General features: G+C 41.7%; 46 protein-coding genes and 8 pseudogenes (2 of these 54 cut by a window edge). 40 read left to right on the top strand and 14 right to left on the bottom strand.

Annotated features, from left to right (window positions below; genetic code table 11):
- Positions 1-9,757, top strand: partial view of a non-ribosomal peptide synthetase gene (locus tag KHQ79_RS09610; protein WP_225515348.1) — the 3' portion only. The gene continues 6,701 nt to the left of window position 1, outside the view; 9,757 of the gene's 16,458 nt are visible here — the last part of the coding sequence; the start codon falls outside the window, past its left edge; its stop codon occupies positions 9,755-9,757.
- A gap of 14 nt (positions 9,758-9,771) precedes the next feature.
- Complete coding sequence (locus tag KHQ79_RS09605) at positions 9,772-17,391, top strand: beta-ketoacyl synthase N-terminal-like domain-containing protein (protein WP_225514973.1); 7,620 nt, start codon at positions 9,772-9,774, stop codon at positions 17,389-17,391.
- Positions 17,392-17,433: 42 nt separating this feature from the next.
- On the opposite strand, the gene KHQ79_RS09600 is transcribed toward KHQ79_RS09605, so the two are convergent.
- The 4 genes from KHQ79_RS09600 to aprX all read right to left on the bottom strand — a co-directional run bounded on the left by KHQ79_RS09600 (position 17,434) and on the right by aprX (position 21,584).
- Positions 17,434-18,651 (bottom strand): cytochrome P450 family protein, encoded by a 1,218-nt coding sequence (locus KHQ79_RS09600; protein ID WP_225514971.1) that lies wholly within the window; start codon positions 18,649-18,651, stop codon positions 17,434-17,436.
- 233 nt (positions 18,652-18,884) lie between these two features.
- The gene (gene ymzB, locus KHQ79_RS09595; protein ID WP_019258463.1) at positions 18,885-19,241 is read right to left on the bottom strand and encodes a protein YmzB; all 357 of its coding nucleotides are present in this window, start codon (positions 19,239-19,241) and stop codon (positions 18,885-18,887) included.
- A 78-nt stretch (positions 19,242-19,319) separates the two neighbouring features.
- On the bottom strand, positions 19,320-20,144 hold the full coding sequence (locus KHQ79_RS09590) for an MBL fold metallo-hydrolase (RefSeq protein ID WP_225514969.1): 825 nt from the start codon (positions 20,142-20,144) through the stop codon (positions 19,320-19,322).
- A 111-nt stretch (positions 20,145-20,255) separates the two neighbouring features.
- Positions 20,256-21,584: a serine protease AprX gene (aprX, locus tag KHQ79_RS09585; protein WP_225514967.1), complete on the bottom strand. Its 1,329-nt coding sequence runs from the start codon at positions 21,582-21,584 to the stop codon at positions 20,256-20,258.
- Positions 21,585-21,808: 224 nt separating this feature from the next.
- Between aprX and KHQ79_RS09580 the strand changes: the two genes are divergently transcribed.
- The 3 genes from KHQ79_RS09580 to KHQ79_RS09570 all read left to right on the top strand — a co-directional run bounded on the left by KHQ79_RS09580 (position 21,809) and on the right by KHQ79_RS09570 (position 23,562).
- Positions 21,809-22,042 carry a hypothetical protein gene (locus KHQ79_RS09580; RefSeq protein ID WP_003238371.1) on the top strand — a complete coding sequence of 78 codons (234 nt, stop codon included), beginning with the start codon at positions 21,809-21,811 and terminating at the stop codon, positions 22,040-22,042.
- A 285-nt stretch (positions 22,043-22,327) separates the two neighbouring features.
- Positions 22,328-23,035: a poly-gamma-glutamate hydrolase family protein gene (locus KHQ79_RS09575; RefSeq protein ID WP_003238370.1), complete on the top strand. Its 708-nt coding sequence runs from the start codon at positions 22,328-22,330 to the stop codon at positions 23,033-23,035.
- Between the two features lie 74 nt (positions 23,036-23,109).
- A complete protein-coding gene (locus tag KHQ79_RS09570; protein WP_019258467.1) occupies positions 23,110-23,562 on the top strand; it encodes an OsmC family protein in 453 nt (150 codons plus the stop codon).
- Between the two features lie 12 nt (positions 23,563-23,574).
- On the opposite strand, the gene ebrB is transcribed toward KHQ79_RS09570, so the two are convergent.
- The 3 genes from ebrB to KHQ79_RS09555 all read right to left on the bottom strand — a co-directional run bounded on the left by ebrB (position 23,575) and on the right by KHQ79_RS09555 (position 24,633).
- Positions 23,575-23,928 (bottom strand): multidrug efflux SMR transporter subunit EbrB, encoded by a 354-nt coding sequence (gene ebrB / locus KHQ79_RS09565; protein ID WP_019258468.1) that lies wholly within the window; start codon positions 23,926-23,928, stop codon positions 23,575-23,577.
- Positions 23,929-23,940: 12 nt separating this feature from the next.
- Entirely contained in the window at positions 23,941-24,258 is a 318-nt protein-coding gene (ebrA, locus tag KHQ79_RS09560; RefSeq protein ID WP_032732040.1) for a multidrug efflux SMR transporter subunit EbrA, read from the bottom strand.
- Positions 24,259-24,399: 141 nt separating this feature from the next.
- A complete protein-coding gene (locus KHQ79_RS09555) occupies positions 24,400-24,633 on the bottom strand; it encodes a hypothetical protein (RefSeq protein WP_003238366.1) in 234 nt (77 codons plus the stop codon).
- Positions 24,634-24,722: 89 nt separating this feature from the next.
- On the opposite strand from KHQ79_RS09555, the gene KHQ79_RS09550 reads away from it, so the two are divergent.
- From KHQ79_RS09550 to KHQ79_RS09510, 9 genes are all read left to right on the top strand, one after another.
- Entirely contained in the window at positions 24,723-25,136 is a 414-nt protein-coding gene (locus KHQ79_RS09550; protein ID WP_080010801.1) for a YmaF family protein, read from the top strand.
- A gap of 99 nt (positions 25,137-25,235) precedes the next feature.
- The gene (gene miaA, locus KHQ79_RS09545; RefSeq protein ID WP_019258470.1) at positions 25,236-26,180 is read left to right on the top strand and encodes a tRNA (adenosine(37)-N6)-dimethylallyltransferase MiaA; all 945 of its coding nucleotides are present in this window, start codon (positions 25,236-25,238) and stop codon (positions 26,178-26,180) included.
- Between the two features lie 39 nt (positions 26,181-26,219).
- A complete protein-coding gene (gene hfq, locus KHQ79_RS09540; protein WP_003221097.1) occupies positions 26,220-26,441 on the top strand; it encodes an RNA chaperone Hfq in 222 nt (73 codons plus the stop codon).
- Between the two features lie 184 nt (positions 26,442-26,625).
- Positions 26,626-26,898: a YmzC family protein gene (locus tag KHQ79_RS09535; protein ID WP_225514965.1), complete on the top strand. Its 273-nt coding sequence runs from the start codon at positions 26,626-26,628 to the stop codon at positions 26,896-26,898.
- Positions 26,899-26,979: 81 nt separating this feature from the next.
- Complete coding sequence (locus KHQ79_RS09530; RefSeq protein WP_003238362.1) at positions 26,980-27,210, top strand: hypothetical protein; 231 nt, start codon at positions 26,980-26,982, stop codon at positions 27,208-27,210.
- Between the two features lie 243 nt (positions 27,211-27,453).
- Complete coding sequence (nrdI, locus tag KHQ79_RS09525; RefSeq protein WP_003221104.1) at positions 27,454-27,846, top strand: class Ib ribonucleoside-diphosphate reductase assembly flavoprotein NrdI; 393 nt, start codon at positions 27,454-27,456, stop codon at positions 27,844-27,846.
- On the top strand, positions 27,806-29,908 hold the full coding sequence (nrdE, locus tag KHQ79_RS09520) for a class 1b ribonucleoside-diphosphate reductase subunit alpha (protein WP_225514963.1): 2,103 nt from the start codon (positions 27,806-27,808) through the stop codon (positions 29,906-29,908). The genes nrdI and nrdE overlap by 41 nt, the downstream gene beginning before the upstream one ends.
- A 17-nt stretch (positions 29,909-29,925) precedes the next feature.
- Entirely contained in the window at positions 29,926-30,915 is a 990-nt protein-coding gene (gene nrdF / locus KHQ79_RS09515; protein ID WP_003238355.1) for a class 1b ribonucleoside-diphosphate reductase subunit beta, read from the top strand.
- A 47-nt stretch (positions 30,916-30,962) separates the two neighbouring features.
- Complete coding sequence (locus tag KHQ79_RS09510) at positions 30,963-31,583, top strand: hypothetical protein (protein ID WP_225514961.1); 621 nt, start codon at positions 30,963-30,965, stop codon at positions 31,581-31,583.
- A gap of 62 nt (positions 31,584-31,645) precedes the next feature.
- Here the strand turns inward: KHQ79_RS09510 and cwlC are convergent, their stop codons facing one another.
- Positions 31,646-32,413, bottom strand: a complete 768-nt coding sequence (gene cwlC / locus KHQ79_RS09505) for a sporulation-specific N-acetylmuramoyl-L-alanine amidase (protein ID WP_019258473.1) — start codon at positions 32,411-32,413, stop codon at positions 31,646-31,648.
- 370 nt (positions 32,414-32,783) lie between these two features.
- On the opposite strand from cwlC, the gene KHQ79_RS09500 reads away from it, so the two are divergent.
- From KHQ79_RS09500 to KHQ79_RS09455, 10 genes and pseudogenes are all read left to right on the top strand, one after another.
- Entirely contained in the window at positions 32,784-32,960 is a 177-nt protein-coding gene (locus tag KHQ79_RS09500) for a hypothetical protein (protein ID WP_225514959.1), read from the top strand.
- A gap of 315 nt (positions 32,961-33,275) precedes the next feature.
- On the top strand, positions 33,276-34,244 hold the full coding sequence (spoVK, locus tag KHQ79_RS09495) for a stage V sporulation protein K (protein WP_019258474.1): 969 nt from the start codon (positions 33,276-33,278) through the stop codon (positions 34,242-34,244).
- A 132-nt stretch (positions 34,245-34,376) separates the two neighbouring features.
- Complete coding sequence (gene hflX, locus KHQ79_RS09490; RefSeq protein WP_003238345.1) at positions 34,377-35,639, top strand: GTPase HflX; 1,263 nt, start codon at positions 34,377-34,379, stop codon at positions 35,637-35,639.
- A gap of 17 nt (positions 35,640-35,656) precedes the next feature.
- Positions 35,657-36,922, top strand: a complete 1,266-nt coding sequence (locus KHQ79_RS09485; RefSeq protein ID WP_003238343.1) for a methionine gamma-lyase family protein — start codon at positions 35,657-35,659, stop codon at positions 36,920-36,922.
- 109 nt (positions 36,923-37,031) lie between these two features.
- Positions 37,032-37,439 carry a transcriptional repressor GlnR gene (gene glnR / locus KHQ79_RS09480; protein ID WP_003238341.1) on the top strand — a complete coding sequence of 136 codons (408 nt, stop codon included), beginning with the start codon at positions 37,032-37,034 and terminating at the stop codon, positions 37,437-37,439.
- A 57-nt stretch (positions 37,440-37,496) separates the two neighbouring features.
- Positions 37,497-38,831, top strand: coding sequence for a type I glutamate--ammonia ligase (glnA, locus tag KHQ79_RS09475; protein ID WP_003238339.1), 1,335 nt, complete (start codon positions 37,497-37,499; stop codon positions 38,829-38,831).
- A gap of 686 nt (positions 38,832-39,517) precedes the next feature.
- Positions 39,518-39,874 carry a hypothetical protein gene (locus KHQ79_RS09470; protein ID WP_060398671.1) on the top strand — a complete coding sequence of 119 codons (357 nt, stop codon included), beginning with the start codon at positions 39,518-39,520 and terminating at the stop codon, positions 39,872-39,874.
- 487 nt (positions 39,875-40,361) lie between these two features.
- Positions 40,362-41,651, top strand: coding sequence for a Na+/H+ antiporter NhaC family protein (locus tag KHQ79_RS09465; protein ID WP_003238338.1), 1,290 nt, complete (start codon positions 40,362-40,364; stop codon positions 41,649-41,651).
- Positions 41,652-41,981: 330 nt separating this feature from the next.
- Positions 41,982-42,083: pseudogene (locus KHQ79_RS09460) on the top strand (YolD-like family protein); the annotation flags it as partial.
- Positions 42,084-42,313: 230 nt separating this feature from the next.
- Positions 42,314-42,835: a hypothetical protein gene (locus KHQ79_RS09455; protein ID WP_225514957.1), complete on the top strand. Its 522-nt coding sequence runs from the start codon at positions 42,314-42,316 to the stop codon at positions 42,833-42,835.
- A gap of 38 nt (positions 42,836-42,873) precedes the next feature.
- On the opposite strand, the gene KHQ79_RS09450 is transcribed toward KHQ79_RS09455, so the two are convergent.
- Positions 42,874-43,107, bottom strand: a complete 234-nt coding sequence (locus KHQ79_RS09450) for a hypothetical protein (protein WP_080429009.1) — start codon at positions 43,105-43,107, stop codon at positions 42,874-42,876.
- 72 nt (positions 43,108-43,179) lie between these two features.
- Here KHQ79_RS09450 and KHQ79_RS09445 point away from each other — a divergent pair.
- Positions 43,180-43,521, top strand: a pseudogene (locus KHQ79_RS09445) (hypothetical protein).
- A gap of 539 nt (positions 43,522-44,060) precedes the next feature.
- Complete coding sequence (locus KHQ79_RS09440) at positions 44,061-44,591, top strand: NAD(P)H-dependent oxidoreductase (RefSeq protein WP_060398674.1); 531 nt, start codon at positions 44,061-44,063, stop codon at positions 44,589-44,591.
- An 87-nt stretch (positions 44,592-44,678) separates the two neighbouring features.
- On the opposite strand, the gene KHQ79_RS09435 is transcribed toward KHQ79_RS09440, so the two are convergent.
- Both KHQ79_RS09435 and KHQ79_RS09430 read right to left on the bottom strand, forming a co-directional pair.
- Positions 44,679-45,032 carry a winged helix-turn-helix transcriptional regulator gene (locus KHQ79_RS09435; RefSeq protein ID WP_060398675.1) on the bottom strand — a complete coding sequence of 118 codons (354 nt, stop codon included), beginning with the start codon at positions 45,030-45,032 and terminating at the stop codon, positions 44,679-44,681.
- A gap of 155 nt (positions 45,033-45,187) precedes the next feature.
- Positions 45,188-45,281: pseudogene (locus KHQ79_RS09430) on the bottom strand (hypothetical protein); the annotation flags it as partial.
- A 58-nt stretch (positions 45,282-45,339) separates the two neighbouring features.
- On the opposite strand from KHQ79_RS09430, the pseudogene KHQ79_RS09425 reads away from it, so the two are divergent.
- From KHQ79_RS09425 to catA, 9 genes and pseudogenes are all read left to right on the top strand, one after another.
- A pseudogene (locus KHQ79_RS09425) lies at positions 45,340-45,589 on the top strand (hypothetical protein).
- 3 nt (positions 45,590-45,592) lie between these two features.
- A pseudogene (locus KHQ79_RS09420) lies at positions 45,593-45,800 on the top strand (hypothetical protein).
- An 11-nt stretch (positions 45,801-45,811) separates the two neighbouring features.
- Positions 45,812-45,943 carry a hypothetical protein gene (locus tag KHQ79_RS09415; protein WP_088110870.1) on the top strand — a complete coding sequence of 44 codons (132 nt, stop codon included), beginning with the start codon at positions 45,812-45,814 and terminating at the stop codon, positions 45,941-45,943.
- Between the two features lie 16 nt (positions 45,944-45,959).
- Entirely contained in the window at positions 45,960-46,274 is a 315-nt protein-coding gene (locus tag KHQ79_RS22395; protein ID WP_268310930.1) for a hypothetical protein, read from the top strand.
- 85 nt (positions 46,275-46,359) lie between these two features.
- The gene (locus KHQ79_RS09410; RefSeq protein ID WP_148981803.1) at positions 46,360-46,824 is read left to right on the top strand and encodes a hypothetical protein; all 465 of its coding nucleotides are present in this window, start codon (positions 46,360-46,362) and stop codon (positions 46,822-46,824) included.
- Positions 46,825-47,097: 273 nt separating this feature from the next.
- Positions 47,098-47,262 carry a hypothetical protein gene (locus KHQ79_RS09405; RefSeq protein ID WP_088110868.1) on the top strand — a complete coding sequence of 55 codons (165 nt, stop codon included), beginning with the start codon at positions 47,098-47,100 and terminating at the stop codon, positions 47,260-47,262.
- Between the two features lie 157 nt (positions 47,263-47,419).
- Positions 47,420-47,713: pseudogene (locus KHQ79_RS09400) on the top strand (YolD-like family protein).
- Positions 47,706-47,954: pseudogene (locus KHQ79_RS09395) on the top strand (Y-family DNA polymerase); the annotation flags it as partial. The pseudogenes KHQ79_RS09400 and KHQ79_RS09395, both read left to right, overlap by 8 nt.
- Before the next feature lie 210 nt (positions 47,955-48,164).
- On the top strand, positions 48,165-48,815 hold the full coding sequence (gene catA, locus KHQ79_RS09390; RefSeq protein WP_019258492.1) for a type A chloramphenicol O-acetyltransferase: 651 nt from the start codon (positions 48,165-48,167) through the stop codon (positions 48,813-48,815).
- On the opposite strand, the gene KHQ79_RS09385 is transcribed toward catA, so the two are convergent.
- Positions 48,763-49,098, bottom strand: coding sequence for a hypothetical protein (locus KHQ79_RS09385; protein WP_225514955.1), 336 nt, complete (start codon positions 49,096-49,098; stop codon positions 48,763-48,765). The two genes, catA and KHQ79_RS09385, sit on opposite strands and share 53 nt — an antisense overlap.
- A 444-nt stretch (positions 49,099-49,542) precedes the next feature.
- On the opposite strand from KHQ79_RS09385, the gene KHQ79_RS09380 reads away from it, so the two are divergent.
- The gene (locus tag KHQ79_RS09380) at positions 49,543-50,073 is read left to right on the top strand and encodes a GNAT family N-acetyltransferase (protein WP_225514953.1); all 531 of its coding nucleotides are present in this window, start codon (positions 49,543-49,545) and stop codon (positions 50,071-50,073) included.
- A 257-nt stretch (positions 50,074-50,330) separates the two neighbouring features.
- On the opposite strand, the pseudogene KHQ79_RS09375 reads toward KHQ79_RS09380, so the two are convergent.
- A pseudogene (locus KHQ79_RS09375) lies at positions 50,331-50,571 on the bottom strand (thermonuclease family protein); the annotation flags it as partial.
- 500 nt (positions 50,572-51,071) lie between these two features.
- Between KHQ79_RS09375 and KHQ79_RS09370 the strand changes: the two are divergent.
- Both KHQ79_RS09370 and xynB read left to right on the top strand, forming a co-directional pair.
- Positions 51,072-52,463, top strand: coding sequence for an MFS transporter (locus KHQ79_RS09370; RefSeq protein ID WP_225514951.1), 1,392 nt, complete (start codon positions 51,072-51,074; stop codon positions 52,461-52,463).
- A gap of 42 nt (positions 52,464-52,505) precedes the next feature.
- Positions 52,506-54,107 carry a xylan 1,4-beta-xylosidase gene (xynB, locus tag KHQ79_RS09365; RefSeq protein WP_225514950.1) on the top strand — a complete coding sequence of 534 codons (1,602 nt, stop codon included), beginning with the start codon at positions 52,506-52,508 and terminating at the stop codon, positions 54,105-54,107.
- 125 nt (positions 54,108-54,232) lie between these two features.
- Here the strand turns inward: xynB and xylR are convergent, their stop codons facing one another.
- On the bottom strand, positions 54,233-55,387 hold the full coding sequence (gene xylR, locus KHQ79_RS09360; protein WP_225514948.1) for a transcriptional repressor XylR: 1,155 nt from the start codon (positions 55,385-55,387) through the stop codon (positions 54,233-54,235).
- 262 nt (positions 55,388-55,649) lie between these two features.
- Here xylR and xylA point away from each other — a divergent pair, with 262 nt between their 5' ends.
- A complete protein-coding gene (gene xylA / locus KHQ79_RS09355; RefSeq protein ID WP_003238266.1) occupies positions 55,650-56,987 on the top strand; it encodes a xylose isomerase in 1,338 nt (445 codons plus the stop codon).
- 149 nt (positions 56,988-57,136) lie between these two features.
- Positions 57,137-57,671: the 5' end (the start) of a xylulokinase gene (xylB, locus tag KHQ79_RS09350; RefSeq protein WP_225514946.1), read on the top strand. Its footprint extends 965 nt past the window's final position; only the first 535 of its 1,500 coding nucleotides appear in the window; its start codon is at positions 57,137-57,139; the stop codon falls past the right edge of the window.

Below are 57,671 nucleotides of genomic sequence, written 5' to 3'. Positions count from 1 at the left end.
CTATCAGCAAACAGATGTTACCGATAAAATTGAAGTCTACCAGCTCATTGACGGAATTCAGAAAACATACGGCCGTCTGGACGGCATTCTTCATAGCGCGGGAATCATCAAAGATAGCTACATGGTCAATAAATCAGCCGAAGACCTGCACGACGTACTGGCGCCTAAAGTAAAAGGGCTTGTTTACCTAGACGAAGCGAGCAAGGATTTGCCATTGGACTTCTTTATCCTCTTTTCATCTCTTTCAGGAAGTTTAGGAAGCATCGGTCAGTCTGACTATGCGGCAGCCAATGTATTTATGGATATGTATGCAGGATATCGAAATAGGCTTGCCGATCTCAGCCAGCGGCACGGGAAGACGCTTTCTGTAAACTGGCCGTTATGGAGAGAGGGCGGAATGAAGGCCGATCAAGAAACAGAAAAAAGGCTTGTGCAAATGGCCGGGATTGTTCCTATGACAGCAGAAAAAGGAATTCAGGCATTATATCAAGCGTTTCATTCCGAGGCAAACCAAGTAATGGTGATCGAAGGCGATGTGCAGAAAATAAAACAACACATGCTGGCAAAAACCGCCTCAGCGCCTATAAAAAAGAAGGAAACAGAAAGCATGACTGAACAAGTAAAAAACATTGATACAGACAGTTTGCTTGATAAAGTAAAGGCGATGTTAAAGCGGGAGGTCGCCAAGCTGTTAAAGGTCAAGCTTGAAACGATTGATGATCATGCCGAGATGACGGTGTATGGATTTGATTCTATCTCAATGACGGAATTCACGAACCATATCAACCGCACCTATAAACTAGAGCTGACGCCAACCGTCTTTTTTGACCACCCGACGATTCATGCGTTTGGCAAGCATTTGTCAGAAGAATATCAAGCGGTTTTTGCGAACACATTTGCTGTGCGCGCTGCATCGCCCCAGGTTCAGCCTGCTGCCAAACCGGAGCAAGCCTTGCATGTCAATGCTAAAAGACGCCGAAAGCAGCAAGTCATGCTGCCAAACGCCTCACAGAGTGATGCTGGGCCTGAGCCAATTGCCATTGTGGGCATAAGCGGGATTTTCCCTATGGCGAAAGATGTTGATGCGTACTGGAAGATCTTAAAAGAGGGCAAAGACTGCATGACGGAAATTCCGAAAGACCGCTGGGATTGGCGTGAATATGAAGGTGATCCAACGAAGGAAGTCAATAAAACGAACGTAAAATGGGGCGGTTTTATTGACGGAATTGCCGATTTTGATCCATTATTTTTCGGCATTTCCCCGCGTGAAGCTGAACAAATGGAACCACAGCAGCGCTTACTATTGACTTACGCCTGGAAAGCGATCGAAGATGCAGGATATTCGGCGAAAAGTCTATCTGGCACAAAAACAGGCGTCTTCATCGGAACGGGAAATACTGGTTACAGCTCCCTTTTGTCGAAAGCCAACTCGGCAATAGAAGGCTCGGCGGCTGCCAATACGAGCCCGTCAGTCGGTCCGAACCGGGTCAGTTATTTTCTGAATCTGCATGGGCCAAGCGAACCGATTGATACAGCGTGTTCAAGCTCATTGGTGGCTATCCACCACGCGATCTCTTCAATTGAGGAAGGCACTTGTGACATGGCATTAGCCGGCGGCGTGAATACGATTATCCTTCCTGAGGTGTATATCAGCTTTGATAAAGCGGGTGCACTAAGTAAAGAAGGAAAATGCAAGACGTTTTCAAATCAAGCCGATGGTTTCGCTCATGGGGAAGGGGCCGGCATACTGTTTCTGAAAAAATTAAAAGCGGCTGAAGAAGCGGGAGACCACATTTACGGAGTCATAAAAGGCAGCGCAATCAATCACGGCGGCCGTGCACAATCTTTAACAACTCCTAATCCGAAGGCGCAGGCGGATGTCATTCAGTCGGCATACAAAAAAGCGGGAATTGATCCGAAAACCGTGACCTACATTGAAGCGCACGGAACCGGGACTGAGCTTGGTGACCCGGTTGAAATTAACGGATTGAAATCAGCCTTTAAAGCACTGGGTGTGAATGAGGGGGATGCATCAGCCAACCCTTATTGCGGACTGGGGTCTGTGAAGACAAACATTGGCCACTTATCGCTGGCAGCCGGTGCAGCAGGGATCATTAAAATATTATTGCAGCTTAAGCACAGAACCTTAGTGAAAAGTCTTCACTGCGAAACCGTGAACCCGTACATTCAGCTGAAAAACAGTCCGTTCTATATCGTACGGGAAACGGAAGAATGGAAAGCGCTGAAAAATGAACGGGGAGAAGAACTGCCTCGCCGAGCAGGTGTCAGTTCATTTGGAATCGGCGGCGTAAACGCCCACGTGATTATTGAGGAATATATTCCAGAAGCAGCCGATGAGAATATACCGTCCATCACGCCTGAACATCCGGGTATCTTCGTTTTATCAGCCAAAAATGAAGCGCGGCTAAAAGAGCAAGCACAGCAGCTGGCAGCTGCGCTTGATAAGGAAACATATAGAGATGCAAATCTGACCCATATTGCCTATACACTGCAGGCTGGACGAGACGCGATGGAAGAACGCCTTGGGATTATTTCCGGTTCCATTGAGGATTTACAGCAAAAATTAGAAGACTTTGCTGCAGGCAAAAACAATGTGGAGGATGTATTCAGAGGCAGGATTGATAAAGGCACACTGCAAATGCTGACAGAGGACGAAGAGATTCAAGAAGCCGTCGAAAAATGGATGGAACGGGGAAAGTACGCAAAACTGCTTGAATTATGGGTAAAGGGGCTTGATGTAGACTGGACGAAACTGTATGGCGAGAATCTACCAAAGCGCATCAGCTTGCCGACGTATCCTTTCGCAAAAGACCGTTATTGGATCTCTGATCATATTGAAAAAAGCGACAGCTCTAAAGCAAACAAAGCAGCATCCCGACTTGGCGCAGCCGTGCTGCATCCATTAATGCATCAAAACACATCGAACCTCTCGGAACAAAGGTTTAGCTCCATCTATACGGGAGAAGAGTTTTTCCTTGCCGATCATGTTGTCAAAGGCCAACGGATCTTGCCGGGGGTGGCGCATCTTGAGTTGGCGCGGGCTGCCGTTGAACAGGCTGCAGAGCTACAAGATGTTCCGTGCACCATGAAGCTAAAGAACGCGGTGTGGGTGCGGCCTATTGTTGTAGAGGACCAGCCGCAGCAAGTACACATCAGGCTTTTACCGGAGGAAAATGGTGAGATCTCTTATGAAATTTACGGTAATCCAGACACTGCAGGCGAACAGTCAATCGTCTACAGTCAAGGCAGCGCGTTATTGAATCCTGCTGAAAATCTCCCGGTGGTTGATTTGCAATCCTTGCGGGAGCAGTGTCAGGAAAGCCATTTCAGCGTTAACGAAGTATATGACACCTATCAAATGATCGGTTTTGAATATGGTCCTGCTTATCGCGGTGTGGAAAAAATCTATACAGCTGAACATTTTGTTTTGGCAAGATTGTCATTGCATCCGTCTGCTTTAGATACGCTCAGCCAATACAAAATGCACCCGGGGCTGATGGACTCTGCTTTGCAGGCGTCAAGCATTTTGACAGGCGCGGGTGATAACCAGCTGACACTGCCTTTTGCGGTACAAGAGCTTGAAGTCTTCGGAGCTTGCTCGTCAGAAATGTGGGTATACGCAAGATACAGTCAAGACAGCAAGGCAACTGATAAGGTACAAAAGCGGGATATTGATATGTTAGATGAGAATGGCAATGTTTGCGTACGGATAAGGGGGTTGTCTTTCAGAGCAGCGGAAGGCGGCTCTGGATCGGCAGAACCTGATCAAACACTGGAAACCCTGATGTTTGAAGAAAAATGGGTTCCTAAGGATTGTGAAAAAGAAAGTCATGAGACTCATTATGAACGGCACATTGTCATACTTTGTAATATGAATGGACTCTCAAAAGACAGTCTTGAATCAAGACTGAAAGGCGCCGAATGCATCGTTTTAAAGTCTGACCGCAAAGGACTTGCAGAGAGGTTCCAGGATTATGCCGAACAAGCACTTGAGACGGTCCAGGGTCTTCTCAAAAGCAGACCTCAGGGCAATGTTCTGATCCAGCTGCTTACCTCTGCACAAAGAAAGCAGTACTCATTCTCAGGGCTATCGGCGCTCCTTAAAACCGCCGGCCTGGAGAATAAAAAACTAATAGGCCAGACGATAGAAATTGATTCAAATGAAAACATTGAAAGTGTGATAGAAAAACTGAACGAGAATAAAAGAAACGCAGAAGATCAGCACATCAAATATGAAACGGGCAAACGGTATATCAATGAATTACGCGAAATGCAAATGGCTGATCAGGAAATAAGCCTGCCGTGGCGAGATAAGGGTGTATACCTCATTACGGGCGGTGCAGGAGGACTTGGATTTATTTTTGCAAAAGAGGTTGCTCGTCAAACCGAACAGCCTGTGCTCATTCTGACAGGCAGATCTGCGCTGAATGCGGATCGGCAGGCGCAGCTTAACGAGCTTCAGCGCTTGGGGGCTCGCGCAGAATACAGGCGGGTTGATGTGACACAAGCGGAAGCAGCCTCCGCGCTCATCACAAGCATTACGTCTGATTATGGAGACTTGCATGGCGTCATTCACAGCGCAGGGCTGATTAAAGATAATTATCTCATGAACAAAACCAATGAAGAGCTGACACAAGTTCTCGCTCCTAAGGTAAAAGGGCTTGTGAATGTGGATGAGGCAACCGAGCATCTTGCTTTAGATTTCTTTATCCTCTTTTCTTCAATATCAAGTGTCGCCGGCAGTGCGGGGCAGGCAGATTATGCGATGGCTAACGCATTTATGGACAGTTATGCAGCTTATCGAAATGCGCTTGTGACCGCCATGTACAGGCACGGAAAAACATTGTCGATCAATTGGCCGCTCTGGAAGGAAGGCGGCATGCGCGCGAATAAAGAAATTGAAAACATGACTTTGAAAAACACGGGTGTGACTCCAATGCGGACCGAGACCGGCATTCAGGCACTGTATAAAGGTTTGGCATTTGGCAAAGATCAAGTCATCGTCATGGAAGGCATCAAAGACATGATGAGGGAAAAGATGACTCAAAAGCCGTCTTCTGATGATGCTCCAATGAAAACAGCGCAAGCACCGATGCCATCTGAGGAAAAAATGGGCCAAGACAGTTTGTGTGACCACATTCAAGAAACATTAAAGCAAACAATCTCTCAATTGCTCAAAATCAAACCTGAAGAGATTGACCCGGATATGGAGTTTAATCAATATGGATTTGATTCGATTACGTTGACTGAATTCGCAAATACACTGAATGTGCAGCACAAGCTGGATCTGACGCCTACGATCTTCTTTGAGCACGCAACTGTTTATGCATTTGCAGCATATCTGTCAAAAGAATATCCAAATGCATTTACAGCCCAAACGCCTGCCAAAGCTGAGCAGCCTTTACAGCCTGTCGAACAAAATATAAAAAACATGACATTTTCAACTGAGAACCGCTTTGTAAAACCATCGGTTCCGCCAGTGCAAAAGGCAGCTGATCACGTGCCTGAGCCTGTTGCGATTGTCGGGATGAGCGGGGTGTTCCCGAAGGCAAAGGACATCGACGAATACTGGAAGAATCTGAAATTGGGGGCAGATTGCATTACAGAGGTTCCAAAAGACCGCTGGGATTGGCAGGAGTATTACGGAGACCCTCTAAAAGAAGCGAATAAAACAAACGTCAAATGGGGCGGTTTTATTGATGAAGTGGCTGACTTTGATCCATTATTCTTCGGCATATCTCCGCTGGAGGCTGAGCAGATGGAGCCTCAGCAGCGCCTGTTAATGACTTATGCGTGGAAGGCGATAGAAGAAGCGGGATACTCAGCGAGAAGCCTGTCAGGAACCAAAACGGGCATCTATATCGGGACTGGAAACACGGGGTACAGTTCGCTGCTGTCAAATGTAGATATAGAAGGCTCAGCAGCTGCGAATATGAGTCCTTCCGCCGGGCCGAATAGGGTTAGTTATTTCCTGAACATTCATGGACCGAGCGAACCGATTGACACTGCATGTTCAAGTTCTTTGGTCGCCATTCATCATGCGGTTTGCGCAATTGAAAACGGAAACTGTGAAATGGCGATTGCAGGAGGTGTCAACACAGTCGTAACACCGCAAGGCCATATCGCCTATGATAAGGCCGGGGCGCTGAGCAAAGAAGGAAGATGCAAAACATTTTCTGATAGAGCTGATGGGTTCGCAGTCAGTGAAGGTGCCGGCATTCTCTTCCTGAAAAAACTGACAGCGGCCGAACGAGATGGAGATCATATTTACGGTGTCATCAAAGGAAGTGCGGTAAACCACGGAGGCCGCGCAAACTCTCTGACGACTCCTAATCCGAAGGCTCAGGCGGATGTCGTAAAAACAGCATATGAAAAAGCGGGAATCGATCCAAGAACTGTGACCTATATTGAAGCGCATGGAACTGGAACAGAGCTTGGTGACCCAGTAGAAATCAACGGCCTGAAAGCGGCATTTAAAGAGCTGTATGAAAAAACGGGAGACCCAGCTGTTCATGGTCGCCATTGCGGACTCGGATCTGCAAAGACAAACATCGGCCACTTATCGCTGGCGGCCGGTGTGGCGGGAGTCATTAAAGTGTTATTACAGCTAAAGCATAAGACGCTTGTAAAAAGTTTGCATAGTGAAACGATCAATCCATATATCAGACTGGAAGACAGCCCGTTTTATATTGTGCAGGAACCGAGAGAGTGGAAGACGCTGCAAGATGAATCCGGCCGAGAGCTGCCGCGGCGCGCAGGTGTCAGTTCATTTGGCATTGGAGGCGTCAATGCCCACGTTGTCATTGAGGAATATATTCCAAAAGAAACAACTGATCCTGCACAAGCGCCAGCTGTGACAGCACAACACCCGGGCATCTTTATCTTGTCGGCAAAGGATGAAGATCGCCTGAAAGACCAAGCCCGGCAATTAGCAGACTTTATCAGCAAGCAATCTACCACAGCTCATGATCTCACTGATATTGCCTACACACTCCAAGTCGGGCGTGATGCAATGGAGGAGAGATTAGGGATTATCGCTGTTTCGGCAGAGGACTTGCTGGAAAAACTGAACCTCTTTATAGCTGGACATGCAAGTGCGAAGTACATGTCAGGCAGAGCAAACAGAGGGATCGTACAGACATTGAGATTAGATGATGAAATACAGAAAACGCTCAAAAGCAGCTGGGAGCCCGGAATATATGAAAGACTGCTTGAATTATGGATCAAAGGCATGGAAATAGATTGGAGTAAACTGTATGGCGGCAAACAGCCGAAACGCATCAGCCTCCCAACCTATCCATTTGCAAAAGAACGCTACTGGATAACGGACATGAAAGAGGAAGCATTCGCACATCATGCAACAACTATTGTCGAAACAGCAGCTTTACACCCATTAGTACAGTCAAACACATCCGATTTGTCAGAGCAGCGTTTCAGCTCAACCTTTACAGGTGCTGAGTTCTTTTTCACCGATCATAAGGTGAAGGGAAGCCCGGTCATGCCGGGTGTTGCATATCTTGAGATGGTTCATGCTGCCGTTACTAGAGCAGTGAGAGGAATCAAAGATACACAATCTGTTATTCACATTAAAAATGTTGTGTGGGTACAGCCGATTGTGGCGGACGGCCAGCCAGTTCAAGTCGATATCAGTCTAGATCCTCAGCAGGACGGTGAGATTGCCTTTACCATCTTTACAGAGGATGCGCGCAATGGGCGAAAGATACACTGTCAAGGCAGTGCATCAATCAACGAAGCAGGAGACATTCAAGTTCAGGATATCAGCGTGCTTCAAGACCAATGCAACCTAAGCACACTTTCACACGAACAATGCTATGAATTATTTAAGACGATCGGTATAGATTACGGACCTGGTTTCCAAGGAATAAATCGGCTTTATATCGGCCGCAATCAGGCCTTGGCAGAACTTTCACTGCCTCCTGGTGTATCCCACACGCTGGACGAATTCGTTCTCCATCCAAGTATGGCAGACTCTGCGTTACAAGCGTCGATCGGGCTGAAGCTGAATTCAGGTGACGAGCAGCTTTCCCTGCCTTTTGCGCTGCAAGAGCTTGAAATATGTAGTCCGTGTACAGACAAAATGTGGGTGTCTATCACATCTCGTCCAAATGAGGACAGAATACAGAGACTGGATATTGATCTGTGTGATGATCAAGGTCGAGTGTGTGTACGAATCAAGGGTATTTCCTCAAGGGTGCTGGAAGAAGACATACAGCCGCAAGATGAGCCGACATCACCAGATATCAAGGCATCTCTTGATGAATCGCTTCTTATGGCGCCGGTATGGGATCAAGTGAAACAGGAGAAGAACATCATTCCTCCTGCAGATGAGCGTATTGTCATCCTCGGAGGGGATGACAACAGCAGAAAAGCTATTCAAAGACAGTTCCCGTTTGCCAAAGAGCTGCACATTGAACCGAACGCATCGAATTATGAGATTGCAAACCAGCTTGAAGCACTCGGATCGTTTGACCATATTGTGCGGCTGTCTCCTTCTCGTGTGACAGAAGGGGAAGTCGGCGATGACATGATTGAAGCCCAAGATCAAGGCGTGATTCAAATGTTCAGGCTCATTAAGGCAATGCTCTCTTTAGGCTATGGTGAAAAAGCCATAAGCTGGACGGTCGTGACGGCGAACACACAATGTGTTGATCAGGATGATGTTGTCGACCCGTCTGATGCCGCTGTGCACGGCCTGATCGGTTCGATGGCAAAAGAATATCCAAATTGGCAGACAAAGCTAATCGATGTCAAGAACCATGAGGACTTGCCGGTGTCTGAGATCTTTTCCCTGCCTGCTGATCAAGAAGGGAATACTTGGGCCTATCGTAATCAGCTCTGGCATAAACTGCGCTTGATTCCAGTACACAACAATCAACCGGTGCACACGAAGTATAAACATGGAGGCGTTTATGTCGTGATAGGCGGCGCAGGCGGAATAGGCGAAGCCTGGAGCGAATATATGATCAGAACATACCAGGCGCAGATCGTTTGGATTGGCAGAAGAAAAATGGATGCAGCTATTCAAAGTAAGCTGGACAGACTTGGGCGTCTGGGGCCTGCCCCGTTTTACATTCAAGCTGATGCGGCGAACCGGGAGGAATTAGAGCGCGCTTATGAAACAACGAAACAAATGCATCTAGAAATCAACGGCATTATTCATTCGGCCATTGTCTTGCAAGACCGAAGCCTGATGAATATGAATGAGGAATGTTTCAGGAACGTTCTTTCTGCAAAAGTTGATGTCAGTGTGCGAATGGCTCAAGTTTTCCGGCATGAACCACTCGACTTTGTTTTATTTTTCTCTTCCGTACAATCGTTTGCGAGAGCTTCCGGACAAAGCAATTACGCTGCCGGCTGCAGCTTTAAGGATGCTTTTGCACAACGGCTTTCTCAAGTATGGCCTTGTACAGTAGCCGTGATGAATTGGAGTTATTGGGGAAGCGTCGGTGTGGTTTCCTCACCGGATTATCAGAAGAGAATGGCTCAGGCAGGCATTGGCTCTATTGAAGCCCCTGAAGCGATGGAAGCATTAGAATTGCTGCTCGGGGGACCGCTGAAGCAGCTAGTGATGATGAAAATGGCAAACGAAACGAATGATGAAGCGGAACAGACAGAAGAAACTATTGAGGTTTACCCGGAAACTCACGGCTCCGCCATTCAAAAGCTGCGAAGCTATCACCCGGGTGACAGCACAAAGATTCAACAACTGTTATAGGAGGGGAAGCGCCAATGCTGAACACAGAAGACATTCTCTGTAAAATGCTTTTCGCACAATTACAGTCCATAGGGTTTTTCACAGAAAGTAAATCCCAGCCGGTATTGGAGAATTTCTATGGCAGATGGTTTGAAGAAAGCCAATCGATTTTAGAACGGCATCAATTTCTCAAGCGAACGGAGAACGGACATGTTCCAACACGCTCAATAGGCACCATGAGTGAGCTGTGGAAAGAATGGAATGAACAAAAATCTGACCTGCTTCAAGACAATAATATGAAAGCCATGGTGACATTGGTGGAGACAGCACTGAAAGCCTTGCCGGATATTCTGACCGGCAAGGCGTCTGCCACCGATATCCTGTTTCCGAATTCATCTATGGATTTAGTAGAAGGGGTCTATAAAAACAACCAAGTTGCTGACTATTTTAATGATGTGCTGGCGGACACGTTAGCGGCCTACCTGCAAGAACGTCTGAAGCAAGAGCCTGAGGCGAAGATTCGAATATTAGAAATCGGAGCCGGAACCGGCGGTACAAGCGCGGCTGTTTTTCAAAAATTGAAAGCATGGCAGACACATATAAAAGAATATTGCTATACAGATCTGTCTAAAGCATTTTTAATACATGCAGAAAATAAGTACGGTCCGGACAATCCGTATTTGACATATAAACGATTTAATGTGGAGGAGCCGGCATCTGAACAGCATATTGATCCGGGGAGCTATGACGTGGTCATTGCAGCGAATGTGCTGCATGCGACGAAAAATATCCGGCAGACATTGCGAAATGCAAAAGCAGCTTTGAAAAAGAACGGGCTGCTCCTATTAAATGAAATAAGTGATCATAATATATATTCGCATTTGACGTTCGGCCTTTTAGAGGGCTGGTGGCTGTATGAGGATCCTGACCTCCGTATACCGGGATGCCCGGGTCTGTATCCGGACACTTGGAAGATGGTGCTTGAGAGTGAGGGATATCGCTATGTATCCTTTATGGCTGAACAATCACATCAGCTCGGCCAGCAGATCATTGCTGCTGAAAGTAACGGAGTCGTCCGTCAAAAGAAGAAAACTGAGACAGAAGAAGATACAGGCCATTTACAAATAGATGCTGAAAAAGATCATTCACAAGAAAATGCTTCTCTCATTGAACAAACGGCACAATTTGTGAAGCATACGCTGGCAAAATCAATAAAACTATCACCAGAGCGTATTCACGAAGATACGACATTCGAAAAGTATGGAATCGATTCGATTTTGCAGGTCAATTTCATTCGTGAATTAGAAAAAGTGACGGGGGATCTTCCAAAAACCATTTTATTTGAACATAACAACACGAAAGAACTCGTCGATTATTTAGTTAAGGAACACGAAAGCAAACTCCGGACAACATTGTTAAAAGAAACGAAACAGCCTGCAAAAAATGAAGCGCCTCTTCAAACAGAGCGTACAGCTCCTAATAAGCCGTTTACTTTTAACACGCGCCGCTTTGCCGAAGAGCAGCAGGTCAAAGAAACTCAACAAGCATCAAATAACGAGTTGAAAAAGGAAAAGACAAGCCATTTCCAAGTGGTGCAGACGAATGATCCTAGTATAGAAGATATCGCAATTATCGGGGTCAGCGGACGCTATCCGATGTCTGATAGCTTAGAAGAGCTATGGGCGCATTTAATCGCTGGAGACAATTGTATTACAGAGGCTCCGGAATCCAGATGGCGCACATCGTTATTGAAAACATTATCAAAAGATTCAATACAGCCGGCAGATCAGAAGCGTTATGGCGGTTTTTTACAAGACATAGAATCGTTTGACCATCAGCTTTTTGAGGTGGAGCAAAGCCGAGTAATGGAAATGACGCCGGAACTCCGCTTATTTTTAGAAACCGTCTGGGAAACATTTGAGGATGGCGGCTATACCCGAACCAGGCTGGATGAACTGCGGGATGGAGACACCGGAGTGGGCGTTTTTATTGGGAATATGTATAACCAGTATTTTTGGAATATACCATCATTAGAGCAGGCAGTCCTCAGCTCAAATGGGGGAGACTGGCATATCGCAAACCGCGTTTCCCATTTTTTCAACCTGACCGGGCCGAGTATTGCTGTGAGCTCAGCATGCTCCAGTTCATTAAACGCCATTCATCTTGCCTGTGAAAGCCTGAAATTGAAAAGCTGCTCTATGGCAATTGCAGGAGGGGTCAATTTAACACTCGATCTCTCAAAGTATGATTCTTTGGAGCGAGCCAATTTGCTGGAAAGCGGAAACCAAAGCAAAAGTTTTGGCACAGGAACCGGGCTTATTCCCGGGGAAGGTGTTGGAGCTGTCCTGTTAAAACCGCTTTCGAAGGCAATTGAGGATCAGGATCATATTTATGCTGTGATCAAAAGCAGCTTTGCCAACCATAGCGGCGGAAGACAGATGTATACAGCTCCAGACCCGAAGCAGCAAGCAAAATTAATTGCCAAGTCGATTCAGCAGTCGGGCATTGATCCGGAGACTATCGGCTATATTGAATCAGCGGCAAATGGTTCAGCGCTGGGTGATCCCATTGAAGTGATTGCCCTGACAAATGCGTTTCAGCAATACACAAATAAGAAACAGTTTTGTGCGATTGGCTCTGTCAAATCCAACCTGGGGCATTTGGAGGCGGCTTCCGGCATCTCTCAGCTGACAAAAGTGCTGCTGCAGATGAAGAAGGGCACGCTGGTGCCGACAATCAACGCAACACCTGTCAATCCAAATATTCAACTGGAAAACACGGCTTTTTATCTTCAGGAACAAACGGAGCCATGGCATCGCTTGAATGATCCTGAAACCGGAAAGCAATTGCCTCGCAGAAGCATGATCAATTCCTTCGGAGCGGGGGGGGCCTATGCCAATCTCATTATAGAAGAATATATGGAGAGGGCCCCTGAGAAACACATCGCTTCCCGCCAGCAGGAATTTACAGCCGTTTTTTCAGCAAAAACAAAATGGAGCCTGCTCAGCTATCTTGAACACATGCAATTGTTTTTAGAGAAGGAAGATGCTCTGGATATTGAACCAATTGTACAGGCTTTACACAGGAGAAACCACGATTTAGAGCATAGGGCTGCATTTACAGTAACATCGACTCAGGAACTGATTGAAAAACTAAAGGTGTTCCAAACATCAAAAGAAAGTTCACTCCAGCAAGGTATTTATACATCATTCGATTTACAGCCATGCGCGGAATCAGCCCATAAGGAAAGAAAAACAAGTGCAGCAGAGCAATGGGCAGCAGGGGCATCCATTGATTTTAAAGAAGCTGCTCAAGGGAACCGATCCGACTGGGTTCATCTGCCTCACTATGCATTTGATCATCATACAGCATTTCATTTCGATGTTCCTGCAGGTGATGGAAAAACATCGGCTGTCGAAAGCAATATCAATCATCCGGTCAAAGATCAATTCACATATGATGAGCCTTATGTGCAAGGCCACGTCTTCAACAATGAACTGGTGCTTGTCGGTGCAACATACAGCAGTCTGGCCATTGATGCATTTTTTAATTTGTTTCCTGAGGAAAACAGCGGCCGTATCAGCAAATTAAGCTATATCAATCCAATTGTCATCAAACAAGGCGAGACCATTGAACTGCAGGCAAAGCCGTTTCAAAAGGATCATGTCATAGAATTACAAATTATGTATCGCGAGATGGCCTCTGATATATGGAAGCCCGCCGCAATCGGACAATGCGGAAGAAGTTCTTTTGATCCAAAAAAAGTCAATATCGAGAGCTTAAAGCATTCATTAACCGAGCTTCATCACATCGATCAGATGTATAAAACCGGAAACGGGCCTGAGTGGGGTGAGCTATTTAAGACGATTACTCATCTTTACAGAGACAATAAGTCGATACTGGCAAAAATTCGCCTGCCTCAAAGCGGTCTGGCAAACGGGCATCATTACACTGTAAGCCCATTGATGACAAACAGCGCCTACTTGGCTATCCTCAGCTTCTTAGAGCAATTCGACATTGAGGGCAGTTTCCTGCCATTTGGAATCAATGATATTCAATTTACAAACCATACGATACAAGAGGATTGCTGGCTTCTGATTACATTGGTTAAGAATACAGGTGACATGCTGCTGTTCGATGTAGATCTGATCAATGAATCGTCAGAAACGATGCTGCACTATTCGGGGTACTCGTTAAAACAACTGCGTGTTTCAAATCAATTCAGCAATGAAAATCAGAACCGCGGTTTAAAAGATCGTATCAGAAGCTATGTAACAGATAAACTGGCAGTAAACATGGCCGACCCGTCAAAACTGTCTCTTTCAAAAGCTCATATTATGGATTTAGGGATCGATTCTTCTCAATTGGTTGCATTAACAAGGGAGATGGAATCAGAGACAAAGCTCGAATTAAATCCGACGTTGTTTTTTGAATATCCGACTGTTCAAGAGCTGACCGATTTTTTTGCGGACAAACATGAAGCATCATTTGTGCGGCTTTTTGGCGAAACTAATCAGCAGCAGGAACGCCCAGCTCAAATCGAAAACAAAATGAAACAGATTCCGGCTTATGAGATGAAGACGGATAAATCAACCGAACTTATGGCCGACGGTATGGCGATTATTGGCATGTCGGGACAGTTTCCGAAAGCAAACAGTGTAACGGAATTTTGGGATAATATCATTCACGGAAGGAACTGTATCTCTGAAGTGCCAAAAGAACGCTGGGACTGGCGTAAATTTGCATCAGCTGATAAAGAGGGACCATCAAGTCTTCAATGGGGCGGATTTATTGAAGGAATAGGTGAGTTTGATCCGCTGTTTTTTGGCATTTCACCTAAAGAAGCGGCATATATGGATCCGCAGGAGTTTCTGCTCTTGATACATGCATGGAAGGCGATGGAAGACGCAGGCTTAACAGGACAGGCCTTATCCGGCCGTCCGACAGGAGTGTTCGTCGCAGCCGGCAATACGGATACAGCTGTGATTCCTTCCTTAATTCCAAACCGTATCTCCTATGCACTGGATGTAAAAGGGCCAAGCGAATATTACGAAGCTGCCTGCTCATCAGCTCTTGTGGCTTTGCACAGAGCCATACAATCCATTCGAAACGGCGAATGTGAGCAAGCCATTGTCGGGGCTGTGAATTTGCTGCTTTCACCAAAAGGCTTCATTGGCTTCGACTCAATGGGATATTTGAGTGTGGAAGGACAGGCCAAATCCTTTCAAGCAGATGCGAATGGCTTTGTCAGAAGTGAAGGAGCAGGGGTTCTCATCATTAAACCTTTGCAAAAAGCCATAGATGATTCTGATCATATTTATTCGGTTATTAAAGGTACAGGTGTATCGCATGGCGGCAGGGGAATGTCACTTCACGCGCCAAATCCGGTTGGTATGAAGGATGCAATGTTTAAGGCTTATCAAGGAGCGCAAATCGATCCCAAAACGGTAACATATTTAGAAGCGCATGGGATCGCTTCTCCATTGGCAGATGCGATAGAAATGGGTGCGTTAACTTCAGGATTAAGCCAGCTTGAATTGGAACTTCCACAAGAAGTACAGGAGGAAGCGCCATGTTATATCAGCAGCTTAAAGCCAAGCATCGGACATGGTGAACTGGTCTCCGGCATGGCTGCTCTCATGAAAGTCAGCATGGCGATGAAGCATCAAACAATACCAGGCATATCCGGATTCTCTTCTTTGAATGATCAGGTGTCAATGAAGGGCACCCGTTTCCGAATGACTGCAGAGAACCAGCAGTGGGAGGATATAAAGGACGGCGCTGGCAGTAAAATCCCGCGCAGAGCGAGTATCAACAGCTATAGCTTTGGAGGCGTAAATGCGCACGTCATTTTAGAAGAATATATTCCTTCACCAACAGCACCGGCTAATATGAATGAGAATGAAGCATACATGATCGTCCTTTCTGCAAAGAGCCAGGACAGGCTAAAAGCCGTTGTTCAACAGCAGTTAGATTATGTGAACAAACAACAAGAACTGTCATTCCAACATTATGCTTATACACTTCAAACCGGGCGAGAGGAGATGGGTGAACGGCTGGCGCTGGTCGTCCGCAGTAAAAAAGAACTCGTAATCGGCTTGCGAGACTGGTTAACAGCTGCGGAAAAAGGCGAAAAGCCGAAAAGATCTGTACCCGTGTTTAGCGGAAATGCAGAAGAGTGTTCATCAGATATCGAAACCTTGCTTGATGGTCCATTAAGAGAAATGGTGATAGAGACTCTGTTGTCTGAAAACAACCTTGAAAAGATTGCATTTTGCTGGACAAAAGGGGTGCAAATCCCGTGGGAGCAGCTTTATCAAGGAAAAGGTGCACGAAGAATACCGTTGCCGACCTATCCATTTGAAAAGAGAAACTGCTGGAATAGCTTTCAAGCAGTAGAGAATACGCTCTCTGTATCACACGATGAGCATATCAACAGCAGCGATCATCACATGTTAGCTGATGTATTAGGGATGGCTCCAGAAGAACTGCATCCTCATAAGCCATTGCAGCATTACGGATTTGATTCGATTTCTTGCATACAGTTATTACAGCAATTGCAATCAGAAGTTGATCCTTTCATCACCTTGCCGGAGCTGCAAGCATGCCAAACCGTGCAGGATATGACGGATTTGATCGCAAAGAAACAGGAGGATTCATCCATACAAAACGAGCACACTCCTACATTTCCGGAATTGATACCGTTAAATGACGGCAAGCGGGGGCGCCCTGTATTTTGGTTTCATGGAGGAGTAGGAGGCGTTGAAATCTATCAGCAATTTGCACAAAAAAGCCAGCGACCTTTTTATGGCATTCAAGCAAGGGGATTTATGACTCAACATGCTCCTTTGCACGGAATTGAAAAAATGGCTTCCTATTATATAGAGATCATTCGAGCCATACAGCCGGAAGGCCCTTATGATGTAGGCGGATATTCCTTAGGCGGAATGATTGCATATGAAGTCACACGCCAGCTCCAAAGCCAAGGCCTTGCTGTCAAAAGCATGGTGATGATTGACTCTCCATACAGTTCTGACACGAAAGAGCATGAGGCTTCTATGAAAACGTCAATGCTGCAAACAATCAATACAATGCTGGCATCGATTGCGAAGCCGGATAAGCTTACTGACGTTCTCATCAGCCGTGAAGAGGTAGACACAAGCAGAGAGGATGAAGAATTCCTGTCTGAGCTGATCGATTTGGCAAAGAAACGGGGATTAAACAAACCGGAGAAGCAAATACGTGCGCAGACTCAGCAAATGATGAAAACACAGCGTGCCTATGATTTTGAAGCGTACACTGTACAGCCTCTGCCTGATCCTGAGGCGGTAAAATGTTATTACTTCCGCAACAAAAGCAGGTCTTTCTTTGGTGATTTAGACATTTATTTCACTTTCTCAAATGAAAAAACACCGTTCGATCAAGCTGCCTACTGGGAGGAATGGGAGCGTCAAATTCCCCAGTTCAACCTGATAGATGTCGATTCAAGCAACCACTTCATGATATTAACGGAACCGAAAGCGTCCAGAGCCATGTTAGAATTTTGCGAAAAGCTCTATTCAAACAAGGGAGTAGTGAACGCGAATTTCCTTAAGGCTTTCCGGAAAAAACATGAAGCAAGAGAAGAAAAGGAAGATGAATTGGTGAAGCGCTGAGAAACACAAAAGCCCCCTTTTGAAGGGGGCTTTTTGAATATGTTATTTTGAAAGTGAGACAAGGAGACTTTCTAACCCTCTTAAAAAGACATTTTTTCTCCATTGGATTTCATCAGGCGCTGCCGCGAGCTCAATATCCGGAAATCTCTTTAGAAGTGCGTTGAATGCAACGTGGCCTTCCAGCCTGGCAAGCGGCGCTCCTAAGCAGAAATGAATGCCAAAGCCGAAAGAAATATGTCTGTTCGGCGACCGATTGATATTTAAAATTTCAGGGTTCTCAAAAAAGTTTGGATCGCGATTGGCAGATCCAATGCCGATAAAGATCATGTCTCCTTTTTTGATTAAATGCCCCTTGTATGTAAAGTCCTCGATGGCCCACCGATTTGCCATCATCACGACAGGCGAGGTGTAGCGCAGCAATTCTTCAACCGCAGTAGCAATCATTTCAGGATGCTGCTTCAGCTTCTCACATTCCTCTTTGTGCTGAAGCAATGCAAGGGTGCCTGATCCGAGTAAGTTAACGGTCGTTTCAAGACCCGCTACGACCAGCAAGAACAGCATCGAATAAAGTTCTTTTTCGCTTAACTTGCTGCCGTTTTCTTCAGCATGCACAAGTTTACTGATTAAATCGTCTTTTGGCTGTATCCTTCTGTCATGGATTAGTTTGGCGATATAGTCTTTGAATTCACGAAGGGCTTGATTTGTCAGCTCTCTATTGCCTTCAGAGGTATCAACCATCGCATTGGTCCAGATTTGAAACTGTGCCCGATCCTCTTTAGGAATGCCCATTAATTCAGATATAACAATAAAAGGCAAAGGGGATGCGAAGGATTTCATGATATCCGTTTTGTTTTCTTTTTCCATTTCATCTAAAAGCTGTTCAGAAATTTGTTCGATGCTGCCACGCAGATTTTCAATGGTGCGTGGAGTAAATGCTTGATGAACAAGTGATTTCAAGCGGGTATGGTCAGGTGTGTCTTTTGCCAGCATATGATCGGATACGAAATCGATATCCTCGCTGACGTTGAGCATTTTGATTTGTTCTTGGCTCATCACGTTTTTAACATCTCTTGTAATTCGATTATCTTTTAGAAAGGCCATACAATCATCGTAACGGGTGATTAACCAAGCCGGATATGTGCCGCCGAACCGTTTTAATTCAAATCGGTGAATGGGATCTTCCTCTCTAAATCGGCCCAAAACTGAAAAAGGATCGTGATGAAATTCTTTTCCGTGCGGATGAAACATCAATTTTTCCATGTGCATTCTCCTCGCCTAATAGGGTAAATAGATGATTTCATTCTGTTAAACAAGTTGTAGTAAAAAACGGAATTGTTTGAAACTTAATCCTGTCTCTAAAACTATATATCTATTTTAGGCGGCATTCAATAGGGTGAAGAACGAAAACAATGAAAAAGTGGTTCCATGTAAAGCAGCGCCTTTGAATGAAAGCTCAAAGGCGCTAAGCTGTATGATTTTGATGAAAGTGACTGTCAGCTGTGCTGAACATCAATTGTGTATACTGCACGATCTGTTACAACCTTCAATCCTTCGTTTTCTTGGTGAATATGAATATCACCTAATAAAGGAATCTCATAGGCATTTTGCGGAAGCGGTACGTCCCCATCCTCAGTATAAGTTGTTCCTTCGCCTTCTAAAACAAGTTCTTCTTTTGCAACATAGTCATCAGGATGATTCGTGCTTCTTATACCCACTTTTTGAAGGTGGAGAACAATCTGATCCAAATCTGAAACCTCTTCATCATGGGTCAATTCGCCTTTTCTAATATCAAGCGTCTGGCCGACTTTGGATTCCAGCCATTGAGATAGCTGTGTATTCGTGTATGCCATCAATATTCCTCCTTTTGATCTACACGATACTATTCCCAATTGCTGCATCTTTTACACGCATAAGAACCGCCTCACCCCTTATGTATGAAACAATTCGCTGTTCAGAGCCTTGATATAACGTACGGCAGAACGCTGGACGGCTTCGCCGGCATTTTCTCTGACAACTTTAGAAAAAGCGTTGTAAAGCCGGTTGAATTGAAGCGGTTTCATTTTGGCTGCTATTTCTTCAACTTTGGAGGCGGGAAGGGGAATGAGATTTGGATAGCTGTACATAAAGCTGACCCAGTTCCGATCCGCCGCAACCGTAATGATATCCCCGGTCAATAGACAGCCTTTCCCTTCATTGCCTTTGCTCCAATGGAGAACAGCACCGCCTTTAAAATGTCCGCCCAGGCGGTAGAGGTCCAGTCCCGGCTTCATCTTGAGAGTTTCACCTGACCAGAAATGAATGTGATTGCTCGGCCTTGCCACCCATTCTTTGTCATCCTCATGGATATAGATCGGGGCCTGAAACGCTTCAGCCCACTCAACCTGAGCAGAGTAATAATGCGGATGAGACAAAGCGATGGCTTGGATACCGCCTAATTCGTTAATTTGGTTAATTGTCTTTTGGTCAAGATATGAAATGCAATCCCACAGCACGTTAAAGCCATTATGCTGGATAAGAAATGCTGTCTGTCCGATCGCAAACTCTGGTTCAGTTTTGATGCTATAAAGTTGTTCTTCTTCCTTTTTTAGGATGTTTTGAAGATTTCCTTTTTCACGCATGTCTTCAAGGGTTGTCCAAGATTGTCCATCAGGATGAATATACTGCCTTTCTTCATCGCAAATCAGACATGAGTTAGGCGGATTTACAGTCTGCGCATGTTGTACACCGCATGTGTTGCAGATATAATATGGCATTTTACCCACTTCCTTCATCCATTTTCTATTATTTTATCCCATTATTATGAAAATTCAAAACATAAAACCGGCAACTCTGCTGAGAGAGATTTGCCGGCTTTATGATGCTGTCTATTGGCCGGGAACGGAATTTTCTGCGTTTACAGCGCCCGCTCCGTAAACATTCGGATCTTCATCTTCCCATTTGTCTGTGCCATTTTTTAACAGCTCTTTCACTTCATCAGGTGTAAGGTCAGGATTTTGCTGAAGGATTAAAGCTGCAATTCCTGCACAGATGGGCGTTGCCATCGATGTTCCTGACATTGAAAAATACTGAGATCCTACACGGCTTGACTTTTGAAGCTTATCGATATAAGAATTCGGAGAGCGAAGGGAAATAATATTAACACCGGGCGCTAATATATCAGGCTTTTCTTTCCCGTATACTGTCGGCCCGCGGCTTGAGAAGGAAGCGACTGTATCATCATCGCTGCTTGTGGTATTGTTATCGTCAAGCGCACCTACTGTAATCACCTTCTCGCTCACGCCCGGACTTGCAATCGTTTGTGGATCAGGCCCTGAGTTTCCGGCAGCGACACAGACGACAATCCCCGCGTTCCACGCTTCTTCAACCGCTCTGACTAACGGGTCTTCCAGTTCATTATCATATCGAAGCGCATCGCCCCCGAGCGACATACTGATAATATCAATCGGTTCATTCGGGTTGTCCTCATTGTATTGAATACACCACTCTACACCTTCAATAATATCCGCTAACGTTCCTGAACCTTGCTTGTTTAACACCTTCACACCGATTAGGTTGGCTTCCGGTGCAGGTCCGCGGTATTGGCCGGAAGAGGACGCGCCGCTGCTTGCAACATCACCTGCACAGTGTGTGCCGTGACCATTATCATCATAAGGCTCGGTTTTTTGATTGACCATGTCCGCGAATCCGACAATCCTGCCTTCTAAATCAGGGTGCGGGTAGATTCCTGTATCGACAACAGCGACGGTAACGCCTTTTCCTGTCAGGGTTTGCCCGTTTCTAACGACTTCCTTCGCGTGGCTTGCTTCAGTTGCCGTGTCTAGAAGCGCTTTGACTTCTCGGTTTAAATACACTTTGCGGATATCGCCGCATTCAGAAAGAAGAGAATGTAACGCTGAAGGGGTAACCTCCGCGCTGCAGCAATTGATTTTGTTGAAGCGGCTTTTTAGCTTGCTGCGTTTTTCTTTTTGCAGCACCTGTCCAGCCGTTTGGAAGCCTGTCTCGTGACAGCCTTCCTCAAATTCAATAATGACTGACATTTTTTTTCTGTTTTTCAATTTGGTTTCGAAAAATTGATGCAAGAAGCAAGGAGTCCATTTGAAGGGCTTGTAAAGCTGCAAGACGCTTTCCCGTAACGGCCAATCTAGCTTATGAGCATTTGCTCTCACCATTTGTACCATAGAGTACCCAAACATGTATTTTCCTCCTATTATAAGGTTCTCTGTATACTCTATGAACAGATGATAGGTTTGGTAAGTTTGTTTGTCCTTTATAAGAGGCAGACATGAGTTGGTTTTTATGAACCTTTCGAATCAGATACGAAAGATTCATAAGTCGTGGCAATCATTGGACATTGAAGAAGAACGTTTGTTCGTATTATAATGTTGTCATATTAAATAGGCAGGAAGGGTGCAGCTGGATGAATTTCTTCTTACATCGGTCTTTGGAAAGCCAAATGCCAATCAGCATTATATATATGAAGAAAGACGGAACGATAAGCAAAAGAACGATTATTGTAAGACAGAAAAGCAAAACGCAAATCAAAGCTTTTTGTTTTTCGAAACAACAGATCAGAACGTTTTTGTTAGACTCTATTCTCTCCTGTGACTTTGTGAGAACAAATAAGCAAAATTTCTATTTTGCAGGACGATAACAGGCTGTCCGTTTCTGTATACCGGCCAGCCCGTTAATTGGAAAAACCCTCCTTAAACCTCTATACATTTAATTACCAAGTGAGGTTGTTCCTACCTTTTTTGCCTTTCCTCTCAATCTTTTTTCACTCATATTTGAAATGAACCGCTATTAACTGTGACAATCAATTGATTTTTTGAAACCGGGAACTTTTTCACTGATGATATAGTGTATACAATGGTAAGATAAAACCTATTGGCTAAACCTCATATAATGAACCGTGCCATTCTTATGAAAGGAGTTAAACATGAGAAGATTTATACTAAATGTCATATTAGTCTTAGCCATTGTCTTATTCCTAAGATATGTTCATTACTCATTAGAACCTGAACCATCTGATCAGCCAGATACATATTCAAATTTCAGCAGCTTGGCAGAGAATGAGAGCCCAGCCGATTATGATATTTCTTATAATGAAAAAAAGGGAAGCAAAGTCTTAATTATGTCTCCGCACGGCGGAAGAATTGAAGGCGGAGTAAGCGAGCTTGTGCGGTATTTCAATAATGAATACTCTACATACCTATTTGAAGGGCTGAAGTCACACGATAACCAAACGCTGCACATTACAAGCACCAACTTTGATGAGCCATTGGCTGCAAAGAAAATCAAGGAGCACCAATATGTTGTGGCTTTTCACGGATATAAAGGGGAGAACAAGAATACACTTGTTGGAGGCACAGACCGAAAGCGGGCGAAAATGATCGTAAGAGCCCTTGAGAGAAGAGGATTTTCAGCTGAGCTAGCGTCGTCTAAAAGCGGTCTCGCTGGATTGAGTGCCGAAAACATTAACAACCAAGGGGAAACAGGGCTGAGTATCCAGTTGGAAATCAGCCGCGAACAGAGAGAAGCATTTTTCGATGATTTTTATTATAAAAATAGGAAATACACAAAGAACAGTGAATTTTATGCTTATGTTCGTGCGATCAAAAGTGTCCTTGAAAAAGAGTATTCGTAACAAGCAGATCTGAAGACAAAATAAGAGAAGATCAGTAGACTGAAATAGGATCATAAAAGGAGGCAAAACATACGATGGCAGATCATCATTTTTATTTAAAAGCGAACTGGCCGGGAAACCGCAATGACGTCGGTACGATCGAAAGCGGAAACCTCATCACATCTATTTCTATTCCTAAAGAAATGGATGGACCGGGAGAGGGAACCAACCCAGATGAAATGCTTCTCGGGGCGGCAGCGACCTGTTACATTATTACACTTGCTGCAATGATGGAAAGAAGCGGGCTGGAAAAAGAAGACTTGCAGATGGAGTCAGAAGGTATTGTCGACGTCACAAAAGGAGTCTTTACATACAAAAAGATCATTCACCGTCCCTCCGTCGTGCTCAAACATGATGCTTCACAAGAAGACATTGCATTGGCGCACAAGCTTTGTGAAAAGGCGGAGTCGTCATGCATGATTTCACGCGCAGTTCAAGGAAATGTCGAGCTGCAGCTTGAGGCCACTGTAAAACGGGCTGGTGAATAAAAAAACAGACGGTCACTCACAGACCGTCTGTTTTTTTTCTTTAGCAGGGGCTTTTGACTGATTTAACACGACGACGCCTGCAATGACAAGCGTGAGCCCGAACACTCCCTTTAAACTGATGGTTTCGCCAAAAAGCAAAAATCCGACAATGGCTGTAAGCGCCGTTCCAACGCCCGACCATGTCGCATACGCACTTGATAAGTCAATTGTTTTTAAAGAAAAGCTTAGAAAGGTAAAAGCAGAAAGAAACCCGGCAATGACTCCGATAATGGGCCAGGCTTGTGTAAATCCTTCTGAAAGCTTCAGCATCGTGCTCCCGAAAACCTCAGATACAATGGCAAGAGCCAAATAAAGAAATCCTTTCATGATCATCACTCCTTACTGCCAGTTAAGTAACACAACCCCTGAAATTAATAAAAGGATTCCAATTAGTCCTTTCACGTTCAGTTCTTCCTTGAACCATTTCACTCCGATCACTGCCGTCAGCACCGTGCCCACGCCGCTCCATGTCGCATATGAGAGACTCAGGGGGATATGGTTTAAGGTGAGCGACAGCATGTAAAAGGCGAGGGAATAGCCAATCACGACCAAGGCGCTTGGCTTCCATTTTTTGAAGCCGTTAGACACTTTCAGCATGGCCGCTCCTATCGATTCCGAGCATATGGCAATCGTGAGGAATATGTATCCTATTAACATTGTAAATTCTCCTCACTTCAAATATGTTTTTAGGTCATAAAAATCTCAGCTAGAAAAATATTAGTGTATGCCTAAGTATGAGTCAAGAGATTCATTTTCACTGACATAAAAAAGACCCCTTTTTTAAGAGGTCTGTTGTGTTTAATAGTAATAAGGATATGGAGGAAACGGATAATAGGGATATCCGCCATAGAAATAAGGATTAAATAAAGCGCTTCCTACAAGCCCGCCTACAAGGCCGCCGAAAAAAGGTCCCCCGTAAAATCCGAATGGACGGCCAAATCCAAACCCGTAGCCAAATCCAGGTCTTCCAAACCCAAAAGGTCTTCCAAATATTCTTGTATCTTCAGCAGTGAAATTCTCTATCTCGTTCATTTTTTCTTTCCTCCTGTAATAAATTGTAGATGATGCAGTGTATTCAGCCTACCTAGATTTGATTGGGCGTTTGATGAAAAAGAAGGGATGTGATCACATTGGGCCTGTATCCGTCTGACTGGTCAAAAGCGCCGCCTCACGCACATGCTTATCATGTCAAAACAACCAAAGAACAGGGACATTATCATCTCATTGAAGGATTTACTCAGCCGGCTAATGGATCGAATACCGATCAGCATACACACTACTTTACTGGGATTACGTCTTTTGAAAGCGGTCATTTCCACCGGTATTACGGAATCTCGGGCCCTGCGATTCCCTTAGCAGACGGCACTCATTATCACGAAATCGAAGAAACGACGTATCTGGCTTATAATGAACCGATTGAGATCCGGTACGGAGGCGTTGTGTATGATCCGAAAGATGACGGAAGAAAAACGCATCGGCATGCCCTGAAAGGAAGGACGAGAGAAATCGTCGGCAATGAGCCGCTCGGCTGGTAGCAGGATGTTTACCGGTGCAAAAAAAGGGCAAAATGGATAGGTGGTTGTACATGATGAATGCTATAATGGGGGGAGATTTATAAAAGAGAGTGATACATATTGAATAATACGAAGCAGCCCGTTGTCATTTTAGTCGGACCGACGGCAGTGGGGAAAACAAATTTAAGTATTCAGCTAGCTAAATCCTTGAACGCGGAAATTATCAGCGGAGATTCGATGCAGGTTTATAAAGGGATGGATATTGGAACAGCTAAAATCACCGAACAGGAGATGGAGGGAGTGCCCCATCATCTGATTGACATTTTAGATCCCCAAGATTCCTTCTCCACCGCCGATTATCAAGGCTTAGTGAGAAACAAAATCAGCGAGATTGCCAAAAGAGGAAAGCTTCCGATGATTGTCGGCGGTACAGGGCTTTATATACAATCTGTGCTGTACGATTATACATTTACGGAAGAGGCGAACGACCCTGCTTTTCGACAAAGCATGCAAATAGCTGCGGAGCGGGAAGGCGCTGACTTTCTTCATGCCAAACTTGCTGCGGCAGATCCTGAGGCAGCAGCTGCGATTCATCCGAATAATACAAGAAGAGTCATTCGTGCGCTGGAAATTTTACACACGTCTGGAAAAACGATGTCCCAGCATTTGAAGGAGCAAAAACGAGAACTCTTGTACAATGCTGTGTTAATTGGACTGACAATGGACAGAGACACGCTTTACGCTAGAATTAATCAGCGGGTCGATATGATGATGGAGGCAGGTCTTCTTCCGGAAGTGAAACGCCTCTACGACCGGAATGTGAGAGACTGTCAGTCGATACAGGCGATAGGCTATAAGGAGCTATATGCATATTTTGACGGTTTTGTGACACTTTCTGATGCCGTCGATCAGCTAAAGCAGAACTCAAGACGGTATGCGAAACGCCAGCTGACGTGGTTCCGCAACAAAATGCAGGTTACCTGGTTCGATATGACACCGCCCGTTGACATGGAGCTGAAAAAAAAGGAAATTTTCACACATATAGCAGGAAAACTCGAACTTTAATCGAAACTGTATGATATAGAGAATCAAGGAGGACGAAACATGAAACCGATTAATATTCAGGATCAGTTTTTGAATCAAATCCGGAAAGAAAATACGTATGTCACTGTTTTTTTGCTGAATGGCTTTCAGTTGCGTGGCCAAGTGAAAGGCTTTGATAACTTTACCGTATTGCTGGAATCGGAAGGGAAGCAGCAGCTTATATATAAACATGCGATCTCAACGTTTGCGCCGCAAAAAAACGTCCAGCTTGAACTCGAATAGATTACAAAAATACCATGTCAACGCATGGGGAGGCTGTCGGGGGAATCTCGGCAGCCATTTTTAAAATGAACCAAGTTGTTCTGTAAGCTGACCATGCCAAGGCACGGTCTTTTTTTATGAGATCAACATATGTAAGGCTATAACGAATATCATATAAAAATCTGAATCTGGGAGTGACGCGATCTTGTTTGAAAGTGAAGCAGAACTGAGACGAATCAGGATTGTGCTTGTGTGGATAGCTGTATTTTTGCTGTTCGGGGCGTGCGGGCACCAAGAAACTATCATTGAAACAGACAGCGGCAATTCAGATGATGATACGCCTCAGCCAACCTCGTTTCCGCTTGAACATAATCATTTTGGCGTTCTGGAGGACGGCTATATTAAAATTTATGAGTATAATGAGTCCCGCAATGAGGTAAAGCTGAAGAAAGAATACGCGGATGATGAGCTTGAATAAAATTCACAAGCATCCGATTTTACAAAGAGGATGCTACCCGCTAAACTAAATACAGACACAGATCAAACAGAGGGTGAAAAAATGAAGCATAAAGTGATCGTGAATCATTGGGAAGAAATTTGCGAAGATGATTCTTGCTATGAATACGGAACAAGCATCATTGTGAACGGAAAAGAATTAATCAGAGAAGCGTCAATCATCAGCGCTTTGAAGGCGGTTTTAGAAGAGATCGGTGCGGATGTTGAAATAGAAGAAACAGTAGAGAGCGAAAAATGCTGTGATAGCTTAAGAAAAAAAAATCTAGACTACTAAGCAGTTTTTTTTCATGTTATGATATACATCGGCTTAAAAACGACACCCTGAGTAGGACGAGAGATGATTCTCGTTCTGCTCTCTTTTTTGGGCCCTTATGAGTCTGCCCATTTGCCTGATTTGATCAAAATATGAATTTTTCATAAAAACAAATCTATATATTGTGTTTTTGCTAGAGGGTAGTATACTATATATAGTGTTAGTGATGAGAGATTCATATTTTTTGATAGGTCGTGATAAAACGTGGTACAAATCATATTTGATTCAAAAACAGGGAATGTTCAGCGGTTTGTGAACAAAATAGGCTTTCAGCAGATACGCAAGGTGGACGAAATTGACCACCTGGACACTCCGTTTGTTTTGGTCACCTACACGACAAACTTCGGTCAGGTACCGGCATCAACACAATCATTTCTCGAAAAATACGCCCATCTCTTATTAGGAGTCGCTGCGAGCGGCAATAAAGTATGGGGCGATAACTTTGCAAAAAGCGCCGATACCATTTCAAGACAATATCAGGTGCCGATCTTGCACAAATTTGAACTCAGCGGCACATCTAAAGACGTTGAATTGTTTACTCAGGAGGTAGAAAGAGTTGTCACAAAATCAAGTGCCAAAATGGATCCAGTTAAATAACGAAATTATGATCCAAAAAGATGGAAAATTCCAGTTTGATAAGGATAAAGAGGCTGTACATAGCTATTTTGTAGATTATATCAATCAAAACACAGTTTTCTTTCACGATTTAAAAGAGAAGCTGGATTATTTGATTGAAAACCAATACTACGAAGAGGAATTCTTAAGCCTTTATTCTTTTGAAGACATTAAAGCAGTGTTTAAGACAGCTTACGCTAAGAAGTTTCGTTTTCCTTCCTTCATGAGTGCGTTTAAATTCTATAATGACTATGCTTTGAAAACGAATGACAAGAAAAAAATCCTCGAGCGTTATGAGGACCGGATCTCAATTGTCGCGCTGTTCTTCGCAAACGGCGACACTGAGAAAGCAAAAGAATATGTGCGCCTGATGATCAATCAGGAATACCAGCCGAGCACACCGACATTTTTGAACGCCGGCAGAAAACGCCGCGGTGAACTGGTGAGCTGCTTCTTGCTCGAGGTCAATGATTCATTAAACGATATTTCAAGAGCGATCGATATTTCCATGCAGCTTTCGAAACTGGGCGGCGGGGTTTCTCTTAACCTGTCCAAGCTTCGCGCGAAAGGTGAAGCCATTAAAGATGTCGAAAATGCCACAAAAGGCGTTGTAGGCGTCATGAAGCTTCTTGATAACGCGTTCCGTTACGCTGACCAAATGGGACAAAGACAGGGATCTGGCGCGGCGTACTTAAACATTTTCCACCGCGATATCAATGATTTTCTCGATACGAAAAAGATTTCTGCTGATGAAGATGTGCGCGTCAAAACGCTTTCTATCGGTGTTGTCATTCCGGATAAGTTCGTTGAGCTTGCGCGTGAGGACAAAGCGGCTTACGTATTTTATCCGCACACGATTTATAAAGAGTACGGCCAACACATGGATGAGATGGACATGAACGAAATGTACGACAAATTTGTCGACAACCCTCGGGTGAAAAAGGAAAAAATCAACCCGCGGAAATTGCTTGAAAAACTGGCGATGCTTCGTTCTGAATCAGGCTATCCATACATCATGTTCCAAGATAACGTGAATAAAGTGCATGCGAATAACCATATTTCCAAGGTGAAATTTTCTAACCTTTGCTCTGAAGTGCTGCAAGCATCTCAGGTTTCTTCATACACAGACTATGATGAAGAAGATGAAATCGGTTTGGATATTTCCTGCAACCTGGGTTCGCTTAACATTCTCAACGTCATGGAGCACAAATCAATCGAAAAGACAGTTAAGCTTGCGACAGACTCTTTAACACACGTGTCTGAAACGACTGATATCCGCAATGCGCCTGCTGTAAGACGGGCAAACAAAGCGATGAAATCAATCGGTCTCGGCGCTATGAACCTTCACGGCTACCTTGCGCAAAACGGCATTGCGTATGAAAGTCCGGAAGCGCGTGACTTTGCAAACACGTTCTTTATGATGGTGAATTTCTACTCCATCCAGCGTTCTGCGGAAATCGCAAAAGAGAAGGGTGAAACGTTTGATCAATATGAAGGATCAACCTATGCGACAGGTGAATACTTCGACAAATACGTTTCAACTGATTTCTCACCGAAATACGAAAAAATCGCCAACCTGTTTGAAGGCATGCATATCCCGACGACAGAGGACTGGGAAAAGCTAAAAGCATTTGTGGCTGAACACGGCATGTATCACAGCTATAGATTATGCATTGCGCCGACAGGCTCTATCTCATACGTTCAATCAAGCACGGCGTCTGTCATGCCGATTATGGAACGGATTGAAGAAAGAACATACGGCAACTCAAAAACGTACTACCCAATGCCTGGGCTTGCATCTAATAACTGGTTCTTCTATAAAGAAGCCTACGATATGGACATGTTCAAGGTTGTAGATATGATCGCGACTATCCAGCAGCACATTGATCAGGGAATCAGCTTCACATTGTTCTTAAAAGACACAATGACGACTCGTGATTTAAACCGAATCGATCTGTATGCACATCACAGAGGAATTAAAACCATTTACTATGCAAGAACGAAAGATACTGGGCAAGACAGCTGCCTTTCTTGTGTTGTTTGATTAAAGGAGAGTTTATAGTGACAAAAATTTATGACGCAGCAAACTGGTCAAAGCATGAAGACGATTTTACCCAAATGTTCTATAACCAAAACGTGAAACAGTTCTGGCTTCCGGAAGAGATTGCTTTAAACGGCGATCTCCTCACTTGGAAGTACCTCGGAAAAAACGAGCAGGACACTTATATGAAGGTACTGGCCGGACTTACTCTTCTTGATACAGAGCAGGGGAATACGGGAATGCCAATCGTGGCTGAACACGTAGACGGTCATCAGCGGAAAGCGGTGCTGAACTTTATGGCAATGATGGAGAACGCTGTCCATGCGAAGTCGTACTCTAATATTTTCATGACCCTGGCACCGACTGAAACGATTAATGAAGTATTCGAATGGGTTAAACAAAATAAATATTTGCAGAAAAAAGCGCAAATCATCGTCGGACTTTACAAAGCCATTCAAAAAGATGATGAGATTTCACTGTTCAAAGCGATGGTTGCTTCCGTTTATCTGGAAAGCTTCCTCTTTTACAGCGGTTTCTATTATCCGTTATATTTCTACGGACAAGGAAAACTGATGCAAAGCGGTGAAATCATCAACCTGATCCTTCGTGATGAAGCGATTCACGGCGTCTATGTGGGTCTCCTTGCTCAGGAAATCTATAATAAGCAGACAGAAGAGAAAAAAGCAGAGCTTCGCGACTTTGCGATCGACCTTCTGAATGAGTTATATGAAAATGAGCTTGAGTATACAGAAGACTTGTACGATCAAGTCGGACTCTCACACGATGTAAAGAAATTCATCCGCTATAATGCCAATAAAGCGCTGATGAACCTTGGATTTGATCCATACTTTGAAGAGGAAGATATTAATCCGATCGTTTTAAACGGATTAAATACAAAAACAAAATCACATGACTTCTTCTCTATGAAGGGGAACGGTTATAAAAAAGCGACAGTTGAGCCGCTCAAAGACGATGACTTTTATTTTGGAGATGAAAAAGAGCAGATATAATATCTGCTCTTTTCGCTTGAAGGTTAAATAAGGAGGACGCAGTAACCATGGGAAAGATGGACGAAATGATTTTGGTCGCCCCGCGCGACGACGTGTTTAAGAAGGAGAGCTTAACCTTTCAGGGCGTGAACAGTGAAGATAGCAGAGTAGCAGAAATCATGGCTCAGATCGAAGCAGCCTATCGTGAAATGAGAAGGGGAGACGCAGAAGAAGATCCTCATTACAAGCAGCCGATTCCCTATGTCGTCATTAAGCGCAAAGATGAAGTTTTCCTTTACGAGCGGCTGGCTGGTGGAGGAGAATCACGTCTGCACAATAAGCTTTCTCTCGGCTTTGGAGGCCATATGAACGCCATCGAAGGAGCAGCCTCATTTGCTGAAGTCTTAAAGCTGAACACAGACCGTGAGCTTGACGAAGAACTGCAAATACATGAAGAGGATAAACAGGCGATTGTCACATTGGGACTCATCAATGATGATGAAAACAGTGTCGGCAAAGTGCATATCGGTATTCTTTCTGCGCTTCAGTTGAAGCCTGGCTCAAAAGTGGAAGTAAAGGAGAAAGAACAAATTGCGGGTAAATGGATGAAAGTCTCAGAATTAAGACAGGACGACATCTATAACCGTCTGGAAACATGGTCACAATTTGTTGTTGATATTCTTGAATAAAAAAACCCGGTTTCTCGTGATGAGGAGCCGGGTTTTTTATGAAACGCTCGTCCGCGTCTAGACTATGATTCTAGAATGACAATTGCGTCAAAGCCGGCATTCTCCGCTCTGGCAGCAAGAGCGTCCGCATTGTCTTTGGACGAAAATGCGCCAATCTGCACTTTGTATAATCCGTCCTTTAAAACGACAATCGTGTCAAAGCCTTTAGCTTCGGCACTGCTAGCGAGTGAGTCCGCATTCGCTTTCACTTTAAATGCGCCGATTTGAACCTTATATAACCCTGAGCTGGATGTTTTTTTAAGGTTAAAGGCTTGCTCCAGCCCGTTTGCATGGCCTCTCGCTAAGCTTTGAATAAAGCTGCTTGTTTTAAGCTTATTTGCATCAGCAACGGTATCAATGAATCCGTTCTCGGTCAATAGGGCAGGCATTGCCGACTCCCTTAGGACGTGGAAGTTTGCTGTTTTTTTGCCGCGGTCGGCAAAGTCGACAGCTTGTATCACTGCAGAGTGAACTGCAGATTGGTAAGTTGTTGTCGGAGCTCCTACACCCGGGTATATATAGCTTTCAAATCCTGTGCCGCCCCCGGAATTAATGTGAATGGACAAAAAGAAATCTGCTCCCCAGTTATTTGCGGCATTTGTCCGGTCACTTAAGCTAACATATTGGTCGCTTGTCCGGCTCAGCAGCAAAGAAACTCCTTCATACTCATTTGTCAATATCGTACGTAAAGCTAAAGCGATTTGCAGGGTTAACGTTTTTTCTTGAAGGCCATTTCCTGTTGCACCTGGATCAGACCCGCCATGGCCAGGATCAATAAAAATCTTAACCATTCTTCATCACCTCATTACAGGATATGAAAAAACACGGCTTCTGCTTGTACGAGTATCATCTGTCTGAAAAATGAGGAAATAACCTTTACGCATGCGGAAATTATTTCTCGGGAAAGCGCACAATTCAACATGAAGCGACAGCAGATTCCATTCGAATAAAAAATATAGACATGTCATTTGTTTGCGGGTATTATGGGTTCGGCTTTATTTACACTGATTCCGTCTCGTTTTAGTCTTTGCGTTCTAATTTTGGAGCAGGCATTTGGAACGTAAATTTACAAGCGGAGCACCTTTCATATGCTGAGAAAGGGACGAGTCGTTAAAGACATCTCTTTATAAATAGAAGAAAGAGAATGTGTCAGTATCTTAGATGAATGAGGCTGGCAATTTAACTACGAATCATATGCTGACAGGTGTGAGTGTCCCGTATTTTTGGATTGGATCTGTTCAAAACCGAAAGCCGCACGCCAAACCGGGGTACGTTATGAACAAAGAACACGGTATCGTCGGAGCTTCCGCTCGGGCTTCGTTAAGTGAAGTGTCGTAACAAGGTTATAGAAAGAATAAGGGATTTCATATCGATGCTTCCGGCTGATACTTGGGAAAATAATGATAAAGAGGTTGATACATCCAAAGGAATATCACCATATTCATAGAGCAGTGTTCTGACAAAATGATTAAAAACAAAATCTCTTGGTTTGTCCACCCCATGTCCGTGAATACAATAAGAAATAAAGTATTTCTCGGGAAAGCGCAAGATTCCTTATCGTTCCCGAAAAAAGCAATTGTTTCGACACATGATAGGCGTTTGTCACAAACGGCATCCGCTTGAATATCATATAGAGAGAACAGAGAGGTGAAAATGTTGGAGCGCGCTGTGACTTATAAAAACAACGGACAGATCAACATTATTCTGAACGGGCAAAAACAAGTGCTGACAAATGCTGAGGCTGAGGCGGAATATCAAGCCGCTTTGCAAAAAAACGAAGCGAAGCACGGCATTTTGAAGGAAATAGAAAAAGAGATGAGCGCACTGGTTGGGATGGAGGAAATGAAACGCAACATCAAGGAAATATACGCTTGGATTTTTGTGAACCAAAAACGTGCGGAGCAAGGCTTGAAGGTGGGGAAGCAAGCGCTGCATATGATGTTTAAAGGAAACCCGGGAACAGGAAAAACAACTGTTGCACGGCTGATCGGCAGGCTGTTCTTTGAAATGAATGTGCTGTCAAAAGGCCATCTGATAGAAGCAGAGCGGGCTGATCTGGTCGGGGAATATATCGGCCACACCGCCCAAAAGACGAGAGATTTAATCAAAAAGTCATTAGGCGGCATTTTGTTTATAGACGAAGCCTATTCGCTGGCAAGAGGCGGCGAAAAGGACTTTGGGAAAGAAGCGATCGACACACTCGTAAAGCATATGGAAGACAAACAGCATGAGTTTATTTTGATACTCGCCGGATATTCTCGGGAAATGGATCATTTTCTCTCATTAAATCCAGGTCTCCAATCAAGATTTCCCATCTCCATTGATTTTCCTGATTATTCTGTGACCCAGCTCATGGAGATTGCAAAACGCATGATCGCTGACAGGGAATACCAGCTCAGTCAAGAAGCGGAATGGAAATTAAAAGATTACTTAATGACAGTCAAAAGCACGACAAGTCCCATTAAATTTAGCAATGGCCGTTTTGTCAGAAATGTGATCGAAAAATCGATCAGAGCGCAAGCCATGAGGCTTTTAATGGGCGATCAATACTTAAAAAGCGACTTGATGACCATTAAAAGCCAAGATCTTTCCATTAAAGAAGAAGCGTCTGGCTCTGTATAGACCTCTCAGTTTTCGAGAGGTCTGTTTTTTGCTGTATATCTTGCTTTTCAAAGCAATCGATTTGTGGTATACACATGCAGGGTTTGGTATGATAATACTACTGCCCAATATGCAAAAGAAAGGAACATCCATTTGAACGAACAGGAAACAAGACAGGAAAAAGCTATTTTAGTCGGATGTCAGCTGCCGCATATCACGGATGAGCATTTTGAAAATTCTATGGAAGAGCTTGCATCTCTGACAAAAACAGCAGACGGAAAAGTATTGACCAGCGTCACACAAAAACGGAACAGGGCTGACGCCGCTACATATATAGGAAAAGGGAAGGTAGAAGAGCTGAAGGCACTGGTGGAAGAGCTTGAGGCTGATCTCCTTATCTTTAATGATGAGCTGTCTCCAAGTCAGCTGAAGTCGTTGGCAACAGCGATTGAAGTGAAGATGATTGACCGTACGCAATTGATATTAGATATTTTTGCAAAGCGGGCAAGAACGCGAGAAGGCAAACTTCAGATTGAACTGGCTCAGCTGCAATATGCACTTCCGCGTCTGACGGGGCAAGGGATCAATCTCTCCCGGCAAGGCGGAGGAATTGGGGCGAGAGGTCCCGGGGAAACGAAACTGGAAACCGACCGCCGCCATATCAGAAATCGCATTCATGAAATCAACACACAGCTTTCAACTGTCATTCGCCATAGAAGCCGATACCGTGAAAGAAGAAAGAAAAACGGTGTGCTTCAAATTGCGCTTGTCGGATATACAAACGCGGGCAAATCAACATGGTTCAACCGCCTGACAAGTGCTGAAAGCTATGAAGAAGACCTTCTGTTTGCCACACTGGACCCGATGACCAGAAAAATGGTCCTGCCAAGCGGCTACAGCGTGCTTCTGTCAGATACAGTAGGATTTATTCAGGATCTTCCGACGACACTGATTGCTGCATTTCGGTCAACGCTTGAGGAAGTAAAGGAAGCGGATTTGATCCTTCATTTGATTGATTCTTCAAATGAGGATTACGTGGGACACGAAAAAACGGTGCTTCGTTTGCTTGAAGAGCTTGAAGCAGATGACATCCCGATGCTGACAGCTTACAATAAACGTGATCAAAAGCTGCCTGATTTTATACCGTCCGCCGGAAGGGATCACATTATGGTCAGTGCGAAATTTGAGGAAGACGCTGAAACGTTTAAAGAAGCGATTCAGCGCTATTTGCGCCAAGAGCTGTTAACATCTTTTGAAGCGCATGTGCCGGCAAGTGAAGGTAAGCTCCTTTCGAGAATCAAATCGGAAACAATGGTTGACCGCTTCTATTTTAATGAAGAAAATGAACGGTACGACATATCAGGCTATGTGCAAGAAGAGCAAAGTATCATCGGTGAATTAAAGAAGTATATGTAGGAAGGAAATTCAAAGACATGTTTGACACATTAACACACGGAGAATTATTGAAAAAAACGGCAATGGAAGTGGAATCAGACATTGCCGGCGTTCATAAACAAATAGAAGAAATCAGCGAGCGCAATGAATGGAGGGTGCTTCAAAGCTATAGAAAACACAAAGTAAGCGACACTCATTTCACACCGTCTACAGGATACGGCTATGATGATATCGGAAGAGACACGCTTGAGAGCATTTATGCGGATGTGTTTGGCGGAGAAGCGGGGCTTGTAAGGCCGCAAATTATCTCAGGCACCCATGCCATCTCGATTGCTTTGTTCGGTGTGCTCAGACCGGGGGACGAGCTCCTTTATATAACGGGCAAGCCATATGATACGCTAGAAGAAATTGTGGGCGTCAGAGGCGGAGAAAACGCTGGATCATTAAAGGATTTTCAAATCGGCTACAATGCGGTTGATCTGACAGAAGACGGAAAAATAGACTATGATGCAGTCGCCGCAGCGATCAATCCGAAGACGAAAGTAATCGGCATTCAGCGCTCAAAAGGATATGCAAATCGTCCTTCTTTCTTAATTAGTGAAATAAAAGAAATGATCCGTTTTGTAAAAGAAATCAATGAAAACCTGATCGTCTTTGTGGACAACTGTTACGGAGAATTTGTGGAAGAGCTTGAGCCTTGCCATGTCGGAGCCGATCTGATGGCGGGATCTCTCATTAAAAATCCCGGCGGCGGTCTTGCGAAAACAGGAGGCTATCTCGTCGGAAAAGCGAAATGGATTGAAGCTTGCTCATACCGTATGACGTCACCTGGCATCGGCAGAGAAGCAGGAGCATCTCTTTACTCGCTCCAAGAAATGTATCAAGGCTTCTTTTTGGCGCCTCACGTTGTGTCTCAGAGTTTAAAAGGAGCGGTGTTTACAGCGAGATTCCTTGAAAAACTGGGCTTCACTTCAAACCCGAAATGGGATGCGAAAAGAACAGATTTGATACAATCCGTTGAGTTTTCTGACAGAGAAAAGATGATTGCCTTTTGCCAGGCGATTCAATTTGCATCGCCGATCAATGCCCACGTGACGCCTTATCCGGCCTACATGCCGGGATATGAAGATGATGTCATTATGGCAGCAGGCACATTTATTCAGGGAGCAAGCATCGAATTATCAGCAGATGGCCCTATCCGCCCGCCGTATGTAGCGTATGTTCAGGGAGGATTAACCTATTCGCATGTGAAGAATGCCATATGCAGTGCAGTGGATTCACTCATGGAAAAACAATTAATTTAAATTTTTTAAAAATTTCACTGAATTTCATGTTAAGAATCCTTACATCGTATTGACACAAAATATAACATCACCTATAATGAAACTAAGTTAAGAAAAGGAGGAAATTGAGATGAGTGATAATATTCGCCGCTCAATGCCTTTATTTCCAATAGGAATTGTCATGCAGTTAACTGAATTATCAGCAAGACAAATTCGATATTATGAGGAAAATGGACTAATATTTCCAGCTAGAAGCGAAGGAAATAGACGATTATTTTCATTTCATGATGTAGATAAACTGTTAGAAATCAAGCACCTGATAGAACAAGGTGTAAACATGGCAGGAATCAAACAGATTCTGGCGAAAGCAGAAGCCGAGCCGGAGCAAAAACAAAACGAGAAGACGAAAAAACCAATGAAACATGATCTGTCCGATGACGAGTTGAGACAACTCCTGAAAAACGAGCTCATGCAAGCTGGCCGTTTTCAAAGAGGGAATACATTCCGTCAAGGCGACATGTCCCGCTTCTTTCATTAATCCGTTAGCAACTGTTTTGCTATATACATTTACCTTTTAGAGGAGGAGTTTTACGAAATGGCAAAGTACACTAGAGAAGATATCGTAAAATTAGTAAAAGAAGAAAACGTCAAGTATATCCGTCTTCAATTTACTGACATTCTTGGAACGATCAAGAATGTTGAAATTCCTGTAAGCCAGCTTGGAAAAGCGCTTGATAATAAAGTCATGTTTGACGGTTCTTCTATTGAAGGATTCGTTCGCATCGAAGAGTCAGACATGTACCTGTATCCAGATCTAAATACATTTGTTATCTTCCCATGGACAGCTGAAAAAGGTAAAGTAGCACGTTTCATCTGTGATATCTACAATCCGGATGGCACACCTTTCGAAGGTGACCCGCGAAACAACTTAAAACGGATTTTGAAAGAAATGGAAGACCTAGGCTTCAGTGATTTCAACCTCGGGCCTGAGCCTGAATTCTTCTTATTCAAATTAGACGAAAAAGGCGAGCCGACGCTTGAACTAAACGACAAAGGCGGATATTTCGACTTGGCTCCAACTGACTTGGGAGAAAACTGCCGCCGCGATATCGTACTTGAGCTTGAAGAGATGGGCTTTGAAATCGAAGCGTCTCACCACGAAGTAGCGCCTGGCCAGCATGAAATCGACTTTAAATATGCTGGTGCAGTCCGCTCTTGTGACGACATCCAAACGTTTAAACTGGTTGTCAAAACAATTGCCCGCAAACACGGCTTGCATGCGACATTTATGCCAAAACCGTTGTTCGGTGTGAACGGTTCCGGTATGCACTGTAATCTATCACTCTTCAAAGATGGCGTTAACTCATTCTATGACGAAAACGCAGATCTTCAGTTAAGTGAAACAGCGAAACACTTCATTGCAGGTATCGTGAAGCACGCAACAAGCTTTACAGCAGTAACAAACCCGACAGTAAACTCTTACAAACGTCTTGTTCCTGGCTATGAAGCACCTTGCTACGTAGCATGGAGCGCGCAAAACAGAAGCCCGCTTATCCGTATCCCGGCTTCCCGCGGCATCAGCACACGTGTTGAAGTACGTAGCGTAGATCCAGCTGCTAACCCGTACCTTGCACTAAGCGTATTGCTTGCTGCAGGCTTAGACGGAATCAAAAACAAACTGGAAGCGCCAGCTCCAATCGACCGCAACATCTATGTGATGAGCAAAGAAGAGCGCATGGAAAACGGAATCGTTGACCTTCCAGCAACACTTGCGGAAGCGCTAGAAGAGTTCAAATCAAACGAAGTCATGGTCAAAGCGCTAGGCGAGCACCTATTCGAACACTTCATCGAAGCAAAAGAAATCGAATGGGATATGTTCCGCACACAAGTTCACCCTTGGGAACGCGAACAGTATATGTCTCAGTATTAATCTCTCAATCCCTTGGCACTATTGGTGTCAGGGGATTTTTTTATCTGTTTTCTATTTTAATAAATTGGTATAATCTTGTATCACCCACAAAACACCAGAAGTGTCACTCTGAAAAGGCATCATCACCAACGAATACAACTTTAGAAAGTAGGTACGGACATGAGATAATCAAGAAGATTGCTTCTACAATGGCAAAATGATACTGAAAAGGAGTGAGATTCATGGGAGGATTTTATTTCTTTGGTGGTTTGATTTTAGCACTTCTACTAGGTGTTGGTTTATTATCTTTTGGTGCTTATACTCTTTGGAAACTTATAAAGATGCGCTAGGTTTGATGGAAGCTCCCTTTTGAATTAAATAGCTGTTTGCTGGATCTCACTTTTTGTAAGTTGGAAATTCATATGACTGAGTATCTGTACCGTTAGCTTTAGCTGACGATAGGGATGCTGATACGACTAACACAATACCAAGGTTGTTGCTTGTTCGAACCTACATCCAAAATTCCCAATAAAATAATGGTTTTATCCATAAAACAAAAGTTTGTAAATTAGGGAAAGAACATGCTTAATGCAGGTTCTTTTTTATTCAATCATTAAAACATTCGAACAATTGTCGATATTTAACATGTGTAAAGATGGAAGGGTGCTCTATGATTATAAAAAGCTCTGAAAGGATTGTGGTTATCGATGGTAAATGTAGACTCAAGTGATCTTATTTATGATCCGAAATTCTTAGCATTTTGCAGCTTGGCTACAGAAGGGTATGGAGGGAATAATCCAACTCCTTCATCCATTGGCTTTAGTGAATTCTGTGAGAAACTTGAGAAAAATGAGGTAGTTGAATCCGAGAATAAAAAAAGCTCACTTGACCTAAATAAGTCTTTAGATTATTGGAAATCTAGATTAAATGGTGGAGGTAGTCTTTCTGCAATGGATTCGCAGGTATTAGATATTATTAAAAAAGCTTACAACTTAGGCATGGTTAACAAAGATAACATGTTACTACGTAACGAAGCAATTAGTGCTTACAAGAACTCAATTTGAATATGAAAATAGCGCCCAACTATTAAGTTGGGTGCTTTTACTTATTGAAAGTTATTTTCTTGTAAATGCTTCTCATGTTCTCTGAAATTGCTTTTTAAATAACAATTGCTATGACCGCAAGTTGAGTTGGTGCATAAAGAGGAAGGGTTGAATCCTTTCCTTTTTATATTATTGATAATAGCTAAAACAGTTTTTATGCCCTGTATCGTTGCATGTTGCCAGCTTCCCAAAGTTTAATAAAATGATATTCCCGCTTAAACACACCTCATCAAACAGTTGTATTTGTATAAGGAACTTTCCAAATAATCTGTTGATGAGAGTGTTTTTTCCTCTCCTTGAAAAATCCTTTTTTCTTTTCTGTTATTAATTTAATAATTACTATACTATTTTTCCGCTTGACTTTTTTACTGTAGCCTTTTAAAGTATGGAATGTTGCTTAGACTATGTTTAACGACTTTGATACTGAAAATTAGAGGTGGCTACTTAGATGAAACAAAATGGAAATCCTTGGGCGCTATTGCCGCTATTTTTATTTGTAGGCCTTTTTGTCGGCTCCGGTGTATTGACTGGAGATTTCTATAAATTGCCAATATTGATTGCGGCAATTATAGCATCGGCTTTCGCGCTTTCATTTAACCAGAAGCAATCGCTCAATCAGAAAATAGAATGGTTTGCTTCCGGTGCGGGTCATCCTGATATTATTATTATGGTTATCATTTTTATATTAGCAGGTGCTTTTGCTTCTGCAGCTGAGGCGATGGGAGCGGTACACTCAACCGTCAACCTTGCTTTGAGCATTATTCCGCAGCAGTTTATACTGCCAGGGCTTTTTATCATTGCTTGTTTTATTTCTGTTTCGATGGGAACATCAATGGGGACGATTGCGGCAGTTGCTCCAATTAGCGCCGGTTTGAGCGGAGAACTTGGCTTGTCCCCTGCAATCGCTATTGCAGCTGTTGTCGGCGGAGCTATGTTTGGAGATAATCTTTCTTTTATTTCGGACACCACCATCGCGGCAGTACGGTCACAAAAAACACAAATGATGGATAAATTTAAAACGAATTTTTTGATCGTTTTGCCTGCAGCTATCATAACTGTCATTTTATTATTTTTTATACCGACAGGACACGTAGGACATATCGGAGCTGAATCTTACAGCTGGTTTAAAGTGCTTCCTTATGTTGCTGTGTTAGTCTTTGCATTAATTGGTTTTAATGTGGTGGCTGTCATTTTTGGCGGATTGATCTTAACAGGAATTATAGGAGTTGCAAGCGGCAGCTTGACGTTTGAGTCTTATTTTAAAGCAATTACGGATGGAATTGCCGGAATGTCTGATCTTATCATCCTTTCAATGTTAATTGGCGGAATGGTCGGCGTCATGAAACAAAACGGAGGGATTGACTTTTTACTGGGATTCATTTCTAAAAGAATCCATTCGAAAAAAGGTGCTGAAGCCGGTATTGCCGGATTGGTCAGCGTTACTAACCTAGCTACTGCCAATAATACGATTGCTATTATTGCAGCCGGGCCGATTGCCAAAAATATCTCTGATGAATTTAAAATTGACAATAGAAAGTCGGCAAGTATCTTAGATATCTTTTCCTGCGTGATACAAGGCTTAATTCCTTATGGCGCGCAGATGTTATCGGCCGGGAAGTTTGGAAATATTTCACCTGTCAGCATCTTGCATTACTCTTTCTATCCTGTTTTAATCGGGATCTGCGGCATCATAGCAATTGTATTCGGACTACCAAAATTCACAAGAAATACGAAATAAAGATAAAAAAGGTACCAAACGGTACCTTTTTCTTTTTTAAACCATAATTCGTAAAAACATATAGAAATGATGAAAAAGGAAGATAGAGAGTGTAATGAAAACAAGCTTTCATAATTTATTATGTTGAGGGCCTAGTGGGTGCGACCGTATGAAAAATAACAAGGGTTTTGATACCCTTGTTATTTTTTGTGTCTTCGAATTTTTAGAGGTTTCTTTATTTGGAGACATGTAGATTGTTTTAAGTAAGGATCACTCGAGATATGGAATAGCATTACCAATATTGCATCGAACAATCGTTTTGATTTGAATTGAATAAAGGAGTAAGCCAAATTGCTTAGAGATCAAGGGACAATCAAATGGATATCAATGATGCTCCCAGAACACTTAACACAGCTTAAACAAGACTTACTTGATGTATCAAAAATTGAAGAGTGAACAACTAGCACAAATTAGTTGAAAATAATTTTTCATTTAGTCAGAGGAATTAAAAGAAATTTAATCTGATAAGTAACTAAAGTTATGATTTATACGGTTGAAGAAGTCTTAAAGTAACCTAGAATTTGTCTAAAAAGTCAAAATGAAAAATTCATATTATAGTTTAAATGGATAAATATGGGGTAATAGCCGAATGTACACAATTTTACATTTGGAGGAGGATAACCTTGAACTCTACAATCTGTAAGGTAGGTATTGTTGGAACATTGGTGATTGGTGGGCTGTTTTCACCTTTTGCGGCTGGAGCGGAAGCTAAAGAAGAAGCCAGAAAGAACCATATAAATACATTAAGTGTTAATCAACCAGTTAATGTACTTAAAACAGCCTCAGTGTTTAGCAGTCAAAACATTAAAGCAGCTGCTGATGACTGGGAATCAGCAGGAACTGAGTATGGAAGCACAAAGTTTGAAAAATATTCTTTAGCTGCAGTTGTTCAGACTCTAGGATTTGCATTAAACCTTCCTTCAGGTGGATGGTCGTCGTATTTAGCTGGATTAGCAAATATGATTATCTTAGGCGAGTATCCTGTTGTTTATTTTAAAGATCGTAAAGAGTTTAAAATGGCCGGGGCGACACTAATGACACGCCACAATGTTACAATTTATGAAGACAAAGATCGTAAGAAAAAAATTGGATCAGATAGCTTTATCATTACAGATACAGGTGGCCCAAAAGCTGCTGAGAAATAAGTTTAAACAAAAAATCCTCCCACAGTGGAGGATTATTATTACATATTAACTAAAGTGTAAGTCAATGAAACGATGAATAAAAAATACGAAATATAAGAAAGTGCTTTTGATGAACTTGTTCTATGTTTTTGGAATGTATAGATAAGTGCAAAACCCAAGAAGAAAACTGCTACAAACCAAGAAGTGTACTGTGGAAAGATGGCAACCAGCAATACCATGATTGTTGAAAAAATAAATGAAGAGTAATGAGTAACTTTATGATCATTATTCAAAGAAATCACCTCTACAAATTTTTACCCAATATAGTGTGTATTAAAACATTATACAAATAGGAGATTGGAAAAATGCCTAAAGAACAAGATGAAGCAATTAATTACTTTAGAAACAAATTAAATTTATCAGACAAAGACTTATACATACGGTTGATTAATTTTGAATTACTTACAGACAAGAACGCCAATATGCGAACGTGCTGTATGAGCTTTTTAAAAATGATCCTTATTTGTTTATTGTATGATTCTTTAATGGAGAAGAACTGGCTATTGTACATAAAACAACCGGCAAGAGGTTCAATGTTAATGTAAATGAAGAAGCTGCCTGACGGCTTTACATTGCAAACAAAGGCTATGTGGTTGTGGAGTGAGATTGTTGAATGCACACATTTATCAGTTAGAAGCTTATTTTAAGAAAGGGTCAGCCACTTCAGAAAATATAGTTTGAAAATCCAAATAACTCTGGAATGTCGTATATGTTCATATATTAAGAAAGAAAGCGTACCGGCAGCTAAAGTTAGGACGCTTTTTTTGTTATGGCATCTAATTAAAAAACAACAATTTCACACAGAATGGAGAGATTAAAGTGTCATCTATAAAAGACGTTACCCATGCTGACTCAGCATAACAAAAAGACTAAAAAAGAAAGCAATGCTTTAAAGGGAAGAAAAAAAGATCACCCAAGTTTAGCTTGAGGTGATCTCTTCATAATTATTAAGAAATGTCAGCTGTTTTATATTGAACAAAATTTTTGAACGGGAGAAAGATTAATTTCGAGAATGCAGCTATTCTACTTTGCGGGTATTAGATTCGCCAGTCCCCCTTATAGAAAACTTTTATCACTGATTAACACTCACCTTTATGTAAGTACCTGAACTAAAAGTGCATACTTACATATTTACAGTCTGCACTTTATTATCAAGATATAAATAATAATTAAGGAGGACAAATCTTTGAAAACTCTTGTTATCGTAACACATCCCAGCATAGAAACATCCGTCATTAATAAGCGATGGATAGAAGAACTGAAAAAGTATCCGGAAAAGTATACTGTTCATGAATTGTCTAAGGTTTACCCTGATGGAAACATTGACGTGGAAAAAGAACAAAAATTAGTTGAATCACATGGTAATCTTGTTTTCCAGTTCCCTATATATTGGTTTAATTGTCCGCCTCTCCTAAAAAAATGGTTTGACGATGTTTTAGCTTATGGTTGGGCTTATGGTTCTAATGGAGGAGATAAATTAAAGAATCGTAGAGTTGCTTTAAGTGTATCTGCCGGAATCCAAAAAGAAGACTATAATGAAAACAGAAGATATCGGCATACACTTGAACAAATATTAGTTCCATTTGAAATGACATTCCTGTATTGCAATGCAGATTATCATTCATTTTTTGCGTTTTATGGTGCAGAAAGTGAGCCGGGTACAAGCAAAGTAGAAAAAAGCGCTCAGGATTATTTGAATTTTGTTGACAATCTGTAATAGGAAGATTTATTAAAGTTATAAAAAAGAAGTATTTTTGTTGAAGAGATACTTCTTTTGATTTAAACAGGATAGATATGACTACCGCTACACATTCTTTAGAGATGGCAAACGATTTTTCTCTCCCCATTCGCACATCATATTTAACAATGGAACGAGAGAAAGACCACGGTCAGATAATGAATATTCAACTTTTGGAGGTATTTGGGGAAATTCCTTGCGTAAGATAAGGCCCTCCGCCTCCAGCTCTTTTAACATGATGCTTAGCGTTTTAAAGGAAATGGTACCGATACTTCGCTTCAGCTCATTATGCCGCATAACCTTATTTTCAGATAGCCAATATATAATGATCATTTTATATTTACCACTTATTAATGACAACGTATATCCAAAGCCAGTGTCTTTTAGTTCAACGCCAGTCGGAACACAGGTTTTACGCACAAGTAACACTCTCCTTTAAGTAAGTATATGAAATAGGCATCCTTTACAGATTATTATGCAAACTTATTGCTAAGGATGTAAAGTAAAAGGTTGATACATATTAGTCATCTATAATATGTATCAACCTTATTTTTTAAGACTTTTTACGATTTAAGTCTTGATAAGCGGACGTCTGGATACTCCTTGTAATCATAAACGATTGAAGTGTCACCCATTTGTTTCATATTTCTCTTCCGCAAGATCACCCACATAATTTATTCAACATATTCAAGAATACCAAATTCCGTTCGATATAGGGAGGGAAACAATGATTGGATTAGCTTATTTTTATTATCTGGCTTGGAGTGGGATTGTTGACTGGCATTAAGTTTATTTTTGTTGACCAGGACTATGATGAAGAGTTTAAAGAACTGATGGATAAAGAAACATCAGTAGGCATGGAAAGGAATTTGGCCAATCTGTTCTTCAAAAATAAGCTTAATGTATTAGTCTTCTTCATGTTAATCGGTCTGCTGCCATTAATAATTAGGATTACAAAATTATTTAAAAGAGGTTGATTTATGCCTTTACTTCATTACTTTATGTACTGCAGTTTGAAAACAAGGAATACTTCAAAGCATTCATGTTAGATGAGAGCGGTTATTTGACATCCAAAGACATTCACGGCGCTTCTAAAATGCAAACAATGTTAGAGGTCATTGAAGTTGCAAGTGAGCTTAAAACTAAGTGTAATGTGAGGTAAGGGAAACTCAAGTGGTGACACGGTAAGGGGTATTCAGATGTATTGGATTGAATGGAAAGAGAATGATGAATTGAAAAGCATAGTAGCTGAAGGGTTTGTAGAGTGGGCTGCTATACTTGAAGACCTATATCAAAAGCGGTTAGAGCATGTGGAATGGAAGCGGCTTTGAAAAGGGGTGAAATGCCATTAAAAAGTTAGTTTTATTATCCAGCTTTTTCGGAATTGTGCTATCAACGATTGGGCAATTATTTGGAGTCCTAACAGATTTCTTTATTCCAGGTATTGCACGGCTTATAGGGGTTTTAGCTGGTATCCTAGTATTACTTAGCTTGAAGTCAAGAAACATAGAAATGCAGGCATTTATAGTGAACTCAAGTACTGCGTCGTTAGGAATAATGGGTGCAGGAATTTTATATTTTCCGGCTGCGATTGTCAATGTTTTAATTGGATTCAAGCTAAACAAAAAGTTAAAAGAAGAAAACACCAAGGAGCAGATCTGAATAGACTGCTTTTTGTTTAGTGTGACCATGGAAAATTGTAGTATAATAGTAATAAAATAATCATTTTATTCAGAGTGAGGTTTATATGGATTTAAAATTTTACAGGCTGCTTAGAACAAATGAAGTCGAGTTTTTTCAGGTCATACAAAAAGAAACTTCAAACATCTATGGCTATATTTTAATTGTTGATTCAAAAAGAAAAGGAAAGTTGTGTGATAATCCAGTTTTAATTGGTATAGAGGATGAAAATGAATACGAGGGTTCCTCGAACTTTATTCAGGTCATTGCATTCACTGAAGAAAGATATCTTGAAGATTTTACAGCTGATACCTTTTCTTTTATAGATGGTTTGTTAAACATGAAACCAGATTGCCGCTTCTTTATTAAAGAACAGATATATAAATCAAATTCTGAGTTGTTGGACTTTGATTTTCCTTTTGATATGACACCTATTGTGGATTTCATTACACCGTATGTACAAGAGGTAAGCAAAGACATCAATCTTAACAACATTAGCAACCGTGATTTTAATTACCTTTCACAAAAATAATTGACAAAAATTAAGATAAAAGATGACCAAATGGAACAGAGTTTTATTTCCTAGGAGTAGATAGGATATCCATTAAAGAAAGCTTTACTGCTTAATGGATAAAAGGGCAAGCAGAGAAGGTAATGATTGATATAGTTGCTTATTTTCAGGGTTGGTACAGAACCACGAAAAACCATTTGATAATAATGGATAAAATTAAGTTAAAAGTAAGGAAGGAATAAAAATAATTCAGAACTGCTTGGCTTTACTTTATTTTGACAGGGGTCGAGTAAGATGGATAAGAAAAAGGATGAAATTCAAAGAAAATATAGGGAACAAATGAGGGAGAAGACAGAACGAGAAAAAGAAGATGGCAGTTCACATACTTTTGAGATTGTTGTTGTACTAGCCATCATTATCTTGATGTTTTTCTTTAATTCGGTATTCAAGGCTTTTTAGATATAAGCATCCTTTTAAAGTGAAAATTATAAAATTGACCTTCAGGATTTATGAAAGTTTTTCAAACCATTGCCGATAAAATGGCCCAATTCAGCCAAACCCATTCAAGTGAGCCAAATTGCTTAGAGATCAAGGGACAATCAAATGGACATCAATGATGCTACCAGAACACTTAACACAGCTTAAACAAGACTTACTTGATGTATCAAAAATTGAAAAGCCATCCTTAGACGCTCAACAAATTGAAGAGATGGATATTCTTGTTTCTGAAGCACTTGAATTTAATAAAGAACTGGTATTAAAGCTTTTTAACAACGGGTTCGTTGAAAATGTCGCCGGCAGAGTACGTTACATTAACTTTGAGCAACAAAAGCTTCACGTTTAAGATCAGAACGGCAATACAGTCCATATCAACATGAATGACATCATAGGAGTTACATACAATGATTGATTATTCACAATTTCCACGCAAGAATATACTTTGTGTCGATATGAAATCCTTTTATGCTTCTGTTTCGGCTGTAACAATGGGGCTTAATCCCTTAACAAGTTATCTTGCTGTTGTAGGGAATACGGAGAGACAGGAAAGTGAGGTATTAGCATCTCCTGCGCTTAAAAAAGATTTTGGAATCAAAACAGGGTCGAGACTATTTGAGATACTTGAAGATCCAAGAATACACATTGTAAATCCGTAAATGAAGCTTTTCATCAGAATTTGCAAGAAATAAGCAGACCTTAACGGGTCTGTTGAGCAAGATGACAAAGGAGTTTTCCTTCGTTTGCTCCGAAAAGCTGTTACATGTTATTGTAATGGAAGAAAGATGACATGAGGTGTGGATGTTGGTGAAATCAGTGGATCATCCCTCCTAAAATAAAAATTCCATTATTTTAGGAGGCTAAACATGAATTTTCAAAGAATTGAACTTGAGCAATGGCATAGAAAACCTTATTTTGAACATTACATGAAAGCGGGGAAATGTTCATACAGCATAACGGCTAACATCAATGTGACCGGGCTGCTGAACAAACTGCGAGACAAGAAAGTCAAGTTCTATCCTGCTTTTATTTATATGGTGTCGAGAATAGTGAACGCCCACCCTGAATTCAGAACGGCATTTCATGACGGGCAGTTGGGATGTTGGGAACAGATGAATCCGTGCTATACGATTTTTCATCAGGAGGATCAGACCTTTTCCGCCTTATGGTCGGAATATTCACATGATTTTCCACGGTTTTATCAAAACTATGTGAGGGACATCGAGAGGTTTGGAGACAAAAAAGGATTATGGGCAAAAGAGAATATTCCTGCCAACACGTTTTCCGTTTCCTCAATTCCATGGGTTGACTTTACGAGCTTTCATCTGAACCTGGCGAACAGCGACCATTTGCTCCCTATCATAACAAACGGGAAATTCTTTTCAGATGGAAAAGAGACATACTTGCCTGTAGCACTGCAATGTCATCATGCAGTATGTGATGGTTACCATGCAGGTGTTTTTATCAATGAATTGCAAAAACTGACTGATTCATGCAGGGAATGGCTTGTGCAGTGAAATCGTGTGATAAAAAAAGAGGCCTGATATAGGCCTCTTTCAGCTTGTTGACAAAGTCACAAAAAGTGGCTCCATCGACAAGCTTTTTTAACTCCTCTAAATCTGGATACATAACATTATCTTTAAGTACAGAAAAAGTTTGGAAAACTGTGCGTTTATCTATAGAGTCGATATATAAAGCTTTTAAATAATTAAACTCAGCAATCAAAACATCATCATTAAAGGCTCTAGCTTTTTCGATTCCTTTTTTGTAAAGAATCAAGGCTTTGTTAATATCCTTCATCTTGAAGTAAATCTGTGTCAATGTAAATAACGTGTGAGGGAGAAGGTCGCTTTTATCTTTTTCGTACCATCTTTGTCATACTCTTTCATACTATAATAACAGTTCTCTAAATTATATAATGATGCACCAATTAGTTTCTGCTTGTTTATGGACTTCGAATCGTTTAAGGCTCTTTGAAGAAGCGGAACTGCAACAAATGCACATTGTATGCGGCGAACGGAGTAAGTTTTTTGGTCTTTATAAATGTTTAGCTGCTTCAGCATAGTGCATTGATACATGGGTTTGTTTCATGTGATAATAAACTTCAGCTGGGTTGATCGGAAGAGTTTATTATCAGATTTGACAGGGGTAATCCAGAGGTCAAATAATGTGATATAACTATTCATTAGGGAAGTGCCTATTATAGAATAAAGTAAACTAACAAAAAGAACAGGAGACTAAAAAATGGAATTTTTCATTAGACAAGAACTCACTCATGAATATAATACGACTGAAGACATTGTTAAAAGAGCTTTTTTAAATGAAAAATATAGCAACAAAAAAGAGCATTTCCTTGTAAATAGGATTAGAAAATCAGATGCATTTATTCCTGAGCTTTCATTAGTTGCTTTAAATGGAAAAGAGATCGTCGGGCATATTCTTTTATCTAAAATAAAAATCGTGGATGGTGATAATTCTGTTGATTCCTTAGCGCTTGCTCCGGTTTCTGTTGCGCCTGAGTATCAGAGAAAAGGAATCGGGAGTCAATTAATTCATGTTGCTTTAAAAAAAGCAAAAGAGCTTAGTTATCGTTCAGCCATTGTTTTAGGGCATAAAGATTATTATCCAAAGTTTGGTTTTAAGCCAGCTAGTTTATGGAATATCAAAGCCCCATTTGAGGTGCCTGACGAAGTATTTATGGCTTTAGAGTTATCAAAGGATTCTCTCGAAAATGTAAAAGGTGTCGTTCATTATTCAAAAGCTTTTTCAGTGTAAAATCTAGATGGTTGTTTAAAGAGGCTATCCCCGAAAATCTTACTGAGTGTCTTTTTGGTTTAAAGAATAAAAGAAAGCCGCAAGCTTTCAATTATCTTTCACAGGCAAAGTTGTCATGATCTCTGTCCATTTAAGGTTGGTAAGCAGGGTGGGAACTAGGTACTCCATTCGGGTTTCACTCAAAGCAATTTGCAAACGTTTCTGTTTTTCTAGTTAACGCTGCGGTAGAAGTATTACTCAATTTTTAAAGTTGCAGGCATATAAGCTACTCTGGCCAATCCGTCTTTCAAAAGTGTTTCATGAACAGACTTGCCATCAACATACCTAAGCTAACAGCCTTCCATACTGATCTCTGCAATCACCTGTATCAAACTCTAATTGAAGCTTACCGCTTTTAACCAATTCTTTATTTCGTTTAGAAGCATTTTCGTCACATGGTTACATAGGAGATCTGTTTTTTAGCTTTTGGAGTGTTTACAGTAAGTAGCGAACTGTATCAAAAAAGGACCCAGCGTCATTAATTGATACGCGACATTTCTTAAATAGTTGAAAACTGAATATACAAAAAGAAGATAAAACCAATATTTATCTCAGATCAGGTTAAATTTTCTGAAAAAAACGTTGAAAAAGCCGACAGTATTTTATAATATTAACTCAAGTTAGTTTGTTTGATCAACAAACTAATGAGCCGAACTTTAATTGTCCATAAGATATGGTTCTTGCTATATATGGATGGAAGGGGGATAAGAGGATCGATTTAATGGAGCTAAACAATATAAAGAACGAAAGAATGAGGTTTTTATCCTTTGCCGGGTATAGAAAAAAGATGAATTTCCTGCTTGCTGATCACCATTTAGATGATGAAAATGCTCTGGAAAAGTAGATCACTATAATTTTTTTGTGCTCTTTTGAAAGCGCTTTATAAAACGTTTACTGCCCATAAATTATTATACCATTTCATACTGTTCCTTATTAAAGGATCGAAAAGGGGAGAAATCATGCTCAGTGAAAATGTAAAGAAGATTAGCATGGTTGAAAAAGTTGGATATGCGTCTGGAGATTTTGCGTGTAATTTAATTTATGCAACGGTGTCTACTTATCTTTTGTTCTTCTATACAGATGTATTTGGTTTATCGGCGTCAACAGCCGGTACGATGTTCTTAGTGGTTAGAATAATTGACGCTCTCGCCGATCCTTTTATTGGAACAATAGTAGACAGAACGAATAGCAGATTTGGACGCTTTAGACCGTATCTTTTATTCGGAGCGTTTCCATTTGCAGTACTGGCAATACTTTGTTTTACAACCCCAGGTTTTTCGGATATGGGGAAATTAATATATGCCTATATGACCTATGTTGGCTTGTCGCTTACATACACAGCGATAAACGTTCCGTATGGCGCGTTAACTTCTGCCATGACTAGAAATAATCAAGAAGTGGTTAGTATAACATCTGTTCGTATGTTATTTGCGAATCTTGGGGGACTTGTCGTTGCATTTTTTGTTCCTTTACTGGCTGCTTATTTAAGCGATACTTCCGGCAATGAATCTCTTGGCTGGCAGCTAACCATGGGTATTTTGGGAATAATAGGCGGATGCCTGTTAATCTTTTGTTTTAAAAGTACAAAAGAGCGTGTCGCTCTTCAAAAGTCTGAAGAGAAAATTAAATTATCGGATATATTTGAGCAGTTTCGTGTTAATCGTCCGCTTGTTGTATTGAGCATTTTCTTTATTATTATTTTTGGTGTGAATTCAATCAGCAATTCGGTTGGCATCTATTACGTGACGTATAACTTAGGAAGAGAGGATTTAGTGAAGTGGTACGGATTGATAGGAAGTTTGCCTGCTTTGGTTATTTTACCGTTTATTCCAAGGCTTCATCAATTATTGGGGAAGAAGAAATTACTTAACTATGCGTTATTACTGAATATTATCGGCCTCTTAGCTTTGCTGTTTGTTCCTTCAAGTCATATATACCTCATTCTCTTCTTTCGATTAATTGCTGCTGCTGGAAGTCTCACTGCCGGGGGATATATGTGGGCGCTCATCCCTGAAACAATAGAATATGGAGAATATAGGACTGGGAAAAGAATGGGCGGGCTCATATATGCTGTTATTGGATTTTTCTTTAAGTTTGGCATGGCCTTGGGAGGGATTGTACCAGGGCTGGTTCTAGATAAATTTGGATATATGGCAAATCAGGCACAAACTCCCGAGGCATTAACGGGAATTTTAATTACAGCAACCGTTATTCCCGCGATTTTGCTTGTTTTAGCCATGATCGATATTAATTTCTATAACTTAGATGAGAAAAAATATAAAAACATGGTTCGAGAATTAGAGAATAGAGACAAAGTTTATTTGGATCATATTGATGATTTCAAGGCTTGAAAAATGATGAGTCAAAAGAAAATAGCTGAGGGGGAGTTCCAAATGAAGATTATCAATCCAGTGCTTAAAGGATTCAATCCCGATCCAAGTATTTGCAGGGTAGGAGAGGACTATTATATCGCTGTATCTACATTTGAGTGGTTTCCAGGAGTCCAGATACACCATTCAAAGGATTTAGTAAATTGGCACTTAGTTGCACATCCATTACAGAGAGTTTCACAATTAGACATGAAAGGAAACCCTAATTCAGGCGGGGTTTGGGCGCCATGTTTAAGTTATAGCGACGGAAAGTTTTGGCTGGTCTATACGGATGTTAAGGTAGTAGACGGGGCGTGGAAAGATTGTCACAATTATTTAGTGACTTGTGAGACGATTCATGGCGACTGGGGGGAGCCGATTACATTAAATAGCTCGGGGTTTGATGCCTCTTTATTCCATGATACAGATGGAAAAAAATATTTATTAAATATGTTATGGGATCAGCGTGTTGATCGGCACTCATTCGGAGGAATTGTCATACAGGAATATTCTGATAAGGAGCAAAAATTAATTGGTAAACCGAAAGTTATATTTAAAGGAACGGATAGAAAGCTGACTGAAGCTCCGCACCTTTATCATATCGGGAACTATTATTATTTATTAACCGCAGAAGGAGGAACACGGTTCGAACACGCTGCTACAATTGCCCGTTCTGCAAATATTGAGGGTCCATATGAAGTTCATCCCGATAATCCAATCTTAACGTCATGGCATGATCCAGAAAATCCGCTGCAAAAATGCGGGCATGCATCCATTGTTCAAACACATACAGGTGAGTGGTATTTAGCTCATTTAACGGGACGTCCTATTCATCCGGACGATGATTCAATTTTTCAGCAGAGAGGATATTGTCCTTTGGGGAGAGAAACAGCTATTCAAAAACTTTATTGGAAAGATGAATGGCCTTATGTAGCAGGCGGAAAAGAAGGGAGCTTGGATGTAGAAGCGCCTTCTATACCCGAAACAGCGTTTGAAGCAACGTACCCGGAAGTTGATGAATTCGAGGACTCAAAATTAAATATTAACTTTCAAACTTTAAGGATTCCGTTTACAAATGAATTAGGTTCATTGACTCAAGTGCCAAATCATTTACGATTATACGGCCATGAATCATTAACCTCGACATTTACTCAGGCATTTGTAGCCAGACGTTGGCAAAGTCTCCATTTTGAAGCGGAAACCGCTGTTGCATTTTATCCGGAAAATTTTCAACAAGCCGCTGGATTGGTGAACTATTACAATACAGAGAACTGGACGGCTCTTCAAATCACACATGATGAAGAACTTGGCCGTATTCTTGAATTAACAATATGTGATAACTTTTCTTTTTCACAGCCATTAAAAAATAAAATTGTTATTCCTCGGGAGGTTAAGTATGTATATTTAAAAGTAAATATTGAAAGAGAAAACTATACTTATTTCTATTCTTTTCACAAAGAAGATTGGCAAAAAATTGACATTTTATTAGAAACGAAAAAATTATCAGATGATTACATCCGTGGAGGAGGATTCTTCACAGGAGCCTTTGTAGGGATGCAATGCCAAGATACCAGCGGTAATCATATTCCGGCCGACTTTAGATATTTTCGTTATAAAGAAAAATAATGTGCATATGAAAAAGGAGACTTCTATTTTAGAACTCCTTTTTCATAGTAGAAGACGCCCTGTACTCCTATTCAGCATTAAAGATGAGCGTAAAACATAAAGATTTGTGCATTTTTAATTATAAATTACATTGTAGCCATATCCAGAAAATGGTCAATAACAATGGAGGACATCCCTAACGCTGGTGCGTTTTTTCCTAAGAAAGATGGTAATAATTCATAGCTGCTGCCTAATTGGGAATAAACCCTGGCTGACACTTCACTTTTAATTGAATTTAAAACCATAGGATGCGATTCAATTATGCTGTTTCTTAAAATAATGGCTTGTGGATTGAATGTATTTAGAATATTGGTAAGGCCTATTCCTAAATAGAATCCAAAATTCTGTAACGCATTTAAAGTTCCAATATCATTCAGATGGGCGAGTTCTATGATATCTTGAGTGGATACTTTTTTCTCTTTCGTCTGAAGAGATGTTAATAAAGCCTTCTCTGAAGCATACAATTCCCAGCAGCCTCGGTTTCCGCAACTGCATTTAGGGCCATTAAAGTCTATTGTCATATGTCCCATTTCTCCAGAGAATCCGCTTACTCCTCTATATAAATGATTGTTGATAATAATACCGATCCCTATCCCTGTATTGATACTTGCATAAATAATGTTATCGTGATTTTTTGCAGCACCGAATACTTTTTCTCCATATGCGCCGGCATTTGCCTCATTTTCAATAAAAACAGGCACATTGAACTTCTCTTGTATGAAAGGTTTTAAGTCAATATTTCTCCAGTTGGAGTTCGGAGTGAAAACAATTTTTTGATTTTCATCAATTAGCCCAGGCACGCATATCCCTATACCAATAAGACCGTACGGAGATTCTGGCATATGCGTAATAAAGTGATGAATCATGTCAATTAAAATGTCTTTCGTTATTTCTGGAGAATTGCATTCCAAATGGTGGTGTTGATCAAGCACAATTGACCCTTCAAGGTCTGTTAAAATGCCATTAATATAATCCACACCTACATCTACTCCCACAGAGTATCCCGCCTTTTTATTAAAAACAAGCATGACAGGTCTTCTTCCGCCACTTGATTGTCCCTGACCTATTTCAAATACAAGATTTTCTTTCATTAATGTGTTTACCTGTGATGAAACAGTTGATTTATTTAATCCAGTCTTTTCAGATAATTTCGCTCTTGAAATGGGTGAGTTCTTAAGTATTTCTTTTAATAGTAACTTTTGATTTACTTTTTTGACAAAGGTTTGATCTGCGATATCCACTTCATCCACTCCATTTGTATAACCTTTAAATTAAGTTGAAATTTTTGTGTGTTCAATTTGACACATACTACATAGCGAATCTTACCTTTATTATATCGAATGTGTTCATAAAAAACTAAAAAAATATTGAAAATACTGATGGGGTTATATAAGATGAAAATAAGTTAGTTTGTTCGGACAACAAACTAATATACGACTTACTTATAAATGTGCCTGAATTTGAATTATCATGTTTTGAATTTATTTTTAAGGGGGACATAACATGGCTCACTCTCATTCTAGTTCAGTTAACTTTTTTGGAAGCGTAAACAAAGTGGTTTACGAAGGGAAAAATTCCACTAATCCTTTAGCATTTAAATATTATAATTCTCAAGAAGTAATCGGCGGAAAAACAATGAAAGAGCATCTGCGATTTTCTATTGCTTATTGGCATACATTTACCGCTGATGGCACAGACGTTTTTGGAGCAGCTACGATGCAAAGACCTTGGGATCAGTATAAAGGCATGGATTTAGCGAAAGCGAGAGTAGAAGCAGCATTTGAGATGTTTGAAAAACTGGATGCACCATTTTTTGCTTTTCATGACCGGGATATTGCACCAGAAGGTAGTACGCTAAAAGAGACAAACCAAAATTTAGATATTATCGTGAGCCTGATGAAAGATTACATGAGAACTAGCAATGTTAAGCTATTATGGAATACTGCAAACATGTTTACGAACCCTCGTTTCGTCCATGGTGCCGCGACTTCTTGCAATGCAGATGTGTTTGCGTATGCTGCAGCACAAGTGAAAAAAGGATTAGAAACAGCAAAAGAGCTTGGCGCCGAGAATTATGTATTTTGGGGCGGCCGTGAAGGGTACGAAACATTGTTAAATACCGATTTGAAATTTGAACTTGATAATTTGGCCAGATTCATGCATATGGCAGTGGATTATGCGAAAGAAATCGGGTATACAGGGCAGTTTTTGATAGAACCAAAACCAAAAGAGCCGACCACGCATCAATATGATACAGATGCCGCAACAACCATTGCCTTTTTGAAGCAATATGGCTTAGATCATCATTTTAAATTAAATCTCGAAGCCAATCATGCCACATTAGCCGGGCATACATTCGAGCATGAATTACGCATGGCAAGAGTACATGGACTTCTTGGCTCTGTTGACGCGAACCAGGGTGATCCTCTTTTAGGCTGGGACACCGATGAATTTCCGACAGATTTATATTCTGCGACATTAGCAATGTACGAAATCCTGCAAAATGGCGGCCTTGGAAGCGGCGGATTAAACTTTGACGCGAAGGTCAGAAGATCTTCTTTTGAGCCTGATGATCTAATATATTCCCATATTGCAGGGATGGATGCATTTGCAAGAGGATTGAAAGTCGCCCACAAATTGGTCGAAGATCGTGTGTTTGAAGATGTGATTAAACATCGTTATCGCAGCTTTACTGAAGGGATTGGTCTCGAAATTGCAGAAGGAAGAGCCAATTTCAAGATGCTTGAGCAATATGCGCTCAACAATAAATCAATGAAAAACGAGTCTGGAAGACAGGAGCGATTAAAAGCGATATTGAACCAATACATTTTAGAAGTATAACAGGATAAGCTCCAGATCCTGCTATAGATACCAAGTCAACGATCTACCCGTCATGATGCCTTTACTTTTGCTTATTGTTATGACGGGTAATTTCTACAATTGGGATTTATTTAGAGTGAATGGTTTTTTAAAGGTTAAGGAGTGAAAAAATGAAGTATGTCATTGGAATAGATATTGGAACAAGTGCTGTTAAAACCATTTTAGTCAATCAAAACGGCAAGGTTTGTGCAGAAACGTCCAAAAGTTATCCGCTCATTCAAGAGAAGGCGGGATATAGTGAGCAAAATCCTGAAGACTGGGTGCAGCAAACAATTAATGCATTGGCTGAATTGGTTTCTAAATCCAACGTTCAAGCCAAGGATATTGACGGGATAAGCTATTCGGGACAAATGCATGGATTAGTACTGCTTGACAAAGATCGGCAGGTGTTACGCCATGCAATCCTTTGGAATGATACCAGAACGACGCTTCAATGTATCAGGATGACCGAGACATTTGGCGATCATCTGCTTGACATCACAAAAAACCGTGTTCTAGAAGGGTTTACATTACCTAAAATGTTATGGGTGAAGGAACATGAACCTGAACTTTTTAAAAAAATTGCTGTTTTTTTGCTTCCGAAAGACTATGTGAGATTCCGTATGACTGGTGTCATTCACACCGAATACTCCGATGCAGCAGGCA

The sequence above is a fragment of the Bacillus sp. TSO22 genome, from assembly GCF_020223595.1.
In the GTDB taxonomy this organism is placed as follows: domain Bacteria; phylum Bacillota; class Bacilli; order Bacillales; family Bacillaceae; genus Bacillus; species Bacillus inaquosorum.
This window is presented reverse-complemented; position numbering and strand designations above follow the sequence as displayed.

Coding starts and splice junctions, on each gene's coding strand:
- KHQ79_RS09605 (WP_225514973.1), top strand. CDS start 9,772: ATGCTGAACACAGAAGACATTCTCTGTAAAATGCTTTTCGCACAATTA.
- KHQ79_RS09600 (WP_225514971.1), bottom strand. CDS start 18,651: ATGGAAAAATTGATGTTTCATCCGCACGGAAAAGAATTTCATCACGAT.
- ymzB (WP_019258463.1), bottom strand. CDS start 19,241: ATGGCATACACGAATACACAGCTATCTCAATGGCTGGAATCCAAAGTC.
- KHQ79_RS09590 (WP_225514969.1), bottom strand. CDS start 20,144: ATGCCATATTATATCTGCAACACATGCGGTGTACAACATGCGCAGACT.
- aprX (WP_225514967.1), bottom strand. CDS start 21,584: ATGTTTGGGTACTCTATGGTACAAATGGTGAGAGCAAATGCTCATAAG.
- KHQ79_RS09580 (WP_003238371.1), top strand. CDS start 21,809: ATGAATTTCTTCTTACATCGGTCTTTGGAAAGCCAAATGCCAATCAGC.
- KHQ79_RS09575 (WP_003238370.1), top strand. CDS start 22,328: ATGAGAAGATTTATACTAAATGTCATATTAGTCTTAGCCATTGTCTTA.
- KHQ79_RS09570 (WP_019258467.1), top strand. CDS start 23,110: ATGGCAGATCATCATTTTTATTTAAAAGCGAACTGGCCGGGAAACCGC.
- ebrB (WP_019258468.1), bottom strand. CDS start 23,928: ATGAAAGGATTTCTTTATTTGGCTCTTGCCATTGTATCTGAGGTTTTC.
- ebrA (WP_032732040.1), bottom strand. CDS start 24,258: ATGTTAATAGGATACATATTCCTCACGATTGCCATATGCTCGGAATCG.
- KHQ79_RS09555 (WP_003238366.1), bottom strand. CDS start 24,633: ATGAACGAGATAGAGAATTTCACTGCTGAAGATACAAGAATATTTGGA.
- hfq (WP_003221097.1), top strand. CDS start 26,220: ATGAAACCGATTAATATTCAGGATCAGTTTTTGAATCAAATCCGGAAA.
- KHQ79_RS09530 (WP_003238362.1), top strand. CDS start 26,980: ATGAAGCATAAAGTGATCGTGAATCATTGGGAAGAAATTTGCGAAGAT.
- KHQ79_RS09510 (WP_225514961.1), top strand. CDS start 30,963: ATGGGAAAGATGGACGAAATGATTTTGGTCGCCCCGCGCGACGACGTG.
- cwlC (WP_019258473.1), bottom strand. CDS start 32,413: ATGGTTAAGATTTTTATTGATCCTGGCCATGGCGGGTCTGATCCAGGT.
- KHQ79_RS09500 (WP_225514959.1), top strand. CDS start 32,784: ATGAATGAGGCTGGCAATTTAACTACGAATCATATGCTGACAGGTGTG.
- spoVK (WP_019258474.1), top strand. CDS start 33,276: ATGTTGGAGCGCGCTGTGACTTATAAAAACAACGGACAGATCAACATT.
- KHQ79_RS09485 (WP_003238343.1), top strand. CDS start 35,657: ATGTTTGACACATTAACACACGGAGAATTATTGAAAAAAACGGCAATG.
- glnR (WP_003238341.1), top strand. CDS start 37,032: ATGAGTGATAATATTCGCCGCTCAATGCCTTTATTTCCAATAGGAATT.
- glnA (WP_003238339.1), top strand. CDS start 37,497: ATGGCAAAGTACACTAGAGAAGATATCGTAAAATTAGTAAAAGAAGAA.
- KHQ79_RS09470 (WP_060398671.1), top strand. CDS start 39,518: ATGGTAAATGTAGACTCAAGTGATCTTATTTATGATCCGAAATTCTTA.
- KHQ79_RS09465 (WP_003238338.1), top strand. CDS start 40,362: ATGAAACAAAATGGAAATCCTTGGGCGCTATTGCCGCTATTTTTATTT.
- KHQ79_RS09415 (WP_088110870.1), top strand. CDS start 45,812: ATGTATTGGATTGAATGGAAAGAGAATGATGAATTGAAAAGCATAGTA.
- KHQ79_RS09410 (WP_148981803.1), top strand. CDS start 46,360: ATGGATTTAAAATTTTACAGGCTGCTTAGAACAAATGAAGTCGAGTTT.
- KHQ79_RS09405 (WP_088110868.1), top strand. CDS start 47,098: ATGGATAAGAAAAAGGATGAAATTCAAAGAAAATATAGGGAACAAATG.
- catA (WP_019258492.1), top strand. CDS start 48,165: ATGAATTTTCAAAGAATTGAACTTGAGCAATGGCATAGAAAACCTTAT.
- KHQ79_RS09385 (WP_225514955.1), bottom strand. CDS start 49,098: ATGAAGGATATTAACAAAGCCTTGATTCTTTACAAAAAAGGAATCGAA.
- KHQ79_RS09380 (WP_225514953.1), top strand. CDS start 49,543: ATGGAATTTTTCATTAGACAAGAACTCACTCATGAATATAATACGACT.
- KHQ79_RS09370 (WP_225514951.1), top strand. CDS start 51,072: ATGCTCAGTGAAAATGTAAAGAAGATTAGCATGGTTGAAAAAGTTGGA.
- xynB (WP_225514950.1), top strand. CDS start 52,506: ATGAAGATTATCAATCCAGTGCTTAAAGGATTCAATCCCGATCCAAGT.
- xylA (WP_003238266.1), top strand. CDS start 55,650: ATGGCTCACTCTCATTCTAGTTCAGTTAACTTTTTTGGAAGCGTAAAC.